Origin of the sequence: Kitasatospora aureofaciens (assembly GCF_019192735.1) — a bacterium.
Classification (GTDB): Bacteria; Actinomycetota; Actinomycetes; order Streptomycetales; family Streptomycetaceae; genus Kitasatospora; species Kitasatospora aureofaciens_A.
In genome coordinates, this window is record NZ_JAHTKP010000001.1 from 57,282 (window position 1) to 113,111 (window position 55,830).

The 55,830-nt window shown below is 70.7% G+C and carries 57 protein-coding genes and 1 tRNA gene (2 of these 58 running past the window's edge); 23 read left to right on the forward strand and 35 right to left on the reverse strand.

From position 1 onward, the window contains the following. The 4 genes from KV557_RS00335 to KV557_RS00350 all read left to right on the forward strand — a co-directional run. Window positions 1–218, forward strand: partial view of a hypothetical protein gene (locus KV557_RS00335; protein WP_218197504.1) — the 3' portion only. Its footprint begins 4 nt before the window's first position; the window shows 218 of its 222 coding nt (coding positions 5–222); its start codon lies off the left edge, out of view; the stop codon is at window positions 216–218. Window positions 219–522: 304 nt separating this feature from the next. Beyond that, window positions 523–1,674: an AAA family ATPase gene (locus KV557_RS00340; protein ID WP_218197801.1), complete on the forward strand. Its 1,152-nt coding sequence runs from the start codon at window positions 523–525 to the stop codon at window positions 1,672–1,674. Beyond that, a complete protein-coding gene (locus KV557_RS00345; protein ID WP_218197505.1) occupies window positions 1,671–3,470 on the forward strand; it encodes a VWA domain-containing protein in 1,800 nt (599 codons plus the stop codon). The genes KV557_RS00340 and KV557_RS00345 overlap by 4 nt, the downstream gene beginning before the upstream one ends. A 220-nt stretch (window positions 3,471–3,690) precedes the next feature. Further along, on the forward strand, window positions 3,691–4,080 hold the full coding sequence (locus KV557_RS00350) for a DUF317 domain-containing protein (RefSeq protein ID WP_218197506.1): 390 nt from the start codon (window positions 3,691–3,693) through the stop codon (window positions 4,078–4,080). A 56-nt stretch (window positions 4,081–4,136) separates the two neighbouring features. On the opposite strand, the gene KV557_RS00355 is transcribed toward KV557_RS00350, so the two are convergent. From KV557_RS00355 to KV557_RS00365, 3 genes are all read right to left on the reverse strand, one after another. After that, window positions 4,137–5,303 carry a DUF6236 family protein gene (locus KV557_RS00355; protein WP_308129695.1) on the reverse strand — a complete coding sequence of 389 codons (1,167 nt, stop codon included), beginning with the start codon at window positions 5,301–5,303 and terminating at the stop codon, window positions 4,137–4,139. 324 nt (window positions 5,304–5,627) lie between these two features. Beyond that, window positions 5,628–5,996, reverse strand: a complete 369-nt coding sequence (locus KV557_RS00360) for a hypothetical protein (RefSeq protein WP_218197508.1) — start codon at window positions 5,994–5,996, stop codon at window positions 5,628–5,630. Between the two features lie 109 nt (window positions 5,997–6,105). Continuing rightward, entirely contained in the window at window positions 6,106–6,951 is an 846-nt protein-coding gene (locus tag KV557_RS00365; protein ID WP_256176744.1) for a hypothetical protein, read from the reverse strand. 104 nt (window positions 6,952–7,055) lie between these two features. Here KV557_RS00365 and KV557_RS00370 point away from each other — a divergent pair. Next, window positions 7,056–7,132: transfer RNA gene (locus KV557_RS00370), tRNA-Met, on the forward strand. A gap of 214 nt (window positions 7,133–7,346) precedes the next feature. Next, on the forward strand, window positions 7,347–8,549 hold the full coding sequence (locus tag KV557_RS00375) for a hypothetical protein (protein ID WP_218197509.1): 1,203 nt from the start codon (window positions 7,347–7,349) through the stop codon (window positions 8,547–8,549). A 104-nt stretch (window positions 8,550–8,653) separates the two neighbouring features. Here the strand turns inward: KV557_RS00375 and KV557_RS00380 are convergent, their stop codons facing one another. The 11 genes from KV557_RS00380 to KV557_RS00430 form a co-directional block, all read right to left on the reverse strand. Then, complete coding sequence (locus tag KV557_RS00380) at window positions 8,654–9,706, reverse strand: ATP-grasp domain-containing protein (RefSeq protein WP_308129696.1); 1,053 nt, start codon at window positions 9,704–9,706, stop codon at window positions 8,654–8,656. Window positions 9,707–9,924: 218 nt separating this feature from the next. Next, a complete protein-coding gene (locus KV557_RS00385; RefSeq protein ID WP_218197510.1) occupies window positions 9,925–11,238 on the reverse strand; it encodes an MFS transporter in 1,314 nt (437 codons plus the stop codon). Window positions 11,239–11,330: 92 nt separating this feature from the next. Next, window positions 11,331–12,953 (reverse strand): relaxase/mobilization nuclease domain-containing protein, encoded by a 1,623-nt coding sequence (locus tag KV557_RS00390; RefSeq protein WP_218197511.1) that lies wholly within the window; start codon window positions 12,951–12,953, stop codon window positions 11,331–11,333. Between the two features lie 92 nt (window positions 12,954–13,045). Further along, window positions 13,046–13,486 (reverse strand): plasmid mobilization relaxosome protein MobC, encoded by a 441-nt coding sequence (mobC, locus tag KV557_RS00395; protein WP_256176745.1) that lies wholly within the window; start codon window positions 13,484–13,486, stop codon window positions 13,046–13,048. Window positions 13,487–13,745: 259 nt separating this feature from the next. Next, window positions 13,746–13,979 (reverse strand): hypothetical protein, encoded by a 234-nt coding sequence (locus KV557_RS00400; RefSeq protein WP_218197512.1) that lies wholly within the window; start codon window positions 13,977–13,979, stop codon window positions 13,746–13,748. A 47-nt stretch (window positions 13,980–14,026) separates the two neighbouring features. Continuing rightward, on the reverse strand, window positions 14,027–15,607 hold the full coding sequence (locus KV557_RS44755; protein ID WP_374106578.1) for a hypothetical protein: 1,581 nt from the start codon (window positions 15,605–15,607) through the stop codon (window positions 14,027–14,029). 95 nt (window positions 15,608–15,702) lie between these two features. Continuing rightward, window positions 15,703–16,266, reverse strand: coding sequence for a WhiB family transcriptional regulator (locus KV557_RS00410; protein ID WP_218197513.1), 564 nt, complete (start codon window positions 16,264–16,266; stop codon window positions 15,703–15,705). A 96-nt stretch (window positions 16,267–16,362) separates the two neighbouring features. Then, the gene (locus tag KV557_RS00415; protein ID WP_218197514.1) at window positions 16,363–17,067 is read right to left on the reverse strand and encodes an ATP-binding protein; all 705 of its coding nucleotides are present in this window, start codon (window positions 17,065–17,067) and stop codon (window positions 16,363–16,365) included. Further along, window positions 17,067–18,059 carry a hypothetical protein gene (locus tag KV557_RS00420; protein ID WP_218197515.1) on the reverse strand — a complete coding sequence of 331 codons (993 nt, stop codon included), beginning with the start codon at window positions 18,057–18,059 and terminating at the stop codon, window positions 17,067–17,069. The genes KV557_RS00415 and KV557_RS00420 overlap by 1 nt, the downstream gene beginning before the upstream one ends. Continuing rightward, on the reverse strand, window positions 18,059–18,295 hold the full coding sequence (locus tag KV557_RS00425; RefSeq protein WP_218197516.1) for a hypothetical protein: 237 nt from the start codon (window positions 18,293–18,295) through the stop codon (window positions 18,059–18,061). The genes KV557_RS00420 and KV557_RS00425 overlap by 1 nt, the downstream gene beginning before the upstream one ends. Before the next feature lie 1,033 nt (window positions 18,296–19,328). Then, entirely contained in the window at window positions 19,329–20,087 is a 759-nt protein-coding gene (locus KV557_RS00430) for an IclR family transcriptional regulator (protein ID WP_218197517.1), read from the reverse strand. A 325-nt stretch (window positions 20,088–20,412) separates the two neighbouring features. Between KV557_RS00430 and KV557_RS00435 the strand changes: the two genes are divergently transcribed. From KV557_RS00435 to KV557_RS00450, 4 genes are all read left to right on the forward strand, one after another. Continuing rightward, complete coding sequence (locus KV557_RS00435; RefSeq protein ID WP_218197518.1) at window positions 20,413–20,868, forward strand: helix-turn-helix domain-containing protein; 456 nt, start codon at window positions 20,413–20,415, stop codon at window positions 20,866–20,868. 138 nt (window positions 20,869–21,006) lie between these two features. Continuing rightward, window positions 21,007–21,447: a hypothetical protein gene (locus KV557_RS00440; RefSeq protein ID WP_308129697.1), complete on the forward strand. Its 441-nt coding sequence runs from the start codon at window positions 21,007–21,009 to the stop codon at window positions 21,445–21,447. Continuing rightward, window positions 21,447–22,568, forward strand: coding sequence for an MAB_1171c family putative transporter (locus KV557_RS00445; protein WP_218197520.1), 1,122 nt, complete (start codon window positions 21,447–21,449; stop codon window positions 22,566–22,568). The genes KV557_RS00440 and KV557_RS00445 overlap by 1 nt, the downstream gene beginning before the upstream one ends. Window positions 22,569–22,576: 8 nt before the next feature. Continuing rightward, the gene (locus KV557_RS00450; protein WP_218197521.1) at window positions 22,577–23,767 is read left to right on the forward strand and encodes an amidohydrolase family protein; all 1,191 of its coding nucleotides are present in this window, start codon (window positions 22,577–22,579) and stop codon (window positions 23,765–23,767) included. Window positions 23,768–23,947: 180 nt separating this feature from the next. Here the strand turns inward: KV557_RS00450 and KV557_RS00455 are convergent, their stop codons facing one another. The 3 genes from KV557_RS00455 to KV557_RS00465 form a co-directional block, all read right to left on the reverse strand. Continuing rightward, window positions 23,948–24,934: a helix-turn-helix domain-containing protein gene (locus tag KV557_RS00455; protein ID WP_218197522.1), complete on the reverse strand. Its 987-nt coding sequence runs from the start codon at window positions 24,932–24,934 to the stop codon at window positions 23,948–23,950. 131 nt (window positions 24,935–25,065) lie between these two features. Next, window positions 25,066–25,671 carry a GNAT family N-acetyltransferase gene (locus KV557_RS00460; protein ID WP_218197523.1) on the reverse strand — a complete coding sequence of 202 codons (606 nt, stop codon included), beginning with the start codon at window positions 25,669–25,671 and terminating at the stop codon, window positions 25,066–25,068. A gap of 332 nt (window positions 25,672–26,003) precedes the next feature. Next, window positions 26,004–26,555 carry a class I SAM-dependent methyltransferase gene (locus KV557_RS00465; protein ID WP_218197524.1) on the reverse strand — a complete coding sequence of 184 codons (552 nt, stop codon included), beginning with the start codon at window positions 26,553–26,555 and terminating at the stop codon, window positions 26,004–26,006. Window positions 26,556–26,705: 150 nt separating this feature from the next. Here KV557_RS00465 and KV557_RS00470 point away from each other — a divergent pair, with 150 nt between their 5' ends. The 9 genes from KV557_RS00470 to KV557_RS00510 all read left to right on the forward strand — a co-directional run bounded on the left by KV557_RS00470 (window position 26,706) and on the right by KV557_RS00510 (window position 35,447). Continuing rightward, window positions 26,706–27,161 (forward strand): hypothetical protein, encoded by a 456-nt coding sequence (locus KV557_RS00470; RefSeq protein WP_218197525.1) that lies wholly within the window; start codon window positions 26,706–26,708, stop codon window positions 27,159–27,161. A gap of 63 nt (window positions 27,162–27,224) precedes the next feature. Next, window positions 27,225–28,064 carry a transposase family protein gene (locus KV557_RS00475; protein WP_218197526.1) on the forward strand — a complete coding sequence of 280 codons (840 nt, stop codon included), beginning with the start codon at window positions 27,225–27,227 and terminating at the stop codon, window positions 28,062–28,064. Between the two features lie 430 nt (window positions 28,065–28,494). Then, entirely contained in the window at window positions 28,495–30,000 is a 1,506-nt protein-coding gene (locus KV557_RS44325; RefSeq protein ID WP_218197527.1) for a prenyltransferase/squalene oxidase repeat-containing protein, read from the forward strand. Continuing rightward, on the forward strand, window positions 29,997–30,674 hold the full coding sequence (locus KV557_RS00485) for an HAD family hydrolase (protein ID WP_218197528.1): 678 nt from the start codon (window positions 29,997–29,999) through the stop codon (window positions 30,672–30,674). Before KV557_RS44325 ends, KV557_RS00485 begins: the two co-directional genes overlap by 4 nt. Window positions 30,675–30,818: 144 nt before the next feature. After that, window positions 30,819–31,615 (forward strand): IS5 family transposase gene (locus KV557_RS00490; RefSeq protein WP_374106579.1). Its coding sequence is split into 2 segments (ribosomal slippage): window positions 30,819–31,164 and window positions 31,164–31,615, totalling 798 coding nucleotides; the frame shifts between segments, so codons are not numbered across the junction. A gap of 364 nt (window positions 31,616–31,979) precedes the next feature. Then, on the forward strand, window positions 31,980–33,053 hold the full coding sequence (locus KV557_RS00495; protein WP_218197529.1) for a polyprenyl synthetase family protein: 1,074 nt from the start codon (window positions 31,980–31,982) through the stop codon (window positions 33,051–33,053). 153 nt (window positions 33,054–33,206) lie between these two features. Then, window positions 33,207–34,268, forward strand: a complete 1,062-nt coding sequence (locus tag KV557_RS00500; RefSeq protein WP_218197530.1) for a terpene synthase family protein — start codon at window positions 33,207–33,209, stop codon at window positions 34,266–34,268. Between the two features lie 76 nt (window positions 34,269–34,344). Continuing rightward, window positions 34,345–34,593 (forward strand): hypothetical protein, encoded by a 249-nt coding sequence (locus tag KV557_RS00505; RefSeq protein WP_218197531.1) that lies wholly within the window; start codon window positions 34,345–34,347, stop codon window positions 34,591–34,593. A 398-nt stretch (window positions 34,594–34,991) separates the two neighbouring features. Further along, window positions 34,992–35,447, forward strand: coding sequence for a hypothetical protein (locus KV557_RS00510; protein WP_218197532.1), 456 nt, complete (start codon window positions 34,992–34,994; stop codon window positions 35,445–35,447). Window positions 35,448–35,493: 46 nt separating this feature from the next. Here the strand turns inward: KV557_RS00510 and KV557_RS00515 are convergent, their stop codons facing one another. After that, a complete protein-coding gene (locus KV557_RS00515; protein ID WP_218197533.1) occupies window positions 35,494–35,721 on the reverse strand; it encodes a serine protease inhibitor in 228 nt (75 codons plus the stop codon). A gap of 195 nt (window positions 35,722–35,916) precedes the next feature. Further along, a complete protein-coding gene (locus tag KV557_RS00520) occupies window positions 35,917–36,297 on the reverse strand; it encodes a hypothetical protein (protein ID WP_218197534.1) in 381 nt (126 codons plus the stop codon). A gap of 114 nt (window positions 36,298–36,411) precedes the next feature. On the opposite strand from KV557_RS00520, the gene KV557_RS00525 reads away from it, so the two are divergent. Continuing rightward, the gene (locus KV557_RS00525) at window positions 36,412–37,227 is read left to right on the forward strand and encodes a hypothetical protein (RefSeq protein WP_218197535.1); all 816 of its coding nucleotides are present in this window, start codon (window positions 36,412–36,414) and stop codon (window positions 37,225–37,227) included. Window positions 37,228–37,293: 66 nt separating this feature from the next. Here KV557_RS00525 and KV557_RS00530 read toward each other — a convergent pair whose 3' ends face one another. From KV557_RS00530 to KV557_RS00555, 6 genes are all read right to left on the reverse strand, one after another. Beyond that, window positions 37,294–38,253, reverse strand: a complete 960-nt coding sequence (locus KV557_RS00530) for an ATP-dependent DNA ligase (RefSeq protein WP_218197536.1) — start codon at window positions 38,251–38,253, stop codon at window positions 37,294–37,296. 3 nt (window positions 38,254–38,256) lie between these two features. Beyond that, entirely contained in the window at window positions 38,257–38,439 is a 183-nt protein-coding gene (locus KV557_RS00535) for a hypothetical protein (RefSeq protein WP_218197537.1), read from the reverse strand. A 92-nt stretch (window positions 38,440–38,531) separates the two neighbouring features. After that, on the reverse strand, window positions 38,532–38,942 hold the full coding sequence (locus KV557_RS00540; protein WP_218197538.1) for a hypothetical protein: 411 nt from the start codon (window positions 38,940–38,942) through the stop codon (window positions 38,532–38,534). Window positions 38,943–39,058: 116 nt separating this feature from the next. Further along, window positions 39,059–39,580: a hypothetical protein gene (locus KV557_RS00545; RefSeq protein ID WP_218197539.1), complete on the reverse strand. Its 522-nt coding sequence runs from the start codon at window positions 39,578–39,580 to the stop codon at window positions 39,059–39,061. Between the two features lie 125 nt (window positions 39,581–39,705). Then, the gene (locus KV557_RS00550; protein ID WP_218197540.1) at window positions 39,706–40,707 is read right to left on the reverse strand and encodes a DNA polymerase Y family protein; all 1,002 of its coding nucleotides are present in this window, start codon (window positions 40,705–40,707) and stop codon (window positions 39,706–39,708) included. Further along, window positions 40,704–44,138, reverse strand: coding sequence for a DNA polymerase III subunit alpha (locus KV557_RS00555; RefSeq protein ID WP_218197541.1), 3,435 nt, complete (start codon window positions 44,136–44,138; stop codon window positions 40,704–40,706). Before KV557_RS00555 ends, KV557_RS00550 begins: the two co-directional genes overlap by 4 nt. 154 nt (window positions 44,139–44,292) lie before the next feature. On the opposite strand from KV557_RS00555, the gene KV557_RS00560 reads away from it, so the two are divergent. Beyond that, on the forward strand, window positions 44,293–45,213 hold the full coding sequence (locus KV557_RS00560; protein WP_218197542.1) for a DNA-3-methyladenine glycosylase family protein: 921 nt from the start codon (window positions 44,293–44,295) through the stop codon (window positions 45,211–45,213). A 238-nt stretch (window positions 45,214–45,451) separates the two neighbouring features. Here the strand turns inward: KV557_RS00560 and KV557_RS00565 are convergent, their stop codons facing one another. Further along, window positions 45,452–46,120, reverse strand: coding sequence for a hypothetical protein (locus KV557_RS00565; protein ID WP_218197543.1), 669 nt, complete (start codon window positions 46,118–46,120; stop codon window positions 45,452–45,454). Between KV557_RS00565 and KV557_RS42060 the strand changes: the two genes are divergently transcribed. Next, window positions 46,109–47,209 (forward strand): ISAs1 family transposase, encoded by a 1,101-nt coding sequence (locus KV557_RS42060; protein ID WP_256176746.1) that lies wholly within the window; start codon window positions 46,109–46,111, stop codon window positions 47,207–47,209. The two genes, KV557_RS00565 and KV557_RS42060, sit on opposite strands and share 12 nt — an antisense overlap. Further along, complete coding sequence (locus tag KV557_RS00575) at window positions 47,155–48,111, forward strand: terpene synthase family protein (RefSeq protein WP_218197544.1); 957 nt, start codon at window positions 47,155–47,157, stop codon at window positions 48,109–48,111. The genes KV557_RS42060 and KV557_RS00575 overlap by 55 nt, the downstream gene beginning before the upstream one ends. A gap of 459 nt (window positions 48,112–48,570) precedes the next feature. On the opposite strand, the gene KV557_RS00580 is transcribed toward KV557_RS00575, so the two are convergent. From KV557_RS00580 to KV557_RS00620, 9 genes are all read right to left on the reverse strand, one after another. Continuing rightward, window positions 48,571–49,026, reverse strand: a complete 456-nt coding sequence (locus tag KV557_RS00580) for a hypothetical protein (protein ID WP_218197545.1) — start codon at window positions 49,024–49,026, stop codon at window positions 48,571–48,573. A 161-nt stretch (window positions 49,027–49,187) separates the two neighbouring features. Beyond that, entirely contained in the window at window positions 49,188–49,397 is a 210-nt protein-coding gene (locus KV557_RS00585) for a hypothetical protein (protein WP_218197546.1), read from the reverse strand. A gap of 111 nt (window positions 49,398–49,508) precedes the next feature. Further along, window positions 49,509–50,078 (reverse strand): histidine phosphatase family protein, encoded by a 570-nt coding sequence (locus KV557_RS00590; RefSeq protein WP_218197547.1) that lies wholly within the window; start codon window positions 50,076–50,078, stop codon window positions 49,509–49,511. Then, window positions 50,071–50,832: an SDR family NAD(P)-dependent oxidoreductase gene (locus KV557_RS00595; RefSeq protein ID WP_218197548.1), complete on the reverse strand. Its 762-nt coding sequence runs from the start codon at window positions 50,830–50,832 to the stop codon at window positions 50,071–50,073. Before KV557_RS00595 ends, KV557_RS00590 begins: the two co-directional genes overlap by 8 nt. After that, window positions 50,817–51,947: a hypothetical protein gene (locus KV557_RS00600; protein WP_218197549.1), complete on the reverse strand. Its 1,131-nt coding sequence runs from the start codon at window positions 51,945–51,947 to the stop codon at window positions 50,817–50,819. Before KV557_RS00600 ends, KV557_RS00595 begins: the two co-directional genes overlap by 16 nt. Beyond that, window positions 51,944–53,110 (reverse strand): glycosyltransferase family 9 protein, encoded by a 1,167-nt coding sequence (locus tag KV557_RS00605; protein WP_218197550.1) that lies wholly within the window; start codon window positions 53,108–53,110, stop codon window positions 51,944–51,946. The genes KV557_RS00600 and KV557_RS00605 overlap by 4 nt, the downstream gene beginning before the upstream one ends. Next, the gene (locus tag KV557_RS00610; RefSeq protein WP_218197551.1) at window positions 53,110–53,685 is read right to left on the reverse strand and encodes a phosphoribosyltransferase; all 576 of its coding nucleotides are present in this window, start codon (window positions 53,683–53,685) and stop codon (window positions 53,110–53,112) included. The genes KV557_RS00605 and KV557_RS00610 overlap by 1 nt, the downstream gene beginning before the upstream one ends. Window positions 53,686–53,753: 68 nt before the next feature. Next, window positions 53,754–55,550: a DUF4254 domain-containing protein gene (locus KV557_RS00615; protein ID WP_308129698.1), complete on the reverse strand. Its 1,797-nt coding sequence runs from the start codon at window positions 55,548–55,550 to the stop codon at window positions 53,754–53,756. Next, a protein-coding gene (locus KV557_RS00620) for a hypothetical protein (RefSeq protein ID WP_308129699.1) crosses the window boundary here: on the reverse strand, window positions 55,547–55,830 show its 3' portion. Its footprint extends 388 nt past the window's final position; only the last 284 of its 672 coding nucleotides appear in the window; its start codon lies beyond the right edge, outside the window; it ends in the stop codon at window positions 55,547–55,549. Before KV557_RS00620 ends, KV557_RS00615 begins: the two co-directional genes overlap by 4 nt.

Sequence of the window (55,830 nt, forward strand, 5' to 3'; positions counted from 1 at the left end):
CGATCCGGCACACCAACACCGGCGAGATCACCACCACCCGCTACAACGCCGCCGCCCGGCGGATCCTGATCGGGGCTGGCTTCGAGGAGACTCCTGGCTGCACCTGCCCAGCGGCGGAATCCAGCACGGAGCGGATGCACGGGCCTGCTCAGCGGCCGGCGAGCTGCTCGCCGCCGGCCACCCCGTGCGCCTGGACCGAGCACTCGGCCAGCCGGTGAGGGCCGCCGGTACGCCCTTACCGGGCACGCCCGCACAGGCCAGCGACAAGACCTCCCACACCGTGGCCGCCTGCACAGCCCGGCCCAGCCGCGGTGTTTCCAGCCTGCCCGAGCGGACGGTCCGGCGCCCCCTCGCCGGGGCCGTCCGCCGACGTCGGCACCCGTGATCCGCTCCGCGATCGGCCCGCCTTCCCAGAGCATTGCCAACCCCCCGCACGCGCACCGTTGAAGGATCCTCTCTTTGACCACACCCGGACCACCCACCACCCCACCACGTACCAAGGGCGGCGAACTACGGGCCAAGGTGGCCAAACTGCTGGTCGACCGTCCGGCGGACAAGCTCACCATCGGGGACATGGCCAGGCAGCTGGGCCACTCCCACGGTGCCGTCCGCAACGCCGCCCTCACCCTGGCGAAGCGCGGCGAGGCCGACCAACTCGGCACCGGACAGCCGCAGTTCCGCGCGAACAGCAAGACCGCCGCAGCCGCGCAGACCGCGGTGATCAGTCCACCGGGAACCCACTCCCCCCGCGCCCAAGCGGCCACGGCCCGCACGACCGCTCCCGCAGCGACCACGCCCAGGCAGGCCGGCCCGATCCGCCGCGCCGGTGGCCAGCTCTACCACCCCCGGGAACTGGCCGACCTGCCCGACGTCGAGGCGCTGAATCGCTTGCGCGACGCCGACGTGCCGGTGCTGCTCTACGGCCCCCCGGGCACCGGCAAGACGAGTTTGGTCGAGGCCGCGTTCCCCGACCTGATCACCGTCGCCGGTGACGGCGACACCACGGTCGGCGACCTGATCGGCGAGTACACCCAGGACGACGCTGGCAACTACGTCTTCCAGTACGGTCCGCTGGTCACCGCGATGACCGAGGGCCGCGCCCTGCTGATCGACGACGCCACCTTGATCTCGCCGAAGGTGCTGGCCGCGCTCTACCCGGCCATGGACGGGCGCCGCCAGATCCAGGTCAAGGCGCACAAGGGCGAGACCATCAAGGCCGAGCCGGGCTTCTACGTGGTGGCGGGCCACAATCCGGGCGTGCACGGCGCCGTGCTGACGGAGGCGCTCGCGAGCCGGTTCAGCGTGCAGATCCAGGTCGGCACGGACTACGACCTCGCCCTGGCCCTGCGGATCGACGCCCGGGTGGTCCGGATCGCCCGACACCTCGCCGCCCAGGTCGAACTCGGTGAACTGGGCTGGGCCCCTCAGCTGCGGGAACTGCTCAGTTACCAGAAGACCGAGGCCGTCCTCGGGACCAAGGCCGCGCTCGCGAACCTGGTCGGCATCGCTCCCCTGGAGGACCGCGACGCCGTCGCCGCTGCCGTCAGCAAGATTGCTGGCGTCCAGCAGGTCGCTCCCCTCACCCTGGGCCGGCAGCTCTCCGCCGCGACCGCTTCGGCCGCCCGCCAGCCCCCAGGCAGCACCGGCTCCGCACAACGGGGCCGCTCGCGATGAGCGCCCATCACCATGTCCAGCCCTCTACCACCACGCCCGACGACGACGCCGACCTCGCGCGCTGGGACGACGACGGCGCCCCGCCCGCACCGCCCCGATCATCCCCGGCCGCGTGGCTGCGCGTGGGAGCCGAACTCGGCGACCGGCTGGTCGCCCTGTCCGGCCGCCAGGACCTGCTCGTCACCTGCCGCCCCGGCACCCGCAGCGGCGCACCGGCTGCCTACTTCCCCGGCCTGGCGGAGATCGAGTTCGACGCCGAGCTGTTCGCCCCCCTCCAACCCCACGAGATCCGCCCTCGGATCGTGGGCGACGAGGAGCACTATCCCGCCGCCTGGGGCGTGCTCGTCCACGAGGCCGCCCACGCCGCCCACTCCGTCTGGGAGCCGCCGGCCGGCGCGGAACCCCGCGTCGTCGAGGCGGCGCTCCTCCTGGAGGAGAGCCGTGCCGAAGGCGCCCACCTGATCAGGCGGCCCACCGACCGCAGGTACCTGCGCACCAGTGCCCGGACCCTGGTCATGCCCGACATCGCCAACCCCAGCTTCCAGGGCGTCGAGCAGGCCGCCAGTGTGGCGGCCCTGATGCTCGGCCGCCGTGACGCCGGCATCCTGGACGCCGGCGAGACCAAAGCCGTCGCCGATCTGTGCGAAAAAGTCCTGGGCGCCGACCTGCTGGCCACCCTCACCGGCATCTGGACCGCAGCCCACCGAACCGCCGACCACGACGCCACCACCATGCTCGCGCACGCCCAGGACTGGTGCGACGCCCTGGACACCGCTGCCCCCGCCCAGCCCATTCCAGAGGACCTCACCGATCTGCTGTCCGGCGCCGTGACGGTCGTCCTGGACAACATGGCCGCCAACGACGCCGCCGACCTCGCGGCACAAGTCGCCGCGACCAATGCCGTGGCCGCGCAGTCCAGGGCACAGGCCCAGGACCGCGCCCAGCAGGCCGGCCAGCGACGCAAAGCCGCCGCCACCGCCAAGTCGGTCTTCAACGCACGCGGCACCACCGTCAGCCCCGACGGCACACCGAGGCCCCACGGCAACCCGATCACCGGCACCCGCCAGCCCACCGCCGCCGAGCAAACCGCCGCCGCGCGCCTGAGCCGTGCCCTGCGAGCAGCCGCCTACCGCGAACGCACCGAGGAACGGACCACCAGCCCCACCCCGCCCGGCCGCCTCAACATGCGCCAGGCCCTCGCCCGCGACGCCCAGCGCGCCGCTGGCTCGATACCCACCGCAGAACCGTTCACCCACACCCGCCGCCGCAACTCCCCCACCCCACCACTGCGAGTCGGCATCGCCGTCGACGTCTCCGGCTCCATGAGTGCCGCCTGCAAACCCGTCGCATCCGCTGCCTGGATCGTGGCCCGCGCAGCGGCCCTGACCGACCCCGACTCCCGCACCGCCACCATCGCCTACGACCACGATCTGACCGCACTGACCCGTCCCACCCATCGGGCGCCAGACCGCGTGACGACGTTCGAGGCCAACGGCGGCAGCCACAACCTCGGCGACGCCATCGACGCACTCGACCACGGCCTCGACCTCAGCCGCCCCGGCACCGGCCGCCTCCTCGTGATCGTCACCGACGCCCAGTACACCGGCGGCGAAACCGCTCAGGCCGTCACCCGCATCAAACGCCTCACCGCCGCCGGCTGCGCCGTCCTCCAGCTCACCCTCAGCGCGAACTCCCTCCACCTGCCGGGGACCACCCTGCTTCACCTGCCCCGGCCCTCCAGTGCTCCCGCCGCCATCGCCAAGGCCGCCACCGACGCCATCCGCAAAACACGCTGAGGCGCCGTCACGCGACCACGATGATCAGACGCAGAAGCCCCTGTCCGCCAGCTTCGCCTACTTCACCGAGACGAGTAGTCCACCACCGGCCGAGACTCCGCCGAGTTCATCGAGTCAGGACAGAGCCCGAACTCGGCACCGAGGGCGGTCGTCGTGCCATTTCTTCGTTCGCCTCGGGCAGACACAACGGACTACGCAAACCGCGCATAGCCAAGCAAACATGGACGTCTTCCCTACCTCGCCCACCAGGAAGGCGTCCGCCATGACCGTGGCCATCACCGCGCCCACCATTCCCGGCCTCAAGCCGGGTGGTCCCATCGACCACCGAACCTGGCTGATCGGCCCGGGAAGCCCCTACGCGATCAGCCCCTTCTTGGCGGCGCACAGCTGGAGTTGGGTGTGCGATCCGCGCGGCAGCATCCACGCCGCTTCCCCCGACACTCGCGTGTACCTCGGCTACGCGCCCGACGACCCGCACGCCGACACCTGGACCATCGCGGTCACCGGTACGGCCCGCGAGCCCGGTTGGAAGGCGACCTTCGACCACGACGCACCAGTCGAGCTGGTCCTCGATCTGCTCACCGCGATGCACACCCGCACCAGCCGCTGAGACACAGCGAGGGCCCGCGCCGGACGGCGCGGGCCCTCGCTGTGTCTCAGGTCGGGTCAGATTCCCAAGCCTGCCGCGCGCATGGCTGCCCGTCCCGCCCGGCGAACCAGCGTCTGCGGTGTCAGCTCCTTCTCGATGCGCAGCAGATAGCCGGCGGGCGAGGACGCGAGGAGGCTGTCGCGTTGGTGGGCGGCCGTCTGGCGGGCGGCAACGGTGGTGAAGGCAAGACCGGCGCCGACCGCCGTCGCCGCACCCCCCAGCAGGCCGATCGCGCCTCCCGCCACCGTCACCTCCGCCTTGACGGTCAGGGCGGTGGACATCGTCTCCCACTTCAGGCCCTTCATCGCCCGGCGCAGGGATTCCAGCGGCTGGGCGATGTGCTGCTCGAAGGTGTCGTTCAGGTGGATCTCGAAAGCGGCGAAGTCGGTGACTTCCCGCGTGGCGCCACGCAGTTCGGCCGACGCCGTGTCGACGGCGGCAGCGAAGAGCGCGAACTCGTCCGCGTAGTCGGTGCGCAACTTGATGATCTTCTCGACCGGCACGTTCTCCAGGTCGGCCGGCAGGACACACTGCACTGCCATCAGCGCGATGCGCGACTCCGTCTGCGCTGCGGCGGGTCCACGGCCGCCGCCGAGCAGAACCCTAAGGATCTGCTCGCTGGACCAGCCGTCCCCCGCAGCATGGGCATCGACCTGGTCGGTGACGGGCACGAACGCGGTCCGGCGGGCCAGCTCTTCCGTCAGCGCACACTTGTAGACCCACGCAAGCATCGCGTCGACGGCCACCCAGTCGATGGGCCTGTCCTCCACCCATTCGCGCTTGCTGCGTTCCGCCAGCCCGGCCTCGACCAGTGCGGACTCCAATTCCCGGGAAACCTCCTGCGGGTAGAGCCCGGCCAGGTACCTCCGAGGCCGGATCCGGCGCGGGTCGGCAGCACGCTGCGCTGTGAACGGGCGGCCAGCGACCGCATACTGCCCTCGCAGGGCCGTTCCGTACTCCTCCACCGCCGTAATGAAGGCCGGCGCCACCGCCGCAGCTGCTCCAGCCGGGTCCGTGTCGACCAGGAAGTTCGCCTGCCGCAGCTCCTTGACCACCGACTCGTCTCGTACCGGGAAGCCGTCCGGCACGACGCGGGCCAGCCGCTTCCAGTACAACGCTGCGGCCTTCGCCCACGACTCGTCTCGCAGGTGGACGTACGGGTAGTAGAGCCCCGTGTGCTGCACCGTGGATCCGCCTTCCTCTCCCCTGGCCTCTCCGATCGTGTCCGAGGCCCCACGGCATGCTAGGTGACCGCTGCCGCGGGTCTCTTCGGCGCTGCGACGATTGTGTCCCGGCGTGCTCGGGAGGCGCTAGCGAAGGGCCAGGCTCCGGTGCTGGGCTGCGGCAGTTGCTCGGCCTCCTTGCCGAGGGTGTCGAGGTTCTCGCCGAAGGTGCAGCCGCCCCCAAGGCCCCCGATGGCGATAGTGGCCTACTTGCGCCGCCGGCCCTTCCCTGCTGTCGAGGGGGGCAGGGAAGGGCCGGCGGCGTTACAGCGGATGCGGCTCGGCCTATTCGGCCAAGTACACGCCGCGGAAGAGACCGTCGAAACCGAGGCCCCGGTACATCTCGTCGAAGGAGCCCCATTCGCGCTCCTCGAAGCTGTCGTTCCGGGCCTCGGTGACATGGTGGGCTTCCAGGTCTCGCTCGCGCCATTCGTGAGCGCAGCGGCACCGGACGAAGACCATGTCAGGGTGGACGTGGATGAGGAGCCAGTCGCGGGTCGCCTGGCACTGGGCACAGGAGATGAGCATGCCGCGAGGGCTCAGCGGGCCGGGATGGGGGACGGCCAGGGTGTCGGGGACGGGCTCGGCCGGCTGCGGCTCCTGGCCGTAGCGGAAGTGGGTGAAGCGGGACATGTCGTCGCTGCCGTCGGACATGGTCAAGGGCCCCCAACTCTCGTGATGTATGAGAGGAAAGGTCCATTATGTTGAGCTTTCTTCCCGCTTTGTCCGAGTTTTGGAGTGACCTGCGTCACTACATAGTGGGTCAGTGGCGTTGCACGAGGAGGGCCTCGGCGCCCGCCAGGCGGTCGTGCAGATCGTGGGCCTGGGGGTGGGAGTTGGAGGCCAGGGCGAGGCCGGCGGCCGTGATCGCCGCGATGGTGCGCTGGGCCACGTCGTGACGCAGCTGCGCCTGGTCGCCAGGCAGGTTGAGCGACAACCACACCCGCAGATCTGCGCCCGGAGAGAGGAGGACTTGGCCATCCGGTGGCGTGTGGGTGATCCCCGCCGCGGTCAGGGCTTCGGCGGCTTCGGCGCGCACGGCCAGGGCCCGGGCGAGGTCAACGGACCGGGCTGCGGTGTAGATCGCGGCGTGGAGCTGCCGGGTCGCTGTTTCGGCGGCGGGCACCGAGATGGTGAACGGGCCCATGGTGACGGTGTCGGCGCTCGGGTCGTAGCCGAAGCTCCAGAAGTCGCGCGCCACTTCTCGCTCGGTGGACCCGTTCTTGCGGGCGGTGGCTTGGGCGCCCCTGCCAGTGCCTCGGGCCCAGTCCTCGAAGTGGGTCAGGCCGTCGCGGATCTCCTTGATGCCCGGCAGTGCCTCTTCGAATTGTGCCTGAGCCTTGGCGAGTTCGTCGCCGACTGCCTCGTCGATGCCGAGGTCCGCGAGGGCGATCTGCTCCAGCTTGGCAGCCATCAGCATCTGACGCAGTGCGACCACGAGGGTTCGGGCGTCGATCTGCGCGGAGTCGAAGAAGCCCACTTGGGTGGGCTGTTCGCGCATGCGCCCGATGGTCAGGGCGACGGTGGCCTTCCACCAGTTCGCCTCGGACACTGCGATCGAGTACGGGTTGTCGGCCGGAGACCAGTCGTCGGCGGGCAGTTCGCTCATGTGTGCATGGTGGCGCTCGTCGCACTGCTCCCGCACGCATTTTCCCGGTCGGGCGAATGCGTTTCCCGTCATCGTGGTGGGTGGCGTAGAGTCTTCTCCACCGACGCGGGGTGGAGCAGCTCGGTAGCTCGCTGGGCTCATAACCCAGAGGTCGCAGGTTCAAATCCTGTCCCCGCTACCACGAAGGCCCGGGTCCGGAACGCAGCATTCCGGACCCGGGCCTTGTTCGTTGGGCCAGTTGACGGTGATGTCGCGGTGGCGAGCGACGAGGTGCTGGAGGCAGCACTGGGCCGTGGTGTCACCGGCGGAAGGGGCTCAGGAGCCGCTGCCCGCAGCCCTAGGCTGGAGCCTGAGCCGCCTCGACGGGCGGGGCGCAGCTGGAAGGGCGGTCGTTCATGGCGGAGCAGCTGGGTGTCGGTGTGGCGGCAGATCCGGCGGTGCTGGAGCTGGAGTTCGGCCACGTTCATCGGCTGTTGGATCCGGCGGCTTCCGGACTGCAGCGGTGGGAGGTCGTGGTCCACGCCGGCACCGAGCGGGTGGGGGTGTTGCGGGTGGCCCGGGCGATGTACTGGCTGGGTGGGAACCTGCGCGCTCGGATGGCCGATGAAGGTTCCTTGCTCGCTGCGGTCGCCGCCGAGCTGTTCATGCTGGACGGGTCGTTCAGCGCCGAGTTCGAGGAGGCCGTCGACATCCCCGGGAACATCCTGGTCGTCGAAGAGCTCGAGCTTGCCGCAGCCTGGGCCGATCCTGTGGTCGCCGCCTCACTGGTGTCCAGTGCGGTCGACCGTTTGGCCAGTAACGGCTTCGCCGTCGTGCTGCCCCGGTCCGGCGCTGTCGGGGTCGAAGGGGCCGCGCTGCTGGAGGAGGCCGGGGCGCTGCTGGCCGGCGAGGTACTCAGCAGCGAGCTGCCGATCATCGACACCGCCCTTGCGTCCCCCGAGGAGGCCGCCCGTAGAGTCCGGCGTCTGCTTGAAGCCCGCACTCGCAACGGTGGCCGTGACGTGGAGGAGTGGGAGGAGGAAGACGATGAGGAGGGTTGGGAGCTGACGGCGCGGACCCGTGCCGTGCTGCGTCTGGCTTTGGATGACCTGTCGGGTGTGGCGTGGGAAGAGGTCGCCGCGCTCGGTGACGAGGCGCTGAAGCCGGGGGCCGCGGGCCTGTTCGCGGACCTGCCTCGGGTGACGTTCCACCAGAACTGGTCATGGCGACGGCAGATGGCCCGGACGTTCGACGACCTGGCCGGCGATCTGGAGGCCGGGCGGGATCTGGTGCCGGGGTGCACGGGTGAGGAGATGGCTCTGCACCTGGCGATCAGCAGGGCGGAGCAGCTGGTGCGTGATCGCCCCCGGCTGGTCGCCGACGCCGTGGCCGCGCTTCCGGCGGACAGGTACGACTTCGACTGGGAGTGCTGCTCGGACCTGCTTTTCGAGGACCACGATGTGCTGATGCTGTTCGATGCTCGGCTGGACGGCATCGAAGACCCCACGGCGGAGGCGAGCCAGGCGCTCGGCATGGTCAACCTCGCCCCGCTCGACTGGTTCACCCCGTTCAACTCGGAGCGCGCCCGAAACCCCGAGCGCGGGTTCCGCCACGACTGACGCGCGTTGGTACTCCGGAGGCCAGGCCAGTACCGGGCCCCCGGCGAAACGACGACGGGGCCGGCGCACTGTGTGTGCGCCGACCCGGCCTGCGTGTGGGTCGGTCAGCTGTCGACGGCGATGTCGAGATGGTCCTCGGCGTCCGCCAGGTGCTGCAGGCAGCGTTCGGCCGTGGTGTCGGTGGCGACGATGTGGGCGAGGCGGGCGGTTCCGATCACGTCGGCGGGCGGGGCGGTGACCATGTCGCCGACCTCGCGTTCCCAGACCAGCCGCTCCAGCCACGGCGCAGTGGTGAGGGCCTGGTCGGCATGTGCGCGGGCGAGGCGGCCGGTGGCGGGGGCGTAGATCAGGCTGATCGCAGCGGCCGTGCGGCGGGTGGACGTGAGGTCAGGGTCGCGGCCGAGGGCGATGTCGGCGGCGGCGCGCGGCAGATCGATGCCGGTGGCCTGCCTGACCAGGTGCGGGATGAGGTCGCCGCCGAGGCGGCCGTTGACCTCGACGATGCGCGGACCGGTGTCGGTCAGGCGCAGCTCGACGTGCGAGATGCCGTTGGCCACTCCCAGCGCGTTCAGCGCTGCGATGGCAACGGGGCCGGCGAGGGCCAGGAGCGGATCGCCGGCTTCGACGCTGTGGCCGACCTCCTCGAAATGCGGCTCGGGGCCGAGCTGCTTGCGGGTGACCGCGACAGGGGTGGTGACGCCCCGAACCGTGACGCACTCAACGCTGATCTCGGGCCCGTCGAGGTACTCCTCGACGAGCACGCCGCCCTCCTCGCTGCCGTGGAGGTCTTCGCCTGCGGCCCGGGACGCGTGGGTGTAGGCGCTGGGCAGGTCGTGGGCGTGCTCGGCCTTGATCACGCCGACGCTGCCGGCGTGGCCGGTGGGCTTGAGCACCACGGGATAGCCGATCCGCGCGGCGGCGAGCTGCGCCTCGTGCAGCGTGGCGACGCGGGCGCTCGCTGCGGACGGTACGCCGTAGGCGGCGAAGGCCGCCCGGCTGGCCGCCTTGTTGCGGCTCGCTGCGGCGGTGGCGGTGCTGTTGCCGAACAGGTTGAGGCGGGCGGCGACGTGGGCAGCGGGGACAAGGGCGAACTCATCCCAGGTCATGACGCCGGCGACAGTGTGGCGGCGGGCCAGGGCGTCTGCGGCGGCCGACACCGCCGCCACGTCGTGGACGTCGGCGACCTCGTGGTCGATGGCATAACGGCGCTGCCAGGTCGGACGGGCGGGGTCGATGAGAACGACGGGCTGGTGCGCGGCTACCTGGGCGAGACAGTACTCGCGGTAGGAGCGGGCGCAGGTGCTGATGACGAGCAGGACGGGCGCGGCGGTGATGGAGATCCTCCGGTGCGGGTGGATGGGGTGTTGGCGCTATCTCAGGCAGCGCGGATCAGGGGGATGGTCGTGGTGTCCTCGTCGGCGGGATCCCAGGCGTCGCGGTGCTGGTGCAGGCCGCGCAGGCAGGCGGCGGTGGCCGCCGATACTCCGAGGGCGACGATCACGACGAGGGCCTGCAGGTGGGCGGCCGGCCGCAGGGCGACCAGCAGGCCGGCCAGCGGCAACGGGGCAAGGACGAGCAGCACGGTGGTGGCGAGCGTGGCCGCGAACCGGCGCTCGGGGATCAGCCGGGCCCTGGCGGTGCGCAGGACCACGGTGGCGGCGCCGTCGGCTGCCATGAGCGTGGCGACGGCGGTGGCGTAGGTTGCGAGGGTGGGGGCCAGGGCGCTGGCGAGGGTGGCGGCGCAGATGACAGCGGCCGAGGCGGCGCCGACGCGGAACAGGCCGTGGCGGTCGATCGCGCGGTGGGCGTAGGCGACGGCGGCCAATGAAGCGGCCGCGGCGATGCTCCACACCAGGCCGACGGCGGCGGTGGAGTGGTGCAGGTGGCGGGTGACGGTGATCGGTGCGCTGACCTGCAGCAGGCCGACGGCGAGGTTGGTCGCGGCAAGGGCCCCGACGAGCCAGGCGAGGGCAGGGGTGCGGCGGATGACGCCCAGACCGGCGGGCAGGCCCGCGAACAGGCTGCCGACCGGCGTCGTGTCGGCCAGGCGAAGGCGGGGCCGCTCGGCGTGAACGGTCAGCGCGACGGTGGCCGTCACCGTGGACAGGATCGCGACGGTGGCCAGCAGCAGCGCCGGTCCAGCGAGCAGCAGGAGGCCGCCGATCAATGGGCCGAGGAGCAGGCCGGCCTGGTCGATGCCGGTCATCACCGCTTGGACGCGGTGCGCCTGGTCGCCGGCGCGTCGGCTGGCCTCGCCGCCGATGGACTCACAGGCCAGGAACGAGCCTTGGGCGATCATGCCGCAGACGACGCCGAACGTGATGACCAACCAGGATCCGGCCCCGGCCGCCAGGCCGATGAGAGTGGCCAGGGAGATCGTGATGCGCAGCAGACTCGTGCCGAGGACGGCGCTCTGCGGGCGGTACCGGTCGATCAGCGGTCCGGCCCCGGTGATGGCGGCCAGGCGTGGCACCCACTCCAGGAGAAACGCCAGGCCCGTCCAGGTCGGTGAATGCGTGAGGGTGAGGACCAGCAGCGGCACCGCGTACGTGATCACGGCGGAGGCCAGGGCATCCGTTGCGCGCAGGACGTAGCAGCGCAGCAGCCAGTCGCCCTCGGCGGAAGGCGGGACCCGGTGCCGGCCCTTGCGGTTTGAACGCTTGTGGCCGGGGCCGTGTGGGAGGGCCATGAGTCTCCTTCGATATCCGGGTCAGGGGGAGGTGGATCGGGTGGTTGGTACGGCCGCCGACGGAGCCTTAGTGGCGTCCGTCGGCGGCCGGGTCAGCGGCGCCGCCGAGGGTCGGTGGCGGGTGCAATCGGAGCCGTCGCGCCGACGGCCGGGATCGGCCGGTTGGCTTCGGCGGGGCGGGGCAGCTTGGCGATGTGCCGCACGCGCCAGGTCAGCACGGCGGTAACGGAGTCGGCGGTGTCCAGCTCTCGCCAGGAGCGGGCACGCTCCAAGAGGACCTTGGGGTCGTGCCCGGCGGCCTCGGCCTCCGCCAGGGCAGCGGCCAAGGCGTCGAACTCCGGCTCGGCGAGCAGTTGCCGCCCGCCCTCACCCGGCACCGCACGGCGCAGGGCCTGCTCCTGGCGCTCGCGCACGGCCTTGGGCAGCTGCCGGCCGCGCTCACGCAGGGCGGCCATCGGCTGGGCGGCGGCCTGCCGGTAGGCGGCGCGCAGCTGGTCGGCCGCCGCACGCGCGGCGGCGGCCTGCTGGCGGTGGCCCTGCTCGGCGTGCCAGCGGCTTGCCGCGATCACCAGCAGGATCAGCGCCGACAGCACCGTCGCCGCAGCGGCGCCGTCCGGGCCGCGGTTGCTCGAGTAGCCGCTGGACAGCACCGCGCGGGCGGCGGCCCGCACCGTACGGGAGTTGGCGTTCGCGGCGCGCACATGCGAGCGCGAGGCCCGCTCATACGCCCGGGCGGCGGCCAGCAACTCCTGCTTCTGCGCGGGCAGGGCGGTGGCGGCCAGCGCGTCGAGCACCTCCCCGGTCGCCTGGACCACTCCGGCCGCGTCCTCGGGCTCGCCGTCGAGCAACTCGATGGCGTCCACGGCCGCGTCAGCAGCCAGGAGGCGGGCCGCGGCTGCCGGGGATCGACGGCCGGCTGGTGTCCGCCCACCGCTTGCTCCGGCAACGGAGCGGGAGTCCGCCTGCCGGTCCTCGATCCGACCCGCGAGGCGTTTGCGGATCTTGGGCAGAGTCAGGTCGGGGGCGAGCTTGTAGCCGCCGAACCACACCGGCTCGCCTGCGGCATCGCGTTCTCCGACCAGGGCCACGCTGTAGCCGAGAGTGTCACCAGAGGGGCCGACCTTTCGGTTGACCAGCACGCCGGCCTTCTCCAGCCGGGCGAAGAACTCGGCCTCGCTTGCCGCCCCGGCCAGGGCCTGGCGGACCGCGTCGCGCAGCTGCTGCCGGCTCGTGTCCGGCTGCCCCTGGCGCTGGGCCTTGTGCTTCTCTCGGTTGGTCGGCTCCTTCGCAGCCGTGCCGTCACCGGGCTTGAGTTCACGCAGCCCCCACTCCTTCTCGATCTTGCGGCATTCGGCCTGGGCCCGGTTGAAGTCGTTCTCGATGTCGGCCTTGAGCAGATCGCCGCGCACGATGGTGGCGGCGATGTGGATGTGGTTGTCGGCGTGCCGGACGGCGACCCATCGGCAGCCGTCCGGATCGCCGTCCGGCGCGATGCCGGCGGCGGCGACGACACGGCGCGCCGCCTCCGCCCACTCCTCGTCGCTGAGCAGGCGGTCTTCGGGGGCTGTCCGGATCGAGCAGTGCCACACGTGCTTCTTAAGCCGTCGTCGGGAGCCGCGCTGATCAACCCTCATGTCCAATGCCGACTGGAGCTGCTTGATGGAGGCGTTCGGATCCCGGCCGGGGTCGGGGGCGAAGCCGTCCCAACTGGCCACGAGGTGCGGGTCGGTGTGCTCGTCCCGGCGTCCCGGGCCGTAGAGGTAGGCCAGCAGGCCGTACGTGTTCGATCCGCGGGTGATGTTCGGGTTCAGGTCTTCTTCCGGTGCTTGAGAATGCCGGCCGCCGCGGTGTCGATGGTGGCGATGGTGCTGCGGATCGCGGTCAACGCGGCGACCAGGTCGGCCGGGTGCGGGAGACCGCCGGAGTTCAACTCGCGTGCGATCTGGTTGACGTTGTTGCCGACGCGGGCGGTCTGGCGTCGCGCGGCGGCGAGTTCGTCGATCGCGCGGTCGAGCTGGTCGTCGGAGTTGCGAGCGGTGTCGGGTCGGGATGCGGCGCTGAGTGCGGCGGTCGCGATGAAGCGGGCGACGGTCTCGGCGCGCTCGTCAGCGGCGCGGCGGATCTGGGCTTCTTCGTCAGCGCTCACGCGGAGCGTCAAAACGCGCTGGCGCTGGAGCGGCTCATGGAAGCGGCGGCGCGGACGACGCGCGACGGTCGGCTCGGCGGCGGCAGGCTCGGCGGTGGTCATCGTGGGCAGTTCCTGTCAGTTGTCCTGCCCGCCGATGCCCCCTGGCTGCGGCGAGCCGAGTGTCGAGGTCGAGTGCCCCCGCTCGACCTCGACACTCGGCCTCCCCCGGCCCTTGGGCGGGGGCGAGCCCTTGGAGTGTCCGATAGGACACTCCAAGGGGATAGCTCGCTCCGCCGTAGGCGGCAACCCGCCCGGGACCAGAGCCGGTTGGCTGTCGGGGTCAGGCCCGGACGAGGCGGGGCCGGCGGGGAGAGTGCGGCTAGAAGTCGTCGGGATTGGCCAGGCCACGGGCGGCGAAAGCAGCGATCAGGTGGTCCATCACCATCTCCTCGGTCTGCTCGCTGCTGAGGATCTCGACCGATCCGGTCCCGGTCCGACGCACCCTCCATCGGCCGTCGCCCAGCGGCTCGGCGCTGTGGACGTGGCGGTGATGGGCGAGGACGGCGACGAAGTCGGCCACGATGTCGCGGTCGGCGAGAACGGCGGTGCTCATGAGGTGCTCCGTTGGATGAGAAAGGGAGAAAGAGGAGAACGTGGGGCTCAGCGCCTCGGAGGCGGGGGTTTGTCGCTTCGCAGTGCCAGGACGATGTCCGCGAGTCGGTCGTTCGCCACGGTGAGGCCCTGGGACCGGATGCCATCGCGGACCGCCCGGTGGGTGATCCGGCCAGCCGCTGCTGCGGCTCGCCGGCCAGCCTCCAGCAATGCGGGGTCCAGTCCGTCCAGATTCGGACCGCCGGGCCTAACCCGCGGACCACCCGGAGCCGGACCACCCGGACCAGCCGGGGCCGGACCACCCGGACCAGCCGGGGCCGGACCGCTCGGACCGCCTGAGGCCGGACCACCCGGACCAGCCGGAGTCGGACCGCTCGGGGCCGCACCAGCCGGACCACCCGGACCACCCGGGACCGGACCACCCACGGCTGGACCAGCCGGGGCCGGACCACCCGGACCAGCCGGAGTCGGACCGCTCGGACCACCCGAGGCCGGACCGCTCGGACCAGCCGGAGTCGGACCGCTCGGGGCCGCACCAGCCGGACCACCCGGACCACCCGAGGCCGGACCGCTCGGACCACCTGAGGCCGGACCGCTCGGGGCCGCACCAGCCGGACCACCCGGACCACCCGGGACCGGACCGCTCGGACCACCCGAGGCCGGACCACCCGGACCAGCCGGAGTCGGACCGCTCGGACCACCCGAGGCCGGACCGCTCGGACCAGCCGGAGTCGGACCGCTCGGGGCCGCACCAGCCGGACCACCCGGACCACCCGGGACCGGACCGCTCGGACCACCCGAGGCCGGACCGCTCGGGGCCGCACCAGCCGGACCACCCGGACCACCCGGGACCGGACCGCTCAGCGCCGGACCGCTCGGACCACCCGAGGCCGGACCGCTCAGCGCCGGACCACCCGGACCACCCGGACCACCCGGACCACCCGGACCACCAGGGACCGGACCGGCTGGACCACCCAAAACCGGACCACCCGAGGCTGGACCAGCCGGGGCCGGACCACCGGAGTTGTGCCCGGACCTGCGCAGGATCCGGGCGGCGATGCGGTCTCGGAAGCGCGAGCCTTGGCGGTGCGCGGCGAGCTTCTCGCCGGCGCTTCTGGAGCGCGCCTTCTCGGTGCCGGCAGTGAGTTCCGCCCGGGTGGTGCGGGTTGTGCTGAGAGCGGTCGCTGGCGCCGAGGCGGGAGCAGCGAAGGTTTCGGGCTCGGCTGGACGAGCCAGTGTGATGCTGTCCGTAGCGATCGGCGAGGGCTCGGGGACATCGCTGGTGGTGTCGGTCTGGGGTCCGCCGTGGCGGGTGACGATGATGCCGAGGTGGACCGCGCCGGCGAGGGCCAGCGGAGCGATGGTGCTCAGGGCGCCGACAGCCATATCGCCCAGGCGTAGTCCGCCCGCTTGGCCGACGGTCTGCTGGTTGAGGCGGACTGCGTGGAGTGCGTTTGCCCAGACGCTGGTTCCGGTGGCGCCGGAGAAGAGCGTCCAGGTGTAGGCGCGGGCGGTCCACGGGGCCTCACGGAGGAGGACCAGGGCCCGCACGCCGTAGGCGATGAAGCCGTCGACTACGACCGGGAAGGCGTAGGTGAGTTGGCCTCGGACGTGGATCGCCTGTGCCATCTGCTGCAAGGCGTCGTAACTGAGGGAGAAGCCGAAGGCGCCCAGCACGCCGATTGCCGCGATATCCCACGGGGAGACCTTGGGGCGGCGCGGGATCACGCGGCCACCGCCAGGGTGGTCGTGGCAGCATGGCGCAGTTCTGCGGCGAGGGCGATCTCCTCGCCGCGCATGGACGCGGGGATGACGTCGAGCTGGGTGGTGGCCTTGCGGCGGCGCCTGGTGGCGTAGCTGTAGCCGATGCCCAGGGCCGCTGCCCAGGTGTCGATCGGGATACCGGCGTCGATAGCCACGCGGACCACGGACATCTTCTCCTGGTCGGTCAGGTGCGGCCGGTGGGTGTTGGTGAGGGTGGCGCGGACGCGTTCGATTTCGACTTGGCGACCTTCGCGGAAGGAGACGATCTCGCGCAACTGGTCCTCGGTGCGGCCTCCGCGGATCCCGTCGCGTACGCCGCACTCGATGGCGTCATCGAGGCACTCGCGGCGCACCGGGCACTGTTGGCACAGTGCGAGGGCTTGGCGGTGGGCGGCCATGCGGGGCTGGGCGAAGAAGATGTCGGGGTTCTTTATGCCGGCGCAGGCGGCCTTGAGGCGCCAGCGTGGGGAGCCGCGGTCCAGCTGGGTGTGTGCGGCTTCGAGTTCGTTGACGTTGGTGTTCATTCGGGGGTGTCTCCGGTCGCGCCTGGGTGAGTTGGCGCGCGGGCAGGGCGTCTCCCGGGGGCGGCTGTGCCGGGCCCCGCGCGGGATCGCTGGAGGTTAGAAGGAGGGAGCGCGGCGCCGGTCGGGTCCGGCGAGGACGGCCTTGTGGCACATCTGGCGCAGGCGGCTGGCGGTGCGGTCGCCGAGGAGACCGGACAGCTCGGCCGGGGTGATGTTGCTGGTGAGGATGGTCGGCAGCTGCTGCTCGTACCGGTAGTTGATCAACCGGTAGGTGGTCTCCTCGGTGAACTCCGAGGCCCGGCCGGCACCGAGGTCGTCGACCAGCAGCAGCGGCGTACGCTCCAGTTCGCGCATCTCGCGCTCGGGGTCGGCCCCGGGGCGCGGGCGCATCATGGCGTGCAGGGTCACCGAGGTGATCGCCTGCCAGCGCAACCGGACGCCGGCACCCAGCAGGGCACGGATCGCACCGTAGGCCTGGTGCGTCTTGCCGGTGCCGGTCTCGCCGAGCAGGAGCAGGGATTGCGCGCGGGCGATGCCGAGCTGTCCCTCCGGGCCCCGGCGAGCGGCTTGCTTGACGTGCTCCACCCAGGCGAGGACCTGCGTGTCGTCGGCCACCGCGTGCTGGTACAGCGGCGGGATGCGGCTGGCGGCCAGCTCCAGGGCGGCCTGGTTCGGCTGCGGCGCCGGGCTCTGCTCGGGCACGCCGATCACGGCGGGGTCGATGCCCAGGCGGGCGAACCGCTCGACGAGGCCGTGCAGGGCGTTGCCCGCGCGGCGCGGGTCTCGGTCGCGGCCGGCCATCACAAGTCCCCTGCGTAGGCGGCGGCCCCGGTGGCCGGGTTGGTCCACGCCTGGTACGGCGCACCCGAGCGGGCTTGGCGGGAGGTCAGCGCCTCTTGCACGAAGGACTCCAACGCGGAAGGCCCCTTGGGGTTCTTCGCGAGCAGCCGCAGACCGGCACGCACCTGCTCCACGCTGTAGCCCGCGGCGAGCAGCTGCTTGATCTCCCGGCCGAGGTGCCCGCGGAACCGCTCGGTGGGCTGCTGCGGGCAGGTCCGCACGTACTCGGCGACGAGGGCCTTGGCCCCGGTGGCATGCGGGTGCATCGCGGCGACCTGCTCGGCCGATGGCTCTTCCGGCGAGAGGGACTGGGCGGGCGCGGCGCAGCCGCCCCCCGGAGGGGTAGATCCAGGATCCGTGATCCTGGATCCGTTCTCTGAAGGTGTCGTGGAGGGTGTCGTGGAGTCCCCCGTGCAAGGGTCCTGGTGGTCGAGGTCAGTGGTGTCGGACATGCCCTGGCCGGTGGTCTCGGCAGTCGCGGTGATGGTCGCGGGGTGCGGTTCCGGGTGGCTCTCCGCGGTCTTCTTGCGGGTCCGCTTGGCGGGGACCGAGTTGTCGACGGCGGCTTCCTGGGTCTGGTGCAGCGGGCAGGGAGCCAGGCGGGACTGCGAGGGCTTGTCGATGCGTTGGTGCTTGTTGAAGTTGACGACGTGGAGGAGTTCCTCGCCCTCGTCGGCCGGGTTCACGTACCGGCACACCAGCCCGACCTCGGTGAGCTGCCTCAGGTCGCCCTCGACGCGCTCGGAGGTGTGGACGCCGCCGTCCCAGGACTTCTTGCGCTTCCAGATCAAGCCACGGACGATCCCGGCATCATCGATGTGCCGACCCTTGTCGTCCACGAAGTTGAGCAGGTAGATGAAGGTTCGCTCGGCCGTGAGGCTGACTTCAGCCAGCTTGGGGTCGCGGGCCATCTCGGGCTTGTGGGTGCGGATGCGCCCGTCGTGCGTCGCCATCAGCACACCGCCTTCGGGAGGCACCCGGCCGGAGCGATATGCCCGGTGGCCAGGTCGAGGTCGTGCTGGTAGCGCCAGTCGAGACCGGGCAGGTCGCAGGCGACCCAGCGGGCCACAGCCTCCTCGACGCCCTGCGGCAGCGGCACGTTCTCGCCTGCCGCGCAATAGGCGCGAGCCATCCAGAGGTCAGTGGGCTCGGAGACGCTGACGCGGACCACCGCCGTAGACGGTGCCACGGCGTGGATTCTGCTCTCGATCATCCGGACCGTGCCGCTGGAGACCTGAACAGATGCGGTCGGGCGGGCACTGGCAACGCGGGCCTGGCCGTCCCCCTCTTTACGCAGGGTCACAAACATGGCAGGCTTCTCTCTGTGCGTGAGCAAGTCGGCCGGGCTCGTCCAAAGGCAAGCCGACTGCTCTGATCGTGACACGAGTGCACGATGGCGTCTGGGAGTTCCCGCTCCCAGGCGCCTTTTCGTTGTCCTCGCGCGGTAAAAAGGCTGCCAATCGAGGCAGCCGTGCGATATGTTGAACCCCGAACTGACCCCCCGTCATTTACTTCAGCCACATCCCGTGGCGCGAAAATGACTCTATGTGCCTCGGCGGGAACCAGTCAACGAATTCGGCATATCTACGCGGGTAGTAGTTTCATTTCCCGCCACGCGGGAAATGATCACGGAAGCAGCGATTTCATTTCCCGCGTGGCGGGAAATGATCAAGCCAGAGTCCGTGATGATGACATGGACATGGGCGCAGGACATGGCCGCTGACCTGCGCCGGACTTGCACCCGCCCCACTACTCCCCCGGAGGGTCCGGCGGGCCGCTACTGGCGCACCCAGCCCCGCCCCCCACCAAGGAAAAGAAATCATCCGCGGCGCCTGCCTGGGGCCGTTCGGGGCACGTATCCGAGTCGCCGGGTGGCCGCATTTGCCTTGAAGAATGACGCAGACCACATCCCGGATTCTGGAGCCCCTGGGCATCCCGCCCGCTCTCGCGAAATCAGCGGCTAGAGTTCAGCGAAGGCATCCTGGCGAATTTGGTCGATCGCACCCGAGGAACTCCGCCCTACCGGCCAGCGAATGGAACTCGGGCGGAGCGGCCGTTTCTGGGTTCGCGAGCCGGTTATGCCTGGCGCCCGATCGACGGTAGGGAAAAGCCGTGGTCTGGGAGTGCCCCCCGGCACTCCCAGACCACGGCGAGTGTGTGAATCGGTGTCGTCGACGAGCACGCGCGAGCAGGTGCCGTCTGGCGGACGGCTTGACCAGCGGTCAGATGTGTGAGGTCGGCGCGGCGGTGAGTGCGCTCAGCTTCCGGGCGGTGTCGCGGGTGTGCTCGATCAGCTTGCTCAGGTCGGCCGGCATGTCGGCTTTCGGCTTGGCCAGCAGGACCGAACCCATGGCTATGTCGCCCCACATAACGGGTGCCGCGATGGCGTCCCAGCCGGGCACGACTTCCTCCTGTGCGACGGCGTACCCGCTCTGCCGGATCTGAGTGAGGGTCGCGGCGAGGGCGTCGTTGTCGCGGATGGCACCAGGTGCGGCGTCGGCGGGCAACTCTTCCGCGAACACAAGCTCCTGCAAGGGCGCCGGGAGGTGGGCGAGGATCACTCTGCCAGAAGCACCGGTGCGCAAGGACCGCGAGTGCGTGACCAAGGGATGAGCGAAGACACCGAGCTCGCCCGGGTCGAGATCTCCCCAGGCGTAGTCGGTGCAGAGCCGCCGAAGCCCGCCGAACGGCGTGAGGGCGAAGAGCAGAGCGGCGCCACCGGTCGCGTCGTGGAGGCCCGTCAGCAGTCGCTGCGTCGTGGCAGCACTGGGCACGTGCGCCATGGCGTGCATGGCGATCTTGATGATGGTCGGGCCGGGCCGGTACTTCCCTCGGCAGATCTGGTCGATGGCGCCACCGGATAGGCCGGACTGGAGGATGCGATGGACGGTCGAGTCCGGCATGCCGGTCGCGGTCGCCAGGTCGAGCACGCTCTGGTCACCGCCGTGGAGCATGCTGAACGCCTCCTGGAGGGCGAACACCCGAGCATGGCTGGTGCTGGCGCCGACCGGGCTGGACGGACTGGCCGATCGCTGCTTCGCCGGCGGAGTGAGGGTGGGCATCATTTCTCGCTCGCAGAGGTTCGGATGATCAAGTTGCCTCGCGCTCGTGGACGGCTCCCCTCCTGGGATCGCAACCCCGCCCTCCAACAAGCACATCCACTGCTGTGAAGCCTGCCGCGCGCCAGCCCTCGCACCAGTGGAAATGTCGGGAGCATAGCACCCTCTCCACTGTGGTGAACCCGCGCACCCGCCCCCCTTCACCCGGGTATAGTTGCCGGGTCCATCGACTAGAAAGGGGGACGCCTTGACCGAGCAGGAGGCCGGCAGCTTTGCCGACAAACTCAACCATCTGTTCCGGACCATCAAGCGCGACGACGGAAAGGAGTACAGCAACGAGCAGGTAGCCGCAGCCATCAGCGCGGACGGCGAGACGACCATCTCCCAGAGCTACATCTGGCAGCTGCGCAAGGCCCAGAAGACCAACCCGACGCTCACCCACCTCACGGCGCTAGCCGACTTCTTCGGTGTACCTGTGTCGTACTTCGTGGACGACAGCGTGACGAGCAAGATCGGCGGGAAGCTGGACGCCTTGGAAGCCGAGCAGCAGCGCGTCAGCAAGGCCATCGGCCGGGGTGAGGTCAAGCTGATGGCGATGAGGGCTGGAGAGCTGTCGCCGGAGCGGCTCCAGCAGGTGATGGGCCTGCTGGACGTGGTCTACCAGCTCGAGCAGGCCGAGCGCCGGAACGCCACGAACGACTGATCGACATCGAATTCAACCAACCGGCAGAGCAGGGGAGGGTCATGCCGTAGTTACACAGGAGAGACCTTGAACGAGCGAAAGCTCCGACGCCGCTGCAAACGGGACTTGCGGGCCCTGGACATACAGCCTCCGCTTCAGGTGGAGGCACTCTGCGAGCAGCTCGGCGACCAGCGCGGACGTCCGATCCGCCTGGTGCCGTACCCGCTTCCGACGCCCGGCCCGTTCGGCGTCTGGATCGCGACCGAGTCGGCTGACTACATCCTGTACCAGCAGGAGACCAGCAAGGCTCACCAGAACCACATCATCCTGCACGAGGTCGGCCACATCATGGCCGACCACCAAGGCGTCGACGTCGATGACTCCTTCCTGCAGGCGATGACCGGCAACTGCCCGGGTGTGGTCACCCGCGCGCTACGGCGGACCTCCTACGACGAGGAGCATGAGCGCCAGGCGGAACTCGTCGCCACGATCATTCTGGAGTGGGCATCCGTACTGGACCGAGTGACGCCCCGGCGGGCCAGTGATCCGTCCGTGCAGCGCGTCCAGACCGCCCTCGGTGACCGGCGGGGGTGGCTGTAGTGAACGCTGTGATGTATCTGACCGCCGCGCTCTTCCTCCTCGCCGTGCTCTGGAAGGTCTACCAGCTCTTCCAGGCCCCTCGGGACCGTGCCCTGCGCGCCGTCACAGCCTGCCTCGTGTGCACGGCGGTCTCGTTCTCCACGGGGTTTCCGCCCGAGAAGCATGCCCTCGATGGTCTGGTAGCCGGCACCGCCAGCCTGGTCTCGAACGTCCTGCTCCTGGCTGCCGTCTACTGGTTGCTGTCCTTCTACCTTCACTCCGCCACCGATCGCCAACGAGCAAGCCGCCGTACCCGGCTGGAGGCGGTACCGCTCTCGGTGGCAGTGCTGATCATCACAGTGGCGACCGTCGCCGCCCCGGTCGGCGTTCGTGGGCGCCCGTACGGGACCGCGGACCTGCATACCCCGGCAGTTGCGATCTTCTTCATGGCGGCGCAGACATACCTCGTCTACGCGTTCGCGACCACCGCCCTGTGGACCGCCCGCTGCGCCCGGATGTCGCAGCGGCCATCGAGCATCGGCCTGTGGCTGACCGCCAGTTCACTCGCCAGCATGGCGATGGCCAACGTGTGCCGCGTGGCCATGGACCTGATCGGCTGGCACGGTGACGCCGTTCCCGCCGGGCTGAACGCCGTCGTTGCGTTGCTGTTCGCACTTGCAGTGCCCGCGTTCATCATCGGTCTGAGCTACCCCGGGGTCATGCTGCGCGTGGCCGCCTTCCGGGTCTGGCGCCAGCACCGTCGGGCCTACCGGGGTCTTGGTCCGCTGTGGCAGATGTTGCATGAAGCGTTTCCCGAGGATGCCCTCGACCGCGCGCCGGCCCCCGGCACATGGCGCGACTTGCTCGCCCTTCGCGGGGTGCACCGCAACTACTACCGGCGCGTGATCGAATGCCGCGACGGCCTGGTGAGGGTGAGCCCGTACCTAGCCCAGCGGGGTGTGAAGGATGGCGCCGAGCCCGAAGACCTCGCCGGCCACCTGCGCCCGGCGCTGCGGGCCCGCGCGGCCGGTGAGCCCGCGACAAGCCAGGCGCTCGCCATCGCGCTGCCGACAGACGCCAGCCTCGATGCCGACGCGAGGCAGCTCGTGGCCCTCTCCGACGCACTCGCGACGCACGGATAGGAATGATCATGACTGACCTACTCATCACGGCCAGCCGAGTCCTCACCGGGCCAGGCGGGGAATGCGTGGAGGACGGCGCGGTGCTCATCCGGGGCAGCGTCATCGCTGCGGTCGGCCCGCGCGACGCGGTCGAGGCACAGGCACCCGAAGCGACACCGAGGAGGTCCTTCGTCGGCGGTACAGCGCTGCCAGGGCTCATCGACTCCCACGTCCACCTCGCCTTCGACGCCGGCTCGGACCCCGTCGCGGCGCTCCAGGACAGCGACGACGAGGTCCTGCTTCAGGGGATGGCCGACCGGGCCCGCCAACTGCTCAGCATTGGGGTGACCACGGTGCGCGACCTCGGCGACCGCAACGGGCTCGTCGTCCGGCTCCGCGACGCGATCGCCGAAGGCACCCTTCCAGGCCCACGCGTCCTGTCCGCGACGACACCTCTGACCTCGCCCGGCGGCCACTGCTGGTTCCTCGGTGGCGAGGTCGAGGGCACGGACGCCATCCGTGGCCTGGTGCGCCGCAATGTCGAGGCCGGCGCCGACGTCATCAAGGTGATGGCCACCGGGGGCGGCCTCACCAAGGGCGGCCCGGCGATCTGGCAGTCCCAGTTCAGCGTGGACGACCTCCGCATCGTGGTCGAGGAAGCCCACTGCGTTGGCCTGCCGGTCGCCGTGCACGCACACGGTACCGAGGGCATCGAGGCGGCCGTCGCCGCGGGCGTCGACACGATCGAGCACTGCACGTGGATGGCCGAGGATGGCGGCTTCGACCTCCGCGAGGACCTGGTCGCCGCAATCAAGTCCGCCGGGATCCACGTCTGCACCGCCACCAGCCCGAACTGGCGGGCCTTCGCCGAACGAGTCGGCCAGGAGCGCGCCGAGGAGTTGTTCGCGTCGATGCGCTGGATGGCGCAGTTGGATGTCCCAATGATCGCCGGTACAGACGCCGGGGTGACGCGGGCCGTGTTCGACAAGATCGTCAACAGCTTGGAGTTCTACCAGTACCTGGGCATCCCCCTCCCGAAGATCATCGACATGGCCACCATCACCGCTGCCCACGCGCTGGGCATCGGGTCCGATGCTGGACGGCTGGCCAAGGGATATCGCGCGGACGTCCTCGTCGTCGACGGCAACCCCCTCGAAGAGCTGGACGCCCTCCGCCGCGTGCGCCTCGTCCTGGCCGCCGGCAGTCCCTTCCACGGGTGAAGCATGAGTCGCGTCGCATCACGCCGCGCATGCGGCCGTGGTCGAGGACTCCTCCAGTTCTGCTGACCTGACCAAGCCGGGAGACCGCACAAGCGGTGGCCGACTCGGTCAGGTCAGCGCATCGCGCGGGCGGAGTCGCTGGTGCCACGGGGACGGCATCCAGCGACTTCGCCCGCGCGTTCATGCTGCCGCGATCGCCCCTGCGTCGCCGCCGGCCGAGCGCATCGCCGCCCGTACCCGGGCGACGCCCGCGGCCGTGCAGGCGGCTCCGCCACCAATCGTCAGCACCGGCTCGGGAAGCCCTGCACACGGGCGGCAGAGGCCCGAACGCTGCATCGGAGCACGGCACTTGGCGCACTCGTGCGCCCGGGGGGCAGGTTCCTCCTGTGGCTCGAGCGCGGGCGGCATCTTGCGCTCCAAGCGCTCACGGACCACCCTGGCCGGCGAGTGGATAGTCTCGGGCAGACCAGGCAGCAGCGCGGCGGCCAGCTCCGCCGGGCCGCAGCCCACCGCCAGCCAGCGCACCACCAGCGGCGCCAGCTCGATAACTTCCGCCTCGCCCAGCCGCAGGCGCGGCTGGTCCTTGAGCACCCGGTACAGGGCAAGGGCCGCCGCGCGCAAGGGCCCGTCGTCCAGGTCTGCGAGCGAAGCGACTGCCCGCCCGCCCTTGGGCCTCGGCCGCCGGGCGGGCGGCGCGGCAGGGCAACCCTCGCCGTCACCACGGGCAGGGAGGGAGGGTTCTTGGATCAGGTTCTTTACAACAGGGACGCCAGCATCACCGGAGTCCGCTGCACCGGACGCCGGACGGGGCACACTCGGCTCCACCTGCGGCTTTACCGCCTCCAGCAGCTTCTTGGCCTCCTCCAGGCCGGGTATCTGCGGGGTGTCGTACACATGGGCCTCGCTGCGGATCGTGCCGTCGGGCAGCCGGACCGTGTCGACCCGGTAATACCCCGCCTCGATCAACTCCTTGAGCGCCTTGCGCACTGCCGCACGGCTGTTGGTGCTGGAGTCCGCGATCTGCCGCGCGTCCTCGCGCCAGCGCTCCGGCCTGGACAGCAGATCGGCAAGGAGCCCGCGAGCGGCGAAGCTCAGCCGCCGGTCCTGCAGGACGGCGTTGGGTAGCACGGTGAAGTTGCGCGCGTGGGCGCTACGATGTACCTGCATCGGGAGCTCATACTCCTGTTGCCGGACCCCGGGGTGTTGGAGCACCGCCGGGGTCACCTGTGTTCGATTGGGACTACGGAACGTAGCACAGGCAAACTCCGCTACCGGCAGCCTTGGCCGAGCGACCTTGATCACTGTCCTGTCTCAGTGACGGCGGCTGTGCGAAGCTCCTGGTGGGCGGCCAGGGTCACCGCCTGGTGGCGGGTCATCCGCCAGATCTGGTCTTCGCCGGTCTCGGCAGGGGCAAGGCGCTCGGCGGGGCGACGGAGGTGCTCGGTGAAGCCGAGGCGGGCCGGTACGGCGCCGCTGGCGCGGTTGGCCATGTCGTGGACGACCTCGACGTAGTCGACGCCGGGGAAGCGGAAGGCCTGTTCGACCAGGGCGCGGGCGGCCCGGGTGGCCACGCCACGGCCGGTAGCGCCGGGGTGGAGCCAGTAGCCGATCTCGCGGCCGTTGTCCGGGGTGTCGCCGCGCCGGAACAGCCCGCAGGCGCCGACGATCGCGCCATCCAGCACAATCGCGTAGGTGAAGTCTTCCCCGCTCGCCCAGCGCTCCGGGCGGCGGGCCAGGAAGTCGGCGGTCTTGGCCAGGCTGTGCTCAGCGATCCAGGGCATCCACGGACGCAGGTGCTCCAGCGACTCCTCAATGACCCGGAAGAGCTCCGAAAGGTCCGCCTCGCCGTTGAAGCGGCGCAGCGTCAGGTCGTGCAGTTCGATCACCTGCTGTGGAAGGTCCATGCCGGGAGGATCGTCTGCGGCAGCTTCCGTCGGCAACGGGATTTCGAAACAAGATCGAGGGACCAAGCTGACCTGACACTGCATCAGCATCCGTTCAAAGTCTTCAGCTCTCCGGGCGGCTCGGGTGAGGAGCACGTTGGGTAAGGCGGGTTGGGCATGACGGTTGCACTGTAGGGCTTCCCGGATCGATGGCCTGGAGTAGCTTGTTCTCGCGGCCCGCATCAAGTTGCCTCGGTGTCTGCTTGGTTGAGACGCCTGCGGGCATCAGGACCGTTGGTGTATCCCGCCCGTCGTGTGCTCCTTGCCCGTGCCCGGGGCGCATCTGCCCAGTCTCAGCAGCTTGTCCTGGACGAAGGGGCAGGGTCCGGCGCCGCTGCCCGGTCGAGCCAGAACGCTTTGTACAGCACGGCGGGGTGCCGATGCGGCGCGGTTACTCGTCCACCCACGCGGTAGCCCATCATCGTGACTTCACGCTCCAGCAGGTGCTGGTCGCGTTCCTCGTTGAAGACACCGACGATCAGCCGGCCTCCTGGTGCCACCACCTGGGTCAGCAGGTGCTCGATGTAGGCGCCGCGCAGTTGGGGCGGGACGTAGTCCAGTCCGGTGCGGACGATTGCGAAGGTGCGGGGTGGCTGCCAGCCCATCGCGTTCGCGTGCCAGATCCGGCCCGCCCATCGCGGGCAGCGCTCACGCGCGAGTGCGGCCAGGGCGTTGGAGATGTCCACGCCGTACGGCTCGATGCGGATGCCGTCCTCGGCCGCCCAGGCGGTGAGTGTCTCCATGAGGTGGCCGTTGGCGCAGCCCACGTCGAGGAAGTCGCCGCCGGACGCCGGCAACGCCCGGGTCAGGAGCCTTCGGGCGCGCTCCCAGTGAGTGGTGTGCATCGTGAAGTGGCAGGTCACGGGCCTGGTGTGATTCCGTGCCCCGGTGCTCGTGCTGGTCACGCGCGGCAGTCTGCCGTGTAGATCGTCGGGCAGGGAGGTCTTCGTGGGTTCTGGCCCGTTCCAGCCCGCGATGCTCCTACGCTCCCGGGCATGGTGGACCCCGAGGTACTGGAACGGATCGCCGCGCGGCGCGCGGAATTGGACGAGCTGGAAGAACAGCTGGTCAAGCAGTTGGACGAGGTGAAGGCCGAGCGGGACGAACTCGTAGTCGCCGAGAGGGTCCTGACGCGGATGAGCGAGCGGACAGCTGGGGAACGGGCTGCCGTCGCACCGGCGTCAGCGCAGGTCGGCGGGCGTGCGATGCTGCTGGTCCCGCACCGTGGCGACAGCGTTGACGAGACCGCGCTGCCCGACGACTACCGCCGGATCCTGGCGATCGTGCGAGCCGCCGGCGGTCCGGTGCAGGTGCGGGCGGTGGGCGAGGAGCTGGGCCTTCAGGTGGAGGTGCGCGGGAAGCTGGAGCCGCTGCGGGCGAAACTGGTCAAGCTCGCGGACCGCGGCTGGCTGCACAAACGCGGCGACGGGAAGTTCACCGCACGGCTGTAGCCGTCCAGGTCCTGCACGCCTCAGGGCGTAACCGGAGGGCCCCCGGCGGCAGTTGAGCTTGGTGTGAAGAAAAACAACGGTCTCGTCGAGGGCCCCGACGGTCTTGTCTACACCGCCCGCCTGCCGCTGTCGAGTGCCACCTTGAACTGGCTCGCCGACCTGATACGCGGCCACTGCAAGAAGATCGGATCGCGGTGGCGGGCCCTGTCGGCAGGGAGGATCGCCGGCATCGTGCTGGCGGTGCTGCGCTGTGACCAGCGGCCCGGCGACATGGCGGGCGGGAACGGGGTGCACCGCACCACCGTGACCCGGTGGGTGCGCGAGGTCGTCGGCCTGCTGGCCGCCCGCGCCCCGCGCCTGGACCGCGCGCTCAAGAAGATCGCCCGATCGGGTGGCGGGGTGGTCCTGCTGGACGGTTCTCTGATACGCACCCGCCGCCGCACCGGGACCGAGAACCGGAAGAACTACTCCGGCAAGCACAAATGCCACGGCCTGCTCGTGATCGCGCTCACCGATGACAAGGGCCGCCTGGTCTGGGTGAGCGCGGTCCGACCCGGACGCACCTCGGAGATCACCGCGTGCCGCCACGACAAACTGACCGCCCATCTGCGCGCGGTCGGCCTCGGCGCGATCGCCGACCTGGGCTTCGTCGGCCTCGACGACAGCGGCCCGGACGCCGACCCGGCGGTGATCACCGGCTACAAGGCGGCCCGCAACCGGCCTCTTACCCGGGGGCAGAAGCTGTCCAACAAGGCGCTGGCCGGGGTCCGGGCGCCGGTCGAGCACGGCTTCGCGCACCTGAAGAACTGGCGCGTGCTCGGCAAGGTCCGCACCGACCCGAAGTGGGCGACCGCGCTGGTGCGGGCCCTGCTGGTCCTGACGAACCGGGAAGTCGCCCGCTGACCGACGATCTTCACCGAAGTCATCCGCCCGCAACCAGCGTGAGCACCCCGACGCCGACGCACACCAGGCCCGTGACCTGCCACTTCACGATGCACACCACTCAGTGAGTCGATGCATCGACTGGTTGGAGCAGGGGCATCGACCGCGTCGCGCGCAGCGGGACTATGCGGCTGGTCCTGTTGAGCAGCGCCTGTACCGGTTCGGGAGTCACTCCGGGGGCCGGCCCGCACCGGCCGGCCCTGCGCCCCAGCCTCCCCTCCCTCCGCCTCCTTCGCCTGTGCTCGATCGGTTGTGAGAATCGGTCGGGGGCCGACGGGGTTCGCCGTTCGGCTCGGCGGGAAGGGTCACCGGGTTGCCTACGAAAGGGTCCAGAATGTCACTTTCCGTCAGTTCGCTGGTGGTCGCCCGTGCGGGACAGCCAGCCCCTTCCGTGCCTGTAAGTGACGCCGCCGCGGCCGCGCGCGCACTGCGGCAAGCGTCGGAGTTCGCCGCAGCCACGCAAGGCCCCGACGGCGCCTGGCGGGTGTTCACCGAGCCGCGCGTCCTGGAGAACGCCGTCGTCGCCTGCTCTCTGGCCGGAGTTGAGGGAGCGCAGGCGGCGCGGGAGCGTGCCGTTCGCTGGCTGGCCGGCGCGGAGGTGCAACGCCACGACCGGTTCGCTCAGGCCGCCGACAGCTGGCTCGTCGCCGCGGCCACCACCGGTGCCGCCGCCGCGTTCACGGACCCGGACACCTCGGATGGGCCGCGGGCCAGGCGCGCTCTCTACCTGCACGCCCTGGCCTGCGCGACAGGCTGCGAGGGAGTCGATCCCCGCCGACTGCTCGACCAGGCCGGCCACGTACTGGCGACCGAGCGCGGGCAGCGGTTCAAGCCCTGGCAGCGGACGATGCTGCTCGCCTTCCAAGCCATCGCGCGCAGCGCCCTCGACCTGCCGATCCCGCCCGCCGCCATCGGGGAACTCGCCCGGGCTCAGGGCCCGGACGGCTCCTTCTACGGCATGCCGCTGGTCACCGGGATGCTGCACCTGGCCCTGAACCGCGCCGCGCCCGCGCACCGGGCGACCCTGCGGGCCCGGGAGAACCTGCTGGCCGGCCAGCACCCGGACGGCACCTGGCGGTTCATGGTCAGCGAGACCTGGGACACCGGCCTGATGGTCCGCGCCCTGCGCGGACACCCCCACTTCGACCAAGCAGCCCTGCCCGCCGCGCTGGACTTCCTCGCCCACGACCAGAGGGACGACGGCGGCTGGGGCTGCGCCGCCGCCCTCGACTCCGACAACGACACCACCGGCAACACCCTGCTCGCCCTCGCCCACACCCCCTGGGCCGACCAGGTGCGCGCCGCAGCTACCGCCTACGCGCGCCGCCACCAGCGGCCCGACGGACTGTGGACCACCTGGCTCGACCACGACGACACTCCCGCCCCCGACGTCGTCGCCCACATGGTCGCCGGCATCGACGCCGCCGCCCTGCCGGGCGTCGACACCAACCCAGCACGACGATGGCTCACTCAGCGCGGAGCGAGCGGCCACTGGTCCAGCGACTGGTACGTCCCGGCGGCCTACGGCGCGGCTGAGACGAGTACCACCGCCCACCCCCACGCTCTACACCCCGCCACCGTCGACGCGCTCCTCGCGCAGCAGCGCTCCGACGGCGGCTGGCCGCGCATCGAGGGCGAGCCGTACTCCAGCCCCGCCGCCACCGGCCTCGCCCTCACCGCGCTGGCCGCCCATCAGGGCCATCGCCCGGACACCGCCTCCGCCGTGGACAAGGCCGTGCGGTTCCTCGTCGACACCCAGACCCAGGACGGCACCTGGAGCGACCGGCCCCTGATGTTCGGGCCCCGCCCGTTCCTGACCGCCACCCGCCCCCAGATCCACGCTCTCGCCGCCCGCGGCCTGCGCGACACCTTCCCGCACCCGGGGACCCGCCCGTGACCTCCCCGTACCCCACCACCATCCCCCACCTCGGGGTCCGGCACCCGCCGGCCCCGGATGCGGCCGACCACCTGCTGCTTGCGGCCCTGCGCCCGGAAGCCGTCGTCTTCGACTTCGACGGCACCCTCGCCGACACCAGCGCCCTCAACACCGACGCCGCCCGCGCCACCCTCGCCGACCTGAACCTCACCGTCCCCGAACCATGGCTGCAGCAAGCACCGCTCGCCGACCTCACCCAGCTCCGCCACCGCCTGCACGCGGACCTCGACCTGCAACTTCCCTGCACGGACGGCGAGTTCGTGGCCATCGCGCGCGGGCACTGGCTCAGCCGCAGCCACCAGGTACGCGAACTGCCGCGCGTCACAAACCTGGCACGCCACCTCGCCACCACCGCGCCCATCGCCGTGGCCTCGGCCAACGACGGCCGAGTCGTCGACGCCGGCCTGGCCGCCATCGGCCTCACCGGACTGTTCCAGACCATCATCGCCCGCGAACACGTCGAGCGCCTCAAACCGGACCCCGCCTGCTACCTGCTGGCCGCCGCCAAACTCGCCACCGACCCCACCCGCTGCCTGGCCTTCGAGAACACCGACGAAGGCATCACCGCAGCTCTGACCGCCGGTCTCACCGTCATCGACATCCGCGCCACCGCCTGGAGCGCACAGACACCGTGAACGGGCCGGCACGCGCCCGCACGGTCCCGACGCCGGGCCCGTCACCGCCCCGCGGTCGCGGTCGCTCCCGAGCGGACCGGGGCACCGGTCAACCAAACATCTTAGAAGTCATCTCATTTGGGCTTGTAGGCTGCTCGCGTGACGATCGTGGAGCGCCTGGTGCCGGATGAGTTGTGGGAGCTGTTCCAGCGGGTGGTGCCGGCGGCGCCGACCCGGCCGCAGGGCGGCGGCCGCCGGCGACACGGTGACCGCGAGGTGCTCGCCGCGATCATCTTCGTCGCGACCTCGGGGTGTACGTGGGCCCAGCTGCCGCCCTGCTTCGGGCCGTCCGGTCCGACGGCCCACCGGCGCTTCACCGAGTGGAGCAAGGCCCGGGTGTGGGCCAAGCTCCACCGCGTCCTCCTGGACGAACTCGGCAGCCGCGGCGAGCTGGACTGGTCCCGCTGCGCAGTCGACTCGGTCAACATGCGTGCCCTGAAAAGGGGGAACTGACGGGTCCGAATCCTGTCGATCGGGGCAAATACGGCTCGAAGATCCACTTGCTCACCGAACGCACCGGTTTACCCCTCTCGCTCGCGATCTCGGGCGCCAACGTCCACGACAGCCAGGCCCTGATCCCGCTCACCGAAGCCATCCCGCCGATCCGCTCCCGGCGCGGCCCGCGGCGGCGCAGGCCCGCCAAGCTGCACGGCGACAAGGCCTACGACCACCGCTTCATCCGCACCTACCTGCGACGGCGCCAGATCACCGCCCGCATCGCCCGCCGAGGCGTCGAATCCTCCACGCGCCTTGGCCGGCACCGCTGGGTGATCGAGAGGACCGTGGCCTGGCTGAACGGCTTCCGCCGACTCCACCGCCGCTACGAACGCAAGGCCGACCACTTCGCGGCCTTCGCCAGCATCGCCGCAGCCATCATCTGCTACCGCCGACTCACCAAATGAGATGACTTCTTATGGGGGTCGTTCAATCCGTCCGTTGTCCGCGAGGTACTGATGAGAGCTACCAGGGCTCGCTCACCAGCACGCCTGCCTGAGCCGGGCGGCTCGACCTGCCCGGGGTCACCCAGCGTCACGAAGTTAGGTCCGCCTCGAACAGCGTCGGTTCGGCGCCGGGACGAGCGGGCGGCGGGCAGGTCTGTGCCCGAAACCACTGGAAGGAGTGGTGTGGGAGCACGAGGCCCGTGCGGCGGGCGGGGCCCGTGTTCCGATGAAGCGGCTGTGAGCCGTTCCGTCGCGGCGGTGGGGCTGGTGGTGTTAGCCCAGCACATTGGAACGTTCATACAAGCTGCTGATAGAGGGGGTGTGCATGACCGAACTGTCAAGCCAGGGGGACGTACCGATACCCAGGCGGCCCGCCGGCGGCCGGGCCGCCCGGGTATCGGGGGAGCCGACCCCGACCACGATTGTCAGTCTGCTGGAAGCGGAGTTCGATCGCCTGTGGCCGGACGGTGTGACGGGATTGGACGCGGTGCACCGGTACGCGGTGATCCCGACAGGCAAGCTCTTACGGCCCTCACTCGTGGTGCATGCGGCGCTGGTGGTGGGCGGGGACCTGGGCGCCGTACTGCCGGCCGCGGCCGGGATCGAGGGTGCCCACGTCGGCAGCCTGATGCACGACGACATCATCGACCGCGACGGCGAGCGGCGCGGCCGCAAGGCGGTGCACACCGCGTTCGGGCCCGCGCAGGCCATCATCGCCGGCAACGCCCTGTTCTTCGCGTGGTTCGCGGCGCTCGCCGAATGCGCCCGCCGCGGAGTTCCCGCCGATCGCGTCCAGCGGGCCATGGCAGTACAGGCGGGAGCCGGAACCGCGATCTGCCGGGGAGCCTTCGAGGAACTGACGATGAGAGGCGACCTGGACCATTCCGTCGACGACTACCTGGCGATGGCCCGGGGCAAGACAGCCGCCCTGTTCGAGGCCGCCTGCCGCGTCGGCTCCATTCTCGGCGGAGGCGACGACCACGCCACCGATCTGCTCGGGACCTTCGGCGACCATCTCGGCATCGCCTTTCAGATCCGCGACGACCTCCTCCCCTACGAGTCGGCCACCGCCCACCTGATGGGCAAGCCTGCCGACAGCGACCTGCGCAACCACTGCCCCACCTTGCCCGTCCTGCTCGCCCACCAGCGCGCCGATACAGCCGCCCGCGCCGCCCTGCGCCACACCCTGTCCGACAAGACCGACCCGCAGACCGCACTGCACCGGATGCGCGCCCTGCTGGAGGAGACCGGCGCCCTCAAAACCGCACACGCGATGGCCGACCACCACGCCCGGCTGGCCCGCTACGCCATCTCCCAACTCCCCGCCAGCGCCCACACCCGCGCCCTGTCGCACCTGACCCGCACCCCGGCCAAGGCGGCCCCGCTGCCGTCCGCGTGAAAGCGAACAACCCGGCCGCTCGCCACCAACCCAACCGGCACGCTCCCGCCGCCCACCCACCGCCGGTCATCCCCGTGGGCCGGGGCGGCCTCTCCCCGCAGTTCCAGGAACCCGACATGAACCCTGCCCGCACAGGCCCGTGAGGAGAAGTCAGTGACCCACCCCGATCTGCCGGACAGCGTGATCGCCCAGCTTCTGTCCTTCTACAGCCCGCTCACCGCAGAGATCCATCCCGACGCGGAGCGCATGCGAGAAAGAACGCTGGCCTGGGCGCAGCAGTTCGATCTCGGCGAGGGCGATGCCTGGCAGACCACGATGCTCGCCCTGACCGGCGCGACACTCACCGCGCACATATTCCCGCACGCGACCGGGGAGCTCGGGCAGGCCTTGTCCGACTACAACGCGTGGGGCTGGATCCCCAACGAGCTCTCCGGATCGGGCCGACCGGTACGCGACTTCCTCGCCTCGATGGGCCGCTGGGAGCGCACCTTCCGGTCGCCGCACTCGTGGCCGGACGCCACCGCCCCCGCAGACATCGCCCTGCGGGAGGTGTGCCTTCGCCTGCGCAGTCTCATGACCCCAATCCAATGGGAGCGCTTCGCCGCGGGCCAGTGCCTGTGGCTCTACCAGATGACGTGGGAGGCCAGCCTCCTCGGACAGGGGGCCGCTCTGTCCGTCAACGACTACCTGGCCATGCGGATCGGCTCGGTCGGGGCGTATGCCGCAGCCTCCTACATCGACGCGACCGAGGGCATCGAACTCAGCGAGCGGCAATGGGCCCGTCCAGCTGTCCGCGCGGCCGCCGAGGCCAGCATGCTCGCCGGCGGCCTGGACAACGACCGCTACTCCTACCTGCGCGAGCGCGACCTGGCGGTCAAGAAGCACAACCTGTTCGACGCGATCCGCCACGACCACCCCGACCACACCTTCGAGCAGGCCGTCACCGACGCCATCGCCATCCGCGACCGCATGATGACCCTCTACCTCCAACTACGCGAGAACCTCCTCGCCGAAGACGACGACGACCTCCGCCGCTACCTCACCGGGCTTGATCGCATAACAAGCGGAAACATCAACTTCGCCATGACATGCGCCCGCTATTTGCTTCCCGACTCCCCCCACACCGTCACCCGGGTCGACAAACCGAGCGACCCCAGCACCGGCCCCCTCCCCTACCCCACCATCGCCTGGTGGTGGGACCACCTCAAGCCGTAACCCGACCACGGGGGCACCGGCACCCAGCGCTCCCGGCTCGTCGTCGGTGAGGTCCTGGTCGTCGGTGAGGTCGGCGGTGCCGACCACGACGTCCTGTCCCTCCTCCGCGCTGCGCCACGAAGTCGTCACGCACGCGACCTACTACCAGAACTTCCCGCACCTGATCGACTGGTTCAAGGAGGAGGCCAACCCTCGACAGGTCCCTGAATCGCCGGAAGGGGAGCCCTCGCGGGCGAGGACTCCCCAGGAGATCAGCACCGACCTCCGTCGAGAGAACACCCGGCTCCGCCGGACCGTCGCCATCTATGCCGAAGCCCTCCGGTAACTTACTCTCGACTACGAAGAGTCACGAAGCCAGGCGGAGCGGAAGGCCGGTGTAGCGGACCTCTCCGCCTACCGAAATCGTCGGACATGACCCGCGGCCGCGGCCCGCGCGGCGCTTGGCGGTGGGGCAGATGGGCGCGGCACACCGCCGGGACGTTGCCACGTTATCCTGGCGCTGACCGCTTCGCCGATCGCCCGGCGGGCTTGCTCCACCTTCATGACCACTCCCATACCGGCCCTCCTGCTGCGGTCGCTCGGGCGCCGGTCGCGGCGCCCCACCGGCCACTGTAGGGACCGCGTGATCGAGGTCGGTGGGGATTCCGCGAGTCCGGTCCCGAACGGGTGGTACCTGCCCGATACCGGCTCCGAGCAGCCCCGCACTGGTCCATACTCCGGTCCATGAGCGATGTGGAGAGCGAACTCAACAAGCTGCTAAGCGAGTTGGACTCCTCGCCGCGCTGGGCGTCCTCCCCGCGCAGGTGGGTTGACGATCCGGCACTCCTGCAGGTCGTCCTGGAGGCGGCCAAGCGGGCCCACAAGGCCCGCGAACAGCTCGACGCTCTCGTCGAGGCCTGCACCGAGCCGTCGGACCTCGTCACGTGGCCAGCCATGACGATGGGCGCGTGGCAGCTGGACGGCGAGGCCGCCGAGCAGCGCGATGCCGATCGCCGGCAGTCGGCCGAGCAGATCGTTCGCCGGCGTGTAGACCAGCGGCGCTCGACCCTGGACCTGGTCGTGCAGTTCGCCGATGACCAGCGTGCGCAACTCGCCGCGCAGGAGGAGCGGGCACTGGGTGAGGTCGCGGCCGGACCGCCAAAGGAGCGGGGCGGCGGATGGTGGCCCCGGCTGGGCTGACGCGGCCGGCTCGGAGTGGCGATTCCGTGGTGAGCTGGTCCCCTGGTCAGCCGACCCGGGGTGTCTGACTGACCAAGCGGGTGTCCGGGTCGAACCACAGCCACACCCGGTCCGGCCAGAAGTCGCACGTGACGTCGTGATCCGTCGGCACGGGCCCAACGTGCAGGTCCGGGTCCTCGGCCTCGATCACGGCCCTGGCCTCGTCGACATCGACGCCGACGAGGTGAGGCCAAGAGCGCAGCGAAGCGAGGTCGAAGTCGTCATCGTCCGTCATGACCGTCACCCTGCCCACTTCTAGGCTGGCTGACGCTACCCGCTCAGCGCATCGGCGATCCCGCCGGGGCGAGCTGGTCCGCAGTGAGGTCAGCTCGTCTAGCTGGTAACCGTCACGTATCCGGAACCCGCTGTATTCGCCGCGGCCGCCAGTGCGCGAGTCGGCGCGGTGATGGCACCGGCGAGGTGATCTTGCTCAAATTTCAGTGGACTGGATCGCGGTGCGCAGCTGCATCATGGCGAGACGACGGTGTGGTTGTGTCCCGACTGAAGGAGCCCGCGCGTGGGGTGGCAGCACGATCTCGGAGCGTTTTCCGTCAACTACCTGGCGCAGGGAGATGAGTGGCACCACCACCTCGCCCGAGCGCTGCCCGACCGCGCTGGCGGCGGCCAGACGACCCACGCTGGACAGGTCCGAATCGGCCACTCCGAAGCTGTCGAGGCCACCCTGCTTCTGGTCGATCAGCACCCTGACGGCATCCTGTGCACCCTCCACGGGCACGGCGAAACCCCTGCCCCAGGCGAACTCGACGAGTGGCGCAGCGGAATCGAACGCGCCGTCGCTCAGCTCGGACATGGCCACACGGATTTCACCTGGGAGGCGATCGTCGGCCCGGACATCTCCCTGCTCGGCCCCCTCCTAGACGCTGTCCAGGTCGGGCCGATCCAGCTGCGGCCAGGTGGCGTCTGTATGCGCGAGACCAGGTTCTCGCGCCTCGACCTCAGCGGCCCGTTCATCCCCACGTACACCTACCCGCTCATCGCCGCCGGCACGGTGAGCGCCTACAGCTGGACGCCCGGCTTCCGCGAGGCGCAGCGCCAGGTTCGCCGGATCTGTGCGCTGCTGACCCTCACCAGCCCCATCGTGTGCTGGATTCCCCGCAGTCAGCCGCTGCACTTCCAACCGGGTGCGGAAGGCCTCAAGGTCCCCGCCACGGGGCTCTGGCACGAGCTCGGCGACCCGGACCGGCCCGGCCCGTGGACTGGGGAGCCGCTCGAAGGCGCCGTCCCGCTCGACCTGCCCGTGTGGCTGTCCCGCGCGTGGCAGGCGGTAGACGTCGATCCCGGCTTGGATCGCGCCGTCGATGCCGCCTACGAGGCCGTCCGCCTGGAGCGCGACCACCCCTCGGCGGCGCACCTGGCTTACGTTGCAGCCATCGAGGGCTATGGCGAGCGCTACGTCGAACCCGCCCCCTGCGACTGCTGCGAGGAATGTCCCACTGAGAAGGGTGTGGCCCAGGCACGCTTCAAGGAGGCGCTGCGCCGTGCGGGCTTGTCCAGCAAGGAGCGCGGTCGTCTCCGCCAGGCGTACGAGCTGCGGTCCCGGACCGGCCACACCGGAGCGATGTTCGGCACCGAGGACAGCTTCGGCTTCCCGCACATGGACTTGTTCGCGCCGCAGGCCGGAACCCAGTTCACCCATCACCACCTGCGGCGACTACGCCATGCCGCCCGCACCGTTCTCCGCCACGCGATCGAGCAGCACGGTGGGGCTGGCGTGCCATGAAGGCGCGGGGACGCTGATGCTGTTGGCGATCGCTGCCAAGGGTCCGCTTCGGGCGGCGCGGCAGGCTCAGGTCTCGGTTGGAGCGACCTGGTCAGGGGTCAGGTCAGCTCGGACACGCAGGACGCGCGGCCGGTGACGGTAGCGGCCGAACTCGGGCTTGTGCTGGTCGACCGAGATCTCCACGACGACGTCCGGATGCACCGGCAGGTAGGGCACCGGCGGGCTGCCGGGCAGACCGCCGACGGTGCCTGACAGCTCGGTCATCGCACCGGCCGGGCGCAGCAGGTCGGCGAGTTCGGCGCGCAGCTGGCCGCCGAGGGGAAGGCTGACGCCGACGGGGCGCAGTCGGCCGCGGGCGTCAGGCTGGGCGAGGACGGCGGCCTGCGCGGCGGGGGTTCGGCCGGGGACGATGCCGACGATGGCGGCGTCGACGGTGGTCCGGACGCGGTACTTCCGCCACCCTGAGCCGTAGCCGGCGAGGTAGCGGGAGGTGGCCGGCTTCAGGACGCAGCCCTCGATGGCGCCCCCGAGGGTGCCGAACCAGCGGCGGGCCTCGGTGAGGTCCTCGGTGGCCGGCAGCGGCTGGATCGTCGCGGGGCCGTTCTGCAGGAGTTCCAGGAGGTGGGCGCGACGCTCCAGGTAGGGCAGCGGGCGCAGGTCGGTCTCGTCTCCGCGGGCCAGGGCATCGAAGGCAGCAAGGTGGACGGCGAATCCGGCGCCGGGTCTCGGTCCTTTGCCGGATCGGGTCTGGAGCAGGGTGAAGGAGGCGGTGCCGTCGGGCTTCACGGCCAGTAGCTCGCCGTCGAGCACGCACGAGGTGAGGTGGCGGGCGGCTTCGGCGACGTCGGCGAACGCGCGGGTCAGGTCGGTGCCGTGCCGGCTGTACACCCGGGGGTGGGGGCCGGCCACCACAATGGCTCTCCAGCCGTCGCACTTGGGCTCTGCCAAGCTGCCCGCGGCGCTGGCCGGCAGGTGCTCGATCGGCTTGGCGAGCGCGACCTCGATCGGGAGACGGAAGGGCGGCACGGATTACTCGGAGGAGTCGATCCGGCGCCCAGGCGCCAGACCCATGAAGAACGCGAAGGCATCCGGTGCGGCGTCGATCATCGCCTGCTGCTCCTGCTCGGTGCTCCGGTCCTGGTCGTAGCACTCCCAGGAGCAGCGGCCGAAGGGCGTCCAGGCGGCCGGCTGCCCGCATCCCTCGCAGATCATCGAGGCCTTCTCCACGGAGCACCTCCGGCTCGTGCTCTTCCACGGTAGATCGTCGGTTCCGGCTCCCGGCGGGCCCGGGACGGGGTGGGGATCTAGGAGGTGGCGGCGACGCGACCGGATTCCCGCGCGGCGCTGCGCATGCAGCTGGCGAAGAGAGCGAAGCCGGTCCCAAGGGTCGAGTGGAGTGCGAGCAGGGTGTGCCAGGCGATCCGGATCTCCGGAATCTCTTCGGGGTCCTGGACGGCTCGACGCAGCGTGAAGTCCACAAGGGAGGAGAAGCTGGTCGGCGAGTGCGGGGGTACCGGCGCGCACCACTGTCGGTCGGCTTCGATGGCTGCGGTCAGAAGCTCTTCGAAGTAGCCATTCTGGAGCGTGCTGGCCAGTGTCTGGGCCAGCTGGCTGCCGACCTTGAGATGAAGCGGTCGGTCTCTCGGCGGGCCGTAGTGGTCCCGCAGCAGGTCGGCCAGGTCGTCGCGGAACCGCAGGGGGTTCAGTGTGTCCATGGGCTCAGCAATCCACGCTGGGCGGGTCAGTGTGTCCGCGACCCGCCGGGTGAGGCGGAAGTCGGACTATCGGTTGGCGGTCATCCGGCGGGGCGCGGGCCGGTCGAGCGACTGGGTCACTGCGGGGCGCCGGGTGTGATGACGAGGTTCTTGATCAGTGACGCCGTCTGCGCGGGAGTCAGGCGGCCGTGCTCGGATCCGACCGACCAGCACAGCATGATGAGCAGCTGAAGCATGGCAGTGTGCCGAATGTCCGCGGGTGCTTCTTGCCAGACCAGGTGCGCGGCCTGCCTGCCGATGCTGCGGTGCCGGGCCTGGAGTTCGAGGACCAGGGCGGTGACCGCGTCGGGCGTGGTTCGGGCGATCTGCCGCAGGCGGTCCACGCCAGCCTCTTCGGGAAGGCCGTAGACGGGACGGGAGGAGAGCAGTCCCAGGCACACCAGGGCCGCTTCCCACAGCGCGTGGTCGCTGCGGCGCTCCAGCTCGGCCAGCAGCAGCTGCCCGTACTCCGGCTCGCCGGTGCGCACGGTGGCGTCGGCGACCTCGTAGACCAGGTCCTCGACGGGCAGCTGGGTCACGGCGTCCGATGCCAGGGAGGTGGCCGGGTGGTGGAGGAGCTGCAGGTGCTGATCGCTCACGCTGGGACGTCTGTTCGGCGCAGTGTTGCTGTCGGCCATGGCGCCCTTCTTGATCAGTAGGTGGTTGCGGACTCTATTGCGCTCCTGTGACGGCGGAAACCGGATTGCGGCCCGCGATGCCAGGGTCACCGCCTGATCGCGGCGTTGGGAGCGACGAGTGCCGCCGGGCGCAGCGCCGCGGTTCCGAAGCGGGTGTTGGCCTTGTCGAGGATGGGTTCGAGGCGGCGGTGGTCTTCGGTGGTGCGGTCGAAGGTGAGTTGGGTGTAGGCGCGGGTGGCGTGGTCGAGTCCGGCGACGCGTGCTGTGAGGGCGCGGATGCGGGCGCGTTCCAGGCGTAGGGCGGTGTAGAGGGTGTACAGGGTGTCGCGCAGTGCGGGGGTGTGGGCGGTGGGTTCCTTGAGGGTGCGTGAGCGGCTGGTGTGGGTGTGGTCGGCGTAGGTGATCTGCAGTTCGAGGTGGCGGGCGCTCTTGTGGCTGGTGCGCAGGCGCGCGCCCAGGTCCACGGCCAGGGCGAGGAGGGCTTGGCGGACCTGGTCGGGGTCGAGGGTGTCGCGCTCGAAGCGCCTGGTGGCGGCGATGCTGACGGGTGGTCCGCTGGGGGCGATGCGGCGTGGGTCGTTGCCGTGGGCGCGCTGGTGGAGGAGGCGGCCGGTGCTGGCGCCGGCGATGCGTTGGATGGTGGCCGGGGGCAGGTCGGCGAGCTGGCCGACGGTCGTGACGCCGTAGCGGGCCAGGGCGCGGGTGAGTTTGGGGCCGACGCCGGGCAGGGCTTCGACGGGTCGGGCGCGCAGGAATCCGGTGATGGCGTCCGGGTCGTTCGGGTCGAGGATGTGGGTGTGGCCGGGTGGGCAGGTGTCGGCGGCCATGGTGGCGAGCATGCGGGTGGGTCCGCCGCCGATCGCGGTGGTGTGCAGGCCGTAGCGGGCGAGCAAGCGGGTCTGGAGCAGGTCGGCGAGGTCGGCCGGTGTGCGGTGGAAGTAGGGCAGCGCACCGGTGATGTCCATCAGGGCGCAGTCGGGTGGCAGTGCCTGGACGACGGGCGAGACGTCGCCGAGCACGCTGAACAGCTCCCGGTAGGTCTCGAACGTCGGCCGGGTGAAGCGCAGGTGGAGGATCGCTCGGCTCATCCAGCGCTCCCCGGGCTGGCGTGGAATAGCCGTCCCGCACCCGCCCGCTCCCGGCGGGCCGGGGTCGACGGTGCGTCAGCAGGCTGCGGGGCAGGCAACTGGGCCTGCTCGGCGCCTTGGGTGGTGGGTTGGTCGGCGAGCAGTCGGCGCACCGCTGCGGTGCCGCCCTGCTGGTGGGCGTCGGCGACGTCGGTGAGGTTCCAGGCGCGCGAGCCAACGATGGTGGCGGATTTGCCGCGCCGGGAGACGGTGCCGCGGGCCAGCAGCACGAAGTGGTGGAACAGGACGTGGGCGGCTTGTTCGTGGGTGTCGTCGAAAAAAGCGAGGTCGATCTGGCCGCCCTGGCTGCCGTCGTCCAGCGACACGAAGATGGTCCGCCGGCCCGAGCGCATGGGCGGGGTCTGGATCGCGATCTTGGCGCCCGCGACCAGGACCGTCTCGCCGGTCGGCACCTCGCCCAGCCGGTGGGCCGGGGTGACGCCGAGTTCGGCGAGCAGCGGGTGGTAGGGCTCCATGAGGTGGCGGCTGGCGTCCATGCCGATGACTTCCAACTCGGCCTGGAGCTGCTCGCGCGGTGTCATGTCGGGCAGCCCCGTCGCGTCCGTGGGGGCGGTGACCGGGGTGAGGACCATCTGCTCGGGGCTCGCGGCGCCGGCGTGCTGGCGGTGGAGCTCGTCGAGCTGCAGCAGCAGGTCCCGGCGGCGAACGCCCGGGGCGAGGGTGTCGAGGGCGCCGATCCGCGCCAGGCGTTCGGCAATCGGCAGGGAGGGGCGGGCTCGGACCCAGAAGTCTCCGACGTCGCCGTAGGGGCGGTGGGCGGCGATCCGCTCGGCCTGCTCCTGGCTGATGCCGTGCACGTCGGCCAGCGAGATGCGGATCCCGAGCCGTCCGTCGGGGTCGAGTTCGGTGCGGTAGTGCGCGCCGGAGTGCTGGACGTCCAGCGGCAGGATCGGCACACCGCGGCGGCGGGCATCGGCCAGGATGTACCGCTTGGGGTACATGCCGGGATCGTGTTCGAGCAGACCTGTGGCGAACGCCGCCGGAAAGTGCGACTTCAACCAGGCACTCTGCAGCGTGGGCAGGGCGAAGGCCACGGCGTGCGCCTTCGCGAAGCCGTAGGCGCCCATGTTCTCCAGCATCTTCCAGACCTCGTCCACGACCTGCTGTTCGTAGCCGGCCTCGCTGGCGCGCTGGCGGCACCAGGCCTCCAGCGCCGGGATCCGCTCCGGCTTGGCGAGCGCGCGGCGAGCCTCCTCCCCCATCGCCAGGTCCGAGCGGGTCATCGTCGCGAACAGCCCGGCGACCTGCTCGTTGAAGATCACCACCCCGTAGGTCGAGGCCAGCCACGGCTCCAGGTCCGGGTGCGGGTAGGTGACGGGCCGTCGGCCGTGCCGGCCGAGGATGAACGGTTTGATCATGTCGGCCTGGACCGGTCCCGGCCGGAACAGGGAAATCTCGGCGATCAGGTCCTCGAAGGTAGTCGGCTGCAGGCGCCCCAAAAGTTCCTTCTGCCCGGGACTCTCCAACTGGAAGACCCCGATCGACTCGCCTTCGCGCAGCAGCTCGAAGGCTGCGGGGTCGGTGAGCGGGACCTGGGTGCGGTCGTCGAGATCTACCTTCTTGCCGGTGGTGCGTTCGATCTCCTGGACCGCGTAGGCCATGCTGCTCTGCATCCGCACTCCGAGGACGTCCAGCTTCAGCAGGCCCAGCCCGTCGATCTCCACGTCCTCCTTGTCGAAAGGCGTGCCGGGGAAACCCTCGCCGGCGGTCGGCATCACGGGGGTGCGCTGCAGGAGGGTGGCGTCGGAGAGGATGACGCCGCAGGGGTGCATGGCGGTGCCGCGCGGCAGCGCGTCCAGGCCCTCGACCAGGTCCCAGAGCCTGCCGTACCGGTCGGCGTGAGCGGCGACCTCGCGCAGTTCCGGGAGTTCGGCCAGCGCTGTCTTCACCGAGCGGGCGGTGATGTGCGGGAAGGCCTTCGCGAGGCGGTCGACCTCGTCGGGGGGCATTCCGAGCGCGAGGCCAGAGTCGCGGATAGCCCACCGCACCCGGTAGGTCTCCGGCATCGACAGGGTGCAGACCCGCTCGGCGCCGAACCGGTCCAGGATCCTGCGGTAGACGTCGAGTCGGCGGGCGGATTCCACGTCGATGTCGATGTCCGGAAGGGAGTGACGCCGCAGGTTCAGGAACCGTTCCATGATCAGCCCGTGATCCAAGGGGTTGGCGAAGCTGATGCCGAGCAGGTGCACCACGAGGCTGCCCGCGCCGGAGCCGCGGGCCTGCACCCGGATCCCCATCTCACGCACGTCGTCCACGACCTGGGCGACCGTCAAGAAGTAGGTGGGCCAGCCGAGGGTCTGGATGACCCGCAGCTCCTCGTCCAGTCGGTGGCGCATCGTGGGGCTGCGGTCGTAGCCGAGCCGAACCATCGCCGCCTCACACCGCTCGCGCAGCACCCTGAAGCTGGTGCCCGGCGCGGCGCCGATCTGGTCCTCCTCCGGGAAATGCACCCGCCCGAGGCCGAGGTCGGCCGCGGGGTCGAGGCGGCAGTCGTCGGCGGTGCGAGCGGTAGTGGCCAGCAGGTGGGCGGCTCCCCCGTGCTCCCGGCCCGCCGCCCGAGCGACCTCCTCCGCCAGCTCCGCCATCGAGGCGGCGTCCTTCAGATCGCGTTCGCCGTTGTCCACGGTGCCGGGCTGAACGGGCATCAGCAGGCGGGCCGAGTCCAGCACGTCCGCGATCCGCGCCTGGACGGGTGCGGCGTATCGCACCGCATTGGTGAGGACAGCGAGCAGGTCGAGGTCGGCGGCGAGGCCCACCGTTCGGGCGGCCAGGCGCAGGCTGCCGGGTCCAGTGCCGGTGCGGCGGTGGTGGACGGCCTCCAGGCGCAGGTGGGGGCCGTAGATGTCGCGCCACGGGGCGAGCAGGTCCGCGGCCTTGTCCGGCCGGCCCTGGGCGAGCGCGCGGATCGGTTCGGAGGCGGGGCCCAGCAGGGCCGTCAGGCCGGCCGCGTGCTCGTGCAGCGCGGGCCAGGGGACGACGGGCTGTCCGCCGCCGGCCTGGGCGCGGGCGGCCCAGGCGGCGGTGATCAGCGCGCACAGGTTCGCCCAGCCGGTGCGGTCGCGGGCCAGCAGCGTGATGCGCGGCGCGGATTCGTCGACGAAAGCCCCGCCGCGGGCAGGGTTGCGCGGCCGCACACCTGCGGCGCCGGCGGGCGGCTGAAGGCGGGGCACAGCGAGGTCGGCGCCGAACACCGGCCGGATTCCGGCCTTCGCGCAGGCCTGCGCGAACCGGACGACCCCCGAGACGGTGTCACGGTCAGTGATGGATAGGGCACCCAGGCCCTGCTCGGCGGCGTGTTCGACCAGTGCGTCGGGCAACGAGGCGCCGTAGCGCACCGAGTAGCCGGAGGCGACGTGCAGATGGGTAAACACACTGGTCGCCTCCTCATTCCCCGACCCCCATCGCCTCGTCCGGTATCCCCTCCGTCCGACCAGCGTAGCGCGTGTTCGATTATTTGTTCGAACGCTTTGCCGGTCACATAGAGTGCGTGTCGACAGCACGCCACCGAACAGCCGGGACACAGCAGTGGAGCAGCACGGCGGGGAGCACCGCAGGTGGCGGCCGACGTACCCGCTCGACTTGGCGCAGGTCGCGGCGCCGCTGCACCGCGGCGCGCACGACCCGACCGCCCGATGGCAGGCCGACTCCCTGTGGCGCGCCGCCCGCACCCCCGCGGGCATCGGAACGATCCGCATCTCCCCCAGCCCGAGCACTGGCGAGGTGGACGCCACAGCCTGGGGCGACGGGGCCCCATGGCTGCTGGAGCGGGTGCCGGCCATGCTCGGCGCGCACGACGAACCGCACACCCTGATCCTTCCGCCCGGCCCGCTGCGCGAGGTCCAACGGCGCAACCCCGGGCTGCGACTGGGCTCGACCGGACTGGTGCTCGACTCGCTGGTGCCCGCGATCCTGGAGCAGAAGGTCACGGTCACCGAGGCGCACCGCGCCTGGCGCTACCTGCTGCGCCGCTTCGGCACACCCGCTCCCGGCCCGCTCGCCGACCTGCGGGTGGCACCCGCCGCCCGGCAGTGGGCGCTGATCCCCTCATGGGAGTGGCACAAGGCCGGCGTCGACCCGATGCGGTCCGCCACCATCCAGCAGGCAGTGCGCCTGGCGCCGCGACTGGAAGAGGCTGGCGCGATGGACTCCTTGGCAGCCGCCGCCCGGCTCACCACCGTTCCTGGCATCGGCCCCTGGACGGCGGCCGAGACCCTGCAGCGCAGCAACGGCGACCCGGACGCCGTATCCGTCGGCGACTTCCACCTGAAAAACGTCGTCGGCTGGGCCCTGGCCGGCCGGGCGCGCAGCAGCGACGAGCAAATGCTGGAGCTACTGGAGCCCTACGCCGGGAATCGGCACCGGGTCTGCCGCCTCATCCGGCTGGCCGGCACCCGAGCTCCCCGATTCGGCCCCCGGCTCGCACCGCAGGAACACCGCTTCCACTGAGCCGTCGGCGGCGACCGAGGCGGTGTCGCGTTCGGGTGCAGGACGAGAGGGTGCCGCGGGAGCGGTCTCCTCGCTCGGGCGGCCGCGGCCGCCCCGTCCAGGCCATAGCCTTGATCGTGTTGGAGGCCGTGTACACGGTGCTGTGCGCGGTGATGCTGATCGCCACCACCTCCTGCTTCAGCCGCTCCTTCTCCCTCTGTTGGCAGGGTTAGCAGCGGCCGCCCGGACGGTGCGCAGACTACGGCTGGTAGCGGGCAGCGAGGTGGGTGAAGAAGTCATCGAGCAGGATGGATGCGGCTTCACGGTCAACCAGTTCGGAGCCGCCGAAGCGATAGACCTCGTACCCGCGTAGCCGCAGACGCCGGTCCTCAGCGACCACGGCCGCATACCGGTCAGGGGCGGCGAGTCTGGTCTTCGGGTCAGCGTAGTGCTGGAGCCCGTCCAGCTCGATGATGATCCGGGTCCGGTTGGGAAACAGCAGGAGGAAGTCCATCCGCTGGCGCGGCAAGGGTGAGCCCGCAGGTCCCAGGTCGTGGCGGGTGTAGGGGTCGTAGTGCAGGTACACCTGGGGGATCAAGGCCGGAATGTCTGGCCCAACATCTACGTAGCGCTGGGCGTAGCGGCGCAGGATCAGCTCTTCTGCCTCGTTGTCGGCTGACTTCAGAAGCCGCTGGTAAAGGCCTTGGGAGACCTCTGTCTCCGTGCTCGCTTCGAGCCTCTCACGGGCAGCCCACCAGGTGGTCAGTTGGCGCCAGGTAAGGCCGCCCGCGTCCAGCGGCTGGTCGTAGTGCAGGCAGTACTGCTCGTTCCCGACGAGCTGGATGTCGTTGTTGATCGCGTCGCTGAGGACCATGCGGTGCTTGGGACCGAGGGCGGCGAAGATCAGGTTCTTGGGTTGGCCGGCCACACCGACCGGACCGACCTGGGTGCTCCGCAGCACGCCCTGGCCCGGCTGGGCGCTCGTGTGACGGGCGCGCTGGGGGTGCGCGTCGCGCCGAGTGCCGCCACGATCCGACGGATCGTCAACCTGGTCTGTCCCGCCGGCCTGGCCGATCTGACCGGTACTGATCCCGGTGGCGCGGACTCGGTGGCCGTGGACGGCAAGGCCGCCCGCGGCTCCCGGCACGGCCAGACGCCCGCAGCCCACCTCCTGGCCGCGATGACCGGCGACGGCCGGACCGTCACCCAGCTGCGGGTGCCCGACAAGACCAACGAAATCACATGCTTCGCCACGTTGTTGGAGCCCTACGACCTGACCGGGGTCACGGTCACGGCCGATGCCCTGCACACCCAGCGCGGCCACGTACGCTTCCTGGTCGAGGAGAAGAAGGCCCACTACCTGTTCGTGGTCAAGGCCAACCAGCCCGAACTGCACCGCCGCCTGCGGTCACTGCCGTGGAAAGACGTCACCGCGCGCCGCTACGACCGCGAGGCCGGCCACGGCCGCAAGGAGACCCGCGCGACCAGGGCACTCACCATCACCGGCCTCGACCTGGGCTTCCCCCACGCCGTCCAGGCCGTGCGCATTCTGCGACACCGCACCGACCTCAAGACCGGCACCGTCAGCCGCCAGACCGTCTACGCGATCACCGACCTGACCTCGCAACAGGCCTCGCCCCAAAGGCTCGGCCAACTCGCCAGAGAATCGGATGGATTCGATGCATTAACAATGCAGGTTGTCGCGGATTATCGGCGGCGCACATTGTGTTCGCCGGTACGCCGAGTATCGGGCACCGGTACCCGGGGCGGGGATTTCTGCAGTACAGGGCTCATGCCGGACCGTTGCCCGCCGGGCACGGCCCACCCGGCCGCCCTGCCCGGCCAGCCGGCCGGGAGGGGCGGGGCTCGGCGGACACCACGCCTGCGGGGTTTACGACCGTCCCCGCTGCGGCCATGCTCGGTCGAAGGACCGTCATCCACTCACTCTCTGCGGGAAGCATCATGGCGCCGCTCGAACTCGACCTGCCGTTCACCGCGCGATCCAACCCCGCCCTGACGCGCGCCCTACCGGGGCACGTCGGGCGGCTGCGGCACTTCGGCCTGCCCGTGGACGTCTACCTGGAGCAGAAGTGTCCCGACATCGTCGGGACCTGGTGGCCGCAGGCCCGCGGCGGGGAACTGGACCTCGCCCTGGACTTCTTCGCCTGGCTGTTCCTGATCGACGACGCCTTCGACGGACTCGGCACCCCGGAGGCGGAGAAACTGATCAGGCAGTACGAGCGGATCCCGGGCGGCGACACCGGCACGATCCACGACGGCCGGGCCCGCTTCTTCGCCGACATCTGGTCCCGCCAGTGCGACGGCATGTCGCAGCGGTACCGCCAGCGGGCCTCCCGCAACTGGTCCCTGGTCCTCGACGCCCTCCTGACCGAAGTCGTGAACATCAACGACGGGCACTTCCCCACGATCGAGGAGTACCGCCGGATCCGCTACCGGTCCGGGTACATGCCCCTCGTCCTCGACATGACCGAACGGCTGCGGCGCTTCGAACTGCCCGACCGGGTACACGCCAGCCCGGCCTTCCGCACGCTCTACGACGCCACCGCGTGGGGCGCCAACCTCCTCGACGACCTGTTCTCCTACGAGAAGGAGGCAGCACAGGGCGAGCCCCACAACATGGTCCTCGTGGTCGAGCGCGAACACCGCTGCACACGCGCCGAGGCCGTCCACGCCGTGACCGCCATGCTGCAGGAGCACATCACGGCCTTCCTCACAGCGGAGACCGAACTCCCCGCCGCACTGGACGCCGCCCGGATCCCCCAGCCCGACCGCGCCAACACCCACGCCTTCGTAGGCGACCTGCGCTCCAGCCTCGCAGCCGCCTACACCTGGTGCCGCAGCTCACCCCGATACACCGGAGAAACCGAGTGGCTGAGCTTCCGACAGAGCGGCTCGTAGGGTGTGTCTGATCGAAGCTCTGTGCCGTGGCTTCCGCTCGGCCCGGACGACCAGGTGCAGTCGCTGGGCCGGGCCGCAGGTGGGAACAGTTTCCCGGTCTGGCAGACGGGGTCCTTGCGGCGCCGTCTCGCGTATGTCGAGACCGGTTGGCCGAACACGGCCGGCCCTTCGACTGCCGCTGCCCGCCCGTACCGTCCACGCCCCCTGGCAGCGCAGGACCACCAGCAGGATGCCGGCGATCCTCCCTGCCGACAGGGCCCGCCACCGCGTTCCGATCTTCTTGCAGTGGCCGCGTATCAGGTCGGCGAGCCAGTTCAAGGTGGCACTCGACAGCGGCAGGCGGGCGGTGTAGACAATACCGTCGGGGCCCTCGACGAGACCGTTGTTTTTCTTCACACCAAACTCAACTGCCGCCGAGGGCCATCCGGTTACGCCCTGCGGCGTGCAGGACCTGGACGGCTACAGCCGTGCGGTGAACCTCCCGTCGCCGCGTTTGTGCAGCCAGCCGCGGTCCGCGAGCTTGACCAGTCTCGCCCGCAGCGGCTCCAGCTTCCCGCGCACCTCCACCTGAAGGCCCAGCTCTTCGCCCACTGCCCGTACCTGCACCGGACCGCCGGCGGCTCGCACGATCGCCAGGATCCGGCGGTAGTCGTCGGGCAGCGCGGTCTCGTCAACGCTGTCGCCGCGGTGCGGGACCAGCAGCATCGCACGCCCGCCGACCTGCGCTGACGCCGGTGCGACGGCAGTCCGCTCCCCAGCTGTCCGCTCGCTCATCCGCGTCAGGAACCTCTCGGCGACTGTGAGTTCGTCCCGCTCGGCCTTCACCTCGTCCCACTGCTTGAGCAGCTGTTCTTCCAGCTCGTCCAATTCCGCGCGGCGCGCGGCGATCCGTTCCAGTACCTCGGGGCCCACCATGCCCGGGAGCGTAGGAGCATCGCGGGCTGGAACGGGCCAGAACCCACGAAGACCTCCCTGCCCGACGATCTACACGGCAGACTGCCGCGCGTGACCAGCACGAGTACCGGGGCACGGAATCACACCAGACCCGTGACCTGCCAGTTCACGATGCACACCACTCAGTGAGCTGGGTCTCCGCTGTGCCCTGACTGAGCACGGGGATTGTCGGCGGCCAGGTAGGCGGGTTCGATCAGCATGCGCACGGCTTCATGCCAGCCCTCCTGGTCAAGCTCGCCCGCATTGAAGGCGGCGTCGATGGCTGCCGCCTCGCGCCAGCTGCGTTCCTTGCTGGCGGCCAAGTCGTCCGCAGCCGATGGTTCGGCGTTCATCTGTCCTCCGGGACGGATAGGGCGCGAGCCGTGCGAAGTGCGCGGGCATCGCACGACCATGTGCTGGCCTGATCATCTCGCTGTCCGTCGAGCCGCGGGCTGATCGCGGTTTCAGCTCCCAGCAACCAGCGTTAGTTCGCGTGTCTCGGTGAACTGCCAGGGGTCTTGTGCTGCTTCCTCGAAGGCTACCGCCGGACCGTCGCTGAGCCGGGTGAGAACACCGAGAAGCAGCGCGTGGGAGATGAGGAGGAGGCTGCCTCGGCGGGCGGTGGCGGTCAGCAGCGTCAGGCAGTCCGTCGCGCGGGCATGCAGGTCGGCAAGGCTTTCGCCGTCGCCGCAGCGCAGTTCGGGGTTCTCGTGACGTTGTGCGCGCCAGGTGGTGTACGCGCTGGGGTAGCTGTCGGGCCCGCGGCCGTGGACGATGCTGGGTGCTCTCCATTCGGCGAAGATCGGGATAGCGGCGACGATCGGCAGGCCGGTGTGGTGGGCGAAGATCTCGGCGGTCTGTCGCGCCCGAGGCATGGTGCTGGTGACGATGCTGGTGATCCCGGTGGGGAGGTTGCTCGCGGCGTGGCGGGCTTGCTCGCGGCCTTCATCGGTGAGTGGGGCGTCGGGGTGGGCGTGGTGGCCGGATTGGTGGCCTTGGTAGGCCGCGTGACGCATGAGCCAGATGTCAGCCAAGGATCCAGCCTCCGTCGACGCGCAGGGTCTGCCCGGTGATGAAGCCGGCTTCGTCGCGGGCGAGGAAGGCGACAGCGGCGGCGATGTCGTCGGGGTGTCCGCGACGTTGGATGCACTGGCGGGCGAGTTGCCGGGCCGTCATGGCTTCGGGGTCCGGGACGACGTCGTCTTCGGCCGGTACGCGGATGGAGCCGGGGGCGATGCAGTTGGCGGTGATGCCGCTGGGGCCGAGTTCGCGGGCGAGGGCGCGGGTGAGGCCTCCGAGACCGGCCTTGGCGCTGATGTAGGGGGCGAGGTCGTGGCGGCCGGCGGTGGCCAGGACGGATCCGATGGTCAGGATCCGGCCCCAGCCTTGCGCGGTCATGGCCGGGGTAAGGGCTTGGGCCAGGAGATAGTGGCTGGTGAGGTTGATGTCGAGGTTGTCGCGCCAGTGGTCGAGGGTGAGGTCGGGCCATGGCGTGCGCGGGTAGGCGCCGGCGTTGCTGACGAGGATGTCGATGGTGCCGATTCGGTCGGTGGCGGTGCGAGTGAGGTGTTCGACCTGGTCGGGCTCGCGCAGGTCGGCGTGGATCGGCACGGCGGTGGCGCCCTGCCGACCGAGATGGGCGGCGAGCTCGCCGGCGGACTGGTGATCGTCGAAGTGGGCGAGGACCAGGGTGGCTCCGTCAGCGGCGAGGCGGCGGGTGATGGCCTGGCCGAGGCCGCCGGTTGCTCCGGTGATCAGGGCGGTGCGGCCGGTCAGGGTGTCGCGCACAGGGTGTCCTCGAGGTGGAAGAAATCGATCGGGTTGAAGTCGGGGGCCATGGCTTCGGCGAGGCGGGCGAGCACGACCATTCGGTCGCGCGCTCCGAGGTCGGCGAGGTTGTAGACGGCGAGGATGCGCATCACGAGGTAGGGGCGCAGCAGGTGACCGAGGTCTTGGTCGGGCCAGAGGTCGGCGGCGGTGGGTTCGACGAGGTGTTGCCAGTACCAGGTGGCGGCGGCCTGGCGGGCCGGTGAGGGGGTGGTGGTGTAGTCGATGCGGATGGTGCGGGTGCGCGGGTCGATGGCGGCCCAGTGGAGTTTGGGTCGGTTGGCGGGGAGTTGGGCGAGTGCGGCGGGGTGGTCGGTGAACGCGGTGGGGTTGTAGGTGGGAACGAGCCAGCCGCCGAGGGCGGTGGTGTACCAGAGGAAGTTGGCGAATTCGCCCAGGAGGCTGTTCATGCCGGCGGTGTCGTAGTCGAGCCAGGCGAGGGGGTTGGCGAGGTTGACGTCGGTGGGGTCGCCTTGGGTGAGTGCCGCCCAGACGGGCTCGTCGGTGGCGAACTGGTCGCGGATCCAGGTGAGGGTGTGGTGCCAGTCGAGGCGCAGTTCGCGGTTGTTGACGATCAGGGTGTGGTTGATGAGTTCGCTGACGGGCAGTGGTGCGTTGAATGGGAAGTCGCGGTCGAGGTAGTAGTCGTCGAGGCGTCCGCCGGGCTGTGCGCGGTCCCAGTAGAGCTTGCGGACGACCTCGCGGGGGTGGAGCAGGCGGGCGGTGGCGGCGATGGCCTTTCGGTAGGCCTCGGTCAGTGTCGTCATGTAGGCGCGCAGTTCGCCGGTGGGCTGACCTGGAATGTTGAGCAGATCGAGCAGCAGGCCGCTGTCGGTGCCGATGGGCAGGCGCTCGTAGAGGAGCAGGCGTCCGCCTGGGACGCGCTGGTGGGCAAGGAGGGCGGGCAGGCGGTAGTGCTCGGCCAGGGCGTGGTGTCCGCGGATCTCGGCGAGTGCTTCACTCGGGTCGCGGGTGTACTTGAGCATGATCGGTCGGCCGGCCACGGTGGCGGGCAGGAGCAGGTTGCGGGTGAAGCGCCGGAGGGGTCCGATGCTCCACCGCCGGCTGGTTGTCATCGGCGGCCTGCCAGGAGGCGGGTGGCGAGGTCGGCGACTGCGGCTGGGGTGATGGCTGTCAGGTCCGCGTCTGTGGGTTGGTCGAGGTGGTCGCGGACGGGGCACAGGTCGCCCTGGTGCATGCGTTCGGAGGCGGGGGTGGCGATGGCGTGGTGGTGGGGCAGGCCGGTGCGCCACTTGCTGTGGCTGTGGCGGGCGTAGAGGCCGATGACGTGGGGGCCGGCGCCATTGGGGTTGCGGGCGAGGGCGGCGAGGTGGGTCAGGCCGGTGTCGTTTCCGAGGACGAGGTCGGTCTGCGGGAGGAGGTCGGCCAGGTCTTCGGCCGGCATGCCGTCCAGGTGCAGGACCTGCAGGTTGCCGCGGGGCGGTTCGGCCCTGGCGGTGGTCTGCGTGTCGGCGTCGGTCTTGGCGCCGATGAGCAGGAGCCGGACGGGGGCGTGGGTGTGGCGGGCGATGCGTTCGGCGGCTTCGGTGAACCGGTCGGCGCCGTAGTCCTTGAGCTGGGGCCAGCTGGTGGCGGTGATGGCGGCGATGGTGAGTCCGTCGAGCCAGTGCGCGGTGTGGAGTTGGTGGACCTTGGCGTTGCTCCGCGCGTACAGCAGCGGGGTGAAGGGGCCGGTGGCCGGAAGGCGCACGCCCAGGCGGCGCTCGAGTGCGAGGTAGTGGCGTGCAGGCAGGTCGGGATGGGCCTGTCCGTCGGTGGACCAGCAGGGTGGTGCGGCGGGGTCGCAGATCAGGTAGGTGCCGGCGCCGGGGCCGCGGGTGGAGGCGCCTTCGCGATCGGCGATCACCACCTGCCGGTGATCGCTCGGGCCTAGGACGTCGAGCCGTGGGAGGCTGGTCCGGGCGAAGAGCGCGGTGTGCGGGCCGGTGACGGTGACGCGGACCGGCGTGCCGCGGCGAAGGGCGAGCCATTCAGCGGCGGCGCGGACCGCGGCGAGGGCGAGCAGGCTGTCGCCGAGCTTGCCGTGCAGGGCGATCTCGATCTGGGTGCAATAGGCCAGGCGGGCGACCAGGTCGACGGAAGATGGGAGGGGGAGCTGCTGACCGACATCCAGGTCGTGCCGGTCGTAGCCCAGCAGTGTGGTGTGCAGGTCGCCGGCCAGGTAGCGGGTCTGCCCGTCGTGGCACCAGATGTCGGGTTCTACGGCCTGAGTGGTCATCAGTCGCCCTGGATGGTGTGGAGGCTGGTCAGCGGCAGGCCGAGATCGGCGAGGTTCTGGCGGCCTGTGTGGCGCTGGTCCTCGACCAGGCAGATCGCGCCGAGCGGGATGGCGCCCGCGTAGCGCAGGCGCTGGGCGAGGTTGGCCAGGGTCTGCCCGGTGGTGATCTCGTCGTCGACGAGCAGGACCCGGCTCCCACGGGTGATCCCGTAGGCGTAGACGTCGGTGCGGCGGGCGTGCGGCTCGCTGAACTGGACCATGCCTTCCAGCGGCAGGTGCAGCTTCCACGCGATCTTGTAGGGCAGGCCGGCGGCCTGAGCCATGGCGAGGGTGGGGATGATGCCGCCGGCGTCCAGGCCGAGCAGGTAGTCGACGGGGCCGAGCGCCATCTCGGCGTTGGCCGTCTTCCACAGGTTCTGGCCGACGCTGATCAGGTCGGCGGTGTGGACGGGCTGCTCCAGGCCGTCGAGCGAGTGGATGACGCGCTCGCGGCGGCTGGTCTCGGGGACACTCAGGCGTTCCACGATGCGGGCGGTGAACGGCACTGCGGTGGCGGATTCGAGGGTTTCGGGCATGGCAGTACTCCGGTCGTGGCGGGTGAGGTGAAACGAGCTGCTCCGGGAGTGGGCCGGCAGCGGTGGCGCTAGGCAGCGAGCTGCAGGGCGTACCAGGCCAGGAGGCGGTCGGCGGCGGCGGTGACCACGGTGAGCGCGTTGTCGGGGGCGCCGTCGCGCCAGGCGTCGGCGACGTGGTGCAGCGTGGGCAGGTCGAGCGGGTCCAGACCGGGCAGGTGGGAGGCTGCGGCGAGGATCTCGTCGGGGCCGCTGGTCCACTGGCCGTGCTCGCGCAGGATGAGGCGAGCGGCGAGGACGATGTGCTTGTAGAGCTGGCGCACGCTGCCCGGCGTGGCCTCGGCGCGCAGGCGCCGCAGGGTGATGATGACCTGGGGGAGTTCTCGCACGGCGGCCCGCGCCAGGTCGTCGAGGGTGATGGCGGGCAAGTGCAGGCCGGCGGCGCGGTGCAGAACGGGCTGGCCGCTTTGGATGTTGTAGAGGGCGAAGGCCAGCCGGGGCACGAGGCGATGGGCGAGCAGCTCGTCGGCGGTGACCAGGGTGAGGCCGACCGAGGCCGCGTCGCCCAGGCGGCGGCGGTAGTCGGCCAGCGCACGGTGGACGATGGGGGCGGCGTCGTGGTCGGCGACGACCAGCAGGTCCACATCGGACCAGCCGGGGATCCAGGTGCTCTGGACGGGGCTTCCGGTCAGCGCCGCGAGCTGCACTGCGGGGCCGGCGGCGCGCAGTGCGTCGGCGAGAGCGGCGGTGGCATCGGCCACGATCGCCGGGAGTTCGGGCGACTGGGGTATCGCGGTCGGCGACTGGTCGGGTTCGATGGCCGGCCTTTGGGCGATGCGGGTCAGCCAGGCGCGCAGGTCGAGGATGCTGCCGGTGTTGTCGAGGACGAAGTCGGCCACCTCCAGGACGCGGTGGGCACCGCGGGAGAGCTTGACCTCGTCCTTGGCGGCGACCGCCTGGGGGGAGGTTCCGGATCGGGCGGCTCGCACGTCGAACTCCGCGTCCAGGTAGACGATCTGCAGCACCTCGCCCATGAGCTTCTTCAACTCGGTGATGGAGGCGTCGTCGTGGACGGACTCGATGGTGAACAAGCGCACGTCGCGATGCCCGTCGGCGAAGCGGTTCAGCTCCTCCAGCAACAGCTCGGCCTGCCGGAGGGCCGACAGCTGGTAGGGGTCGCTCAGGCCGTGGCGCAGGGCGCCCTGCTGCAGGAGGTATCCGATCTTCAGGCGCTGGGCGCCGTGGAAGTCGACGAGGTACTGGGCGCTGGTGCTCTTGCCGCACTCGCTCAGGCCGCCGAAGGCCACCACCCGGTCGATTCCCCGCGCCGGCCGGACGGAGATCGGGGCCCCCTGGTCGCGTCCGTAGAGCTTGTGGCGGGCGGCGCCCGGGAGCCTGCGCCGACCGGACGTCACCTCTACGGTGAGCACGTCGATGGCCGCAGCGAGCTCGTCCCGCTGATGGTGCAGCATCGGCACCCGGCGGGCCATGAGGTCGTCGCGTTCGGCGGCCCGCTCGGTGTGGAAGACCCGCAGCGTCAGGACGCTCAGGCGGTCCAGGCTGCCGGCGATCGTCTCGGTGTGCACGGGCACCTCGCCCGAACCGGCGGTGGCCAGGGTCGTGAGGACCTCGTCGGCGCGTTCGGCGAGCTGGTTGCGCTCGGCGTTCAGCTGGTCGATGGCCCGTTTCGCATCGGCCACCGCGGCCGGGTCGACCCCGGCCGCGCGGACGCGGTCCTCCGCCTCCCACAGACGGCTGTTGACGGTGTGCAGGCTCTCCAGCGCCTTCGTCAGGCGATGGCGGTCCTTGTCGGGAAGCGCCTGCACGGCTTCGGTCAGGCTCGGCGGGAGAACGAGGGGCGGGATCACGAGTCGGCTCCTGTCCTGAGAAACAGCGAGGGGAGAATGCGCGCAGCGTGGGTGAGCACGCGGACGTGGACTTCGTCGACTCCGCGGCCCTCGCAGTCGATCACCGCCGCGTAAGTGCCCTGGGCAGCCTGCAGGCTCAGGACCTCGTGCAGGATGTACTGGTAGCGGATGTACACCCCGGTCCACACCCGCCCCTCGCGCACGCTGGTGATCGCGTAGCTGCGGGCCCCATCCCGGGCAGGCAGCAGCAGGATCGCCGCCTCCGGCTCGGCGGCCAGAG

Bases quoted from the DNA above. Each gene is read 5' to 3' on its own strand.
- KV557_RS00385 (WP_218197510.1), bottom strand. From the start codon at position 11,238: ATGGCCCTCCCACACGGCCCCGGCCACAAGCGTTCAAACCGCAAGGGC.
- KV557_RS00580 (WP_218197545.1), bottom strand. From the start codon at position 49,026: ATGGTGGGCCCCGAGGTACTGGAACGGATCGCCGCGCGCCGCGCGGAA.
- KV557_RS00420 (WP_218197515.1), bottom strand. From the start codon at position 18,059: ATGGCGACGCACGACGGGCGCATCCGCACCCACAAGCCCGAGATGGCC.
- KV557_RS00610 (WP_218197551.1), bottom strand. From the start codon at position 53,685: ATGCCCGAAACCCTCGAATCCGCCACCGCAGTGCCGTTCACCGCCCGC.
- KV557_RS00540 (WP_218197538.1), bottom strand. From the start codon at position 38,942: ATGGACACACTGAACCCCCTGCGGTTCCGCGACGACCTGGCCGACCTG.
- KV557_RS00350 (WP_218197506.1), top strand. From the start codon at position 3,691: ATGGACGTCTTCCCTACCTCGCCCACCAGGAAGGCGTCCGCCATGACC.
- KV557_RS00525 (WP_218197535.1), top strand. From the start codon at position 36,412: ATGCGCGAGACCAGGTTCTCGCGCCTCGACCTCAGCGGCCCGTTCATC.
- KV557_RS00510 (WP_218197532.1), top strand. From the start codon at position 34,992: ATGAGCGATGTGGAGAGCGAACTCAACAAGCTGCTAAGCGAGTTGGAC.
- KV557_RS00415 (WP_218197514.1), bottom strand. From the start codon at position 17,067: ATGGCCGGCCGCGACCGAGACCCGCGCCGCGCGGGCAACGCCCTGCAC.
- mobC (WP_256176745.1), bottom strand. From the start codon at position 13,486: ATGACCACCGCCGAGCCTGCCGCCGCCGAGCCGACCGTCGCGCGTCGT.
- KV557_RS44755 (WP_374106578.1), bottom strand. From the start codon at position 15,607: ATGGCACAGGCGATCCACGTCCGAGGCCAACTCACCTACGCCTTCCCG.
- KV557_RS00460 (WP_218197523.1), bottom strand. From the start codon at position 25,671: ATGGACCTTCCACAGCAGGTGATCGAACTGCACGACCTGACGCTGCGC.
- KV557_RS00455 (WP_218197522.1), bottom strand. From the start codon at position 24,934: ATGCAGGTACATCGTAGCGCCCACGCGCGCAACTTCACCGTGCTACCC.
- KV557_RS00470 (WP_218197525.1), top strand. From the start codon at position 26,706: ATGGTGGACCCCGAGGTACTGGAACGGATCGCCGCGCGGCGCGCGGAA.
- KV557_RS00605 (WP_218197550.1), bottom strand. From the start codon at position 53,110: ATGACCACTCAGGCCGTAGAACCCGACATCTGGTGCCACGACGGGCAG.
- KV557_RS00535 (WP_218197537.1), bottom strand. From the start codon at position 38,439: ATGATCTGCGAGGGATGCGGGCAGCCGGCCGCCTGGACGCCCTTCGGC.
- KV557_RS00375 (WP_218197509.1), top strand. From the start codon at position 7,347: ATGGCGGAGCAGCTGGGTGTCGGTGTGGCGGCAGATCCGGCGGTGCTG.
- KV557_RS00520 (WP_218197534.1), bottom strand. From the start codon at position 36,297: ATGTCCGAGCTGAGCGACGGCGCGTTCGATTCCGCTGCGCCACTCGTC.
- KV557_RS00550 (WP_218197540.1), bottom strand. From the start codon at position 40,707: ATGAGCCGAGCGATCCTCCACCTGCGCTTCACCCGGCCGACGTTCGAG.
- KV557_RS00400 (WP_218197512.1), bottom strand. From the start codon at position 13,979: ATGAGCACCGCCGTTCTCGCCGACCGCGACATCGTGGCCGACTTCGTC.
- KV557_RS00345 (WP_218197505.1), top strand. From the start codon at position 1,671: ATGAGCGCCCATCACCATGTCCAGCCCTCTACCACCACGCCCGACGAC.
- KV557_RS00600 (WP_218197549.1), bottom strand. From the start codon at position 51,947: ATGACAACCAGCCGGCGGTGGAGCATCGGACCCCTCCGGCGCTTCACC.
- KV557_RS00515 (WP_218197533.1), bottom strand. From the start codon at position 35,721: ATGACGGACGATGACGACTTCGACCTCGCTTCGCTGCGCTCTTGGCCT.
- KV557_RS00410 (WP_218197513.1), bottom strand. From the start codon at position 16,266: ATGAACACCAACGTCAACGAACTCGAAGCCGCACACACCCAGCTGGAC.
- KV557_RS00360 (WP_218197508.1), bottom strand. From the start codon at position 5,996: ATGTCCGACGGCAGCGACGACATGTCCCGCTTCACCCACTTCCGCTAC.
- KV557_RS00450 (WP_218197521.1), top strand. From the start codon at position 22,577: ATGACTGACCTACTCATCACGGCCAGCCGAGTCCTCACCGGGCCAGGC.
- KV557_RS00585 (WP_218197546.1), bottom strand. From the start codon at position 49,397: ATGAACGCCGAACCATCGGCTGCGGACGACTTGGCCGCCAGCAAGGAA.
- KV557_RS00495 (WP_218197529.1), top strand. From the start codon at position 31,980: ATGACCGAACTGTCAAGCCAGGGGGACGTACCGATACCCAGGCGGCCC.
- KV557_RS00365 (WP_256176744.1), bottom strand. From the start codon at position 6,951: ATGAGCGAACTGCCCGCCGACGACTGGTCTCCGGCCGACAACCCGTAC.
- KV557_RS00465 (WP_218197524.1), bottom strand. From the start codon at position 26,555: ATGCACACCACTCACTGGGAGCGCGCCCGAAGGCTCCTGACCCGGGCG.
- KV557_RS00575 (WP_218197544.1), top strand. From the start codon at position 47,155: ATGGCGCCGCTCGAACTCGACCTGCCGTTCACCGCGCGATCCAACCCC.